Source organism: Paraburkholderia sediminicola (assembly GCF_046026895.1).
Lineage (GTDB): Bacteria > Pseudomonadota > Gammaproteobacteria > Burkholderiales > Burkholderiaceae > Paraburkholderia > Paraburkholderia sediminicola_C.
The window spans coordinates 1-56619 of the sequence record NZ_JAQQEU010000040.1 but is presented as its reverse complement, the minus strand read 5'-3'; the positions used below and the strand labels follow the sequence as shown (position 1 = coordinate 56619).

Below are 56619 nucleotides of genomic sequence, written 5' to 3'. Positions count from 1 at the left end.
TCGAAGTGCTGCTCGAGCGCAGCGGACGCTGCCTGAACTTCGCGCGCCGCCTCCGCGACCCTTGCGAGAGCGGTCGCCTCTTCCGATTGCTGTTTCATTGCTGACAAATCCTCTGTACCCGGCGCCGTCGGCCGGCGCCGTTAGATGGACACTCTGCACGCAAATCGGTTCTCGTGCGCCAGCGCGCCGAAGTGTGTCGCCGTCCGCGTCCGGTGGTGACTTCTGAGGTATGCGGCAAAGCGGCGCGTCGACGTCAGCAGGAACAGTCGCTGGTATAAAGCCGCACGCTAGACTGCCCATGAAAACACCAATCGATGAAACCACGTTGTGACCAAAGGGTTGGCAGAGACGCGCGCCGTCTTCGAGCTGCCCGACGTCCTGCTGGCGGACGTTCGAACTGACACCATCGTTGCCTCGCGCGACCTTCAGATTTCTGACGCCAGCTTCGTGCGCTTGCGCCGGGCGATGCACTGGGTTGCATGTGCAAATCGCTGTAGGATTCAACACGCACAATTCGGAGGTGGGCGAAGTGCGACGCGACGGGCTTTACGCCCCAAAATGACCTCGCCGGGTCGCGTGGAGACCTTACGCGCTGGCGCGCGGCAAAACGCTTGTCTCTCATCGGATATGTCGTCGAGCCACTCGCGGTCGCTTTGTCAGACGTCCATCCGTGTGCTACGGTTTTCTGAGTTGCAAGCCACTTTTCGCGGACAGGAGAGGTGCTATGGACACTGTCGACTCAAGTCGCTACGAGTGTTTCCACTGCAATCGGTTATTCCAAACACCGGTTTTCGAGGTGGCCCGGGAGTGGGGCTGCGTGCGCTTCGATACCGAACCACCCAACGTCGAAATACATGGGAGTGAAGGACTGGAGTGTTATTGCTCGCGCGGATGTCTGAACGCACGTGTTTCTATCGTTATGGCACGTGAACAGACGCCCGTCCGCCCCCCAGGAATCGGCCCGGTGGAAGTCTGCGCCCGCTGCGGAGGCCCTGTCGACATGGCGCGCGTCCACCTGACCTATCTGGCAAGCGGCGCTGTGAAAAAGGGCCTAATTCTCGACATGTTCGGTGTCGACTATCTCGCTGTCGTTTGCAACCAGTGCTCAAAGTCGGTTCCAGCAGAGGCGCCGGCGGTTGCGGCGGTCGGAGCAAGCTTGATGGAGTAGTCGGCATCGGTCAGCGTAGCGCCCCTTGCATTCCGATGAACCATCGCAGGCTTGTGCCGCCAGATATGTATGTGTCTGCCGCAAATTACTGAAGCTAGTTGGCGATTCGCTTACAGCGCCACTTGGTCCCGCGCTCTCGGGTAGGACCCGCCTACAACTTACCTTTTGCTTCCTGACGGTGCCGCGTTCCCGCGGTTGCCGCCAGACTTGGCGCCAGTGGTGCTCGGCCAATTACCGCCGACAAACCCGTTACCTGCTCGACCTCGACCGACGCTACCGGCCTTCGAGCCGCCTCCGGAGGCTTGACCGCCTCCTGCCTGTCCACCTTTGCTACCACCGCTCTTGTTCATAGCCCACCTCGCATCTCGTTGACCATCGTCCATCGAACAGCACCTGCCTGACATACATCTAAGGTCATCGGCGCCTTGCAGTCAAAACCGGGTCGCCAGACGGCAGTGGGTCAACTGCTGCGTCAGACCGGTTTGACACGGCTGGGCGTATGCGGAGAACCACCGGTCGCGCGACATGAGCGTTTAAACGGCATCGCTTCACTGGCAATGAATTCCCACCCGTCCATCCGCCGCCATGCCGATGTGAGTTTGCGCTCACTTACGATGAATGCAAAGCCGTTGGGCTGTTATCGATTCTGCTAGCAGACGTCACCAACGACGCCGAGGTTGCGGCTCCAGACGCGGGGATTTCTGACGCCCCGAGTGCAAATATCGGGTGGCCGAGGCGCCACCGCAAACCGGCTTGCCGCGCTTGTCACTGTCGAGTCGCGGGCAGCCAGGTCAACTTTTGCAAGAATCTTGGCTACTCGAAGGTTGGTGTGCCAGCCCTTATGGCGTCGAGGCGGGGCCAGGGCACCAGCCCACGCGGCGGGTCAGCTGGCCCGCCCGAACCGAAGCTACGCGTGGGCACCTAAATAGGCCAGAAAATCTCGGGCGCGCTCCGACAAGCCGGGGGCAAGATTCAGGGCGTGGGCGGCCGCCGTGGCAACGCGGGGACGAGCGCTCTTTTCCAGGTCGTTGGCAGCTGTCGTCAACCAGTCTGGAAACTTCTCTGTGAGCGCATCCATCAGTACTGCGGCCTGCCGCCGGTCCTTGTCTGCTTTGAGTGCACGCGATGGGTCGCGAAGGGTGCTGACGATAAGCTTGTGAAGGGCAAATCTCGCGGGGTCCGGCAGCATCACCGGGACCACGTGTTCCTTGCCAAGGATAAAGCCGGGCGCAGGGTTTGATACCAGATACCTGAAGTACGGAAGTCCTGTCGCGCGTGCGCGCAGCTGGGGCAACGCTTTCGTTTCGTACGCCTCGGTGCCCGGCACGAGCAAGTCCACCTTGAGGGGTTGTCCTCGAGCCTTGAACGAGGTTGACGGCTTTTGTGAGTCCAGTTCAGGGACCTCGAGAAAGGGAATACCGCTGTCACGCAGGATGTCGAGAAAGCTGCGGTCTTCCGGGATGGTCACCGAAATGGTCCCCGTGCTTCCGATGTCGGTCCTGTAGTTCGCAGGCAGACGAACGCCGAGGCTGTTCAGTAGCGCACCAAATGCGTGGGAGCCGACGAGCACTCCGCCGTGGCTGAATATGCCGGCGTTAAAGAGTGTTGCGAGAGTTAGCGCCGAAGAATTGTCGGCGGCAGCAAAGCTCGCCTTACGCAGAACCTGGACGTCGGTGGCAAGCACGCGCATCTCCGCGCTCTCAAGTAGTCTCGCATCGAGCGCAGCGGCGGTAGCGGGTTCTCCCGCTCGGCCTAAAGAGGTTTCCTTGTGCTTTCCTGACGCCATATACACCCGCCAGTAGGTATACGTTTTCCCATCGACGGTCTTCTGCGCAGCGGAGCCTGGAGAATGCAGCGGGATGTGAGATTGCGTACTCGCGCGCTCGGTGACAGAGGAATACAGCGTTTGCAGTGCGTCGTTGTGGAAGCTGGCCATCGCTAACAAGTCCTTATACCCTATTATTAGATAATAAGGTATAAAAGGGCCACATATCAAACTTATACCTTAACTTTTAATTGCAAGGGATAATTTCGCTGAGCAAGCGGGGAAGCTCGCGCAAAGCCCGAACGGCTTGTGTGTGCTCATGAGCATCGTCGCGATGCGCCGACCGCTGGCTGTCTCCTTCCGACGATGAGTCAGGCCCGAAGAACCCCCTGCCTTGCCATAGGTCACGTTCGCGTCGATGAAGCCATCCGTTTCGCCCGGCAGTCGTTGCTCCGTTTTCAACACCTTTGAGTAGGCAGGAACCCGTTTGAAGGCAACGCAACCACTCCATCTCAAGACAGTTGAGCTGCGGATTCGTCTCTTGGCGGCAAACCGGATTCAAGCCAGAACTGCCTGCACCTTTGAGCCTAGCGTCTGTATAAATCCGATGCACTAGACGCTAAGTCGGGACTTGCGCACGGCGACGACGGCTCGAGAATTGGTTGCTTAGCATCCGGTTCTCGAGTCGTCGTCGCTTCCTGCTCGGTCCCAACGAGAGCACCTTTCCCAGCTTTTCACGACCCACCAGTGGAGGGGAAGTCGGGATATTTGTTGAATAATTTCCCGAGTACATGAAAAGTCGTGAAAGTCCTTTAAATCAATAAGTTAGCAATGACCATCACAACATAGGTGTCGCAAAAATCACAACTATGATTGTCACTGGTCAACAGCGGCCCCGCCGCATGCTCGCGCGAGCACTGGCAAAGGGTCGACATGCTTGTCTAGTTTGAGTGCAGCCTGCAGTTGCATTTCGGATGCGTCGATATAACGAACTGCGCCCGCCCCGAAAAGACCGTCGGACCTCAGATAGTAAGTCGCAAGCGCGGATTCGACGCGTCGCTGGTCAGCCACCGAAAATACGCCCTCTGTGATGGTCGCCACTTGCTGCCTCTCAAATTGTCATTCTTCTTCGACGTCCAAAGGCCTGTTTTTTCGGCCGGATATAGCCGACGTGTCGATATTCATCGGACGTACAAATGTAACAGATTGTTAGTTTCGTGCAATTGCTGTGAGCGGTTTTTGCGCGAACAAAAAAAGTGCCGGACTCACCCTTATGCGATATGCATCATTCGGAGTGAATGGCGAGCCAAGTCGCCGACTTGCTTGACTGCACCGTAGCTGACGCGGCCACCGACATTGAAGTGGTAGCAAGAGGCCTGCGGATTTCTGACGCCAGCTTCGTGCGCTGTCGGAGGGCGATGGACCGAATTGCTTGCGCGCAATCGGTTTTGGAAACAATGAGGGTGGGAAGCGAGGGGTGGCCACGGAAACTTGGGCAGTGGTATCGGCGGCGGCCATTGCTGGGGTGGTGGTGGAGGCCACGGGCGTTCGGTTTGAACGCTGAGAGCGATGCGATGGTCTTCAACAAATGCATAACATCGCGAATCGGTGGGCGAACTGGCCGCAGGCCGCCGGCGCTCGACAGCGGTGAACCATAAGCTCACCGGCTAGAACCACGATTGCTCATCGACCTTCTTGCCCGCACGAGAAGTGCATAACTGCCCGGCTGCACGGTCGTCCAGCTTGACTAAGCTGCATTCATCATTGGCTTGGTGAGCGAACCGGGCCTTGGGAGAGATTGAGGACGAGGATACTTAGCCGAACAAAGAGCATGAGATAGCCATTACATGGCGCTTACGACGGCCGAACTGTCGCCAGTCGTGTGCCAGCGAACGGGTCCCGACTCCAGTCAATCGACGGACGTCCACCGCTGGTCGACTTCGACGACTTCTCAACGGCAAAGTGCGCCAATGACTGCCCAGCGCTCGTGGCTTGCCACAGCCACTGGGGCATATCGCCCTTGCCGTCCCAGGTGTCGCCGAAAGCACTGCGGTATCGTGCCGATTTTTGGCGCGCCCTTTCTTCGGCGATTGCCGCCGCGACGTCGCCCACCCTGATGCCAACCTTCGCCATCTTGCGGCGTAGGTACGCAATCATACTTTGGCGTTTTTGCTCATCCATGTCGGTTTCCCCTTCGAAGTTCCAGCCTCGTAGCGGTCTCGTGTCGTCCCGGCGACGCGCCCTGCCACCAGATGATTCGGACATGGCGAGTATCCATTTGAGAAAGGCTGCCGTCGATGTGCGATTCCTGAAAACATTGTTGCAGGCAGAGTGGCAAAACCGGGTGGCTCGTCCATCTCACCCAGTCTGAGGGTGGAGCGTGCCGTCGTATAAACCGCGCGACTACAGGGTAAATGAATGAGCTATCTGCCTACACCGACGCGTGCTGCGCGCCCGCCCCTATCTCGAAACTACAGCCTGGACTGCTCCTAGAGCTGCTGCTATCAGACGTTGCGACTGACGTCGAGGTCGTCACGCGAGAACTCGGCCTGCGGGACGAGATGCTCGAACGACTGCGACGCGCGTTGGACCGGCTGGATTGCGCGCAATCGCTTTTGGCGTCAATGAGGGCGAGGAGCGTAGGCGCGAACGACGACGAGTCGGCGCTGCGGATGCGGGATGCGGTGGAATTGCTGGCAAGGGGGTGGCCGGAGGACTACCCGGCGGGGACGGTGGAGGCTTTTGTTGCGATAAACCGAATTGCGAGGACGGACGTTCGAGAACCGTTCCGTGATGACGTTGATGACAAATTTTCGCGCTTTCCCGGGGGTCGCGACCCCTCTGTGATACACAAAAGCAGGTTGAGTACAGAGAAGCGTTCCCGGCCCGTCTAACAAGGCTGCGAGGAAGTTTGACCCCTTCCTGGGAACGTTCCTAGCCAAGGACTAGGAACGCTTTCATTACTGGCGGACACCAGCAAAAGCCAACCGCCGCCCCTTCACTCCACCGTCACGGATTTCGCCAGATTTCGCGGCTTATCCACATCCGTGCCCCGCGCACACGCCGTGTGATAGGCGAGCAATTGCAGCGGCACGACGTGCAGAATGGGCGACAACAAGCCATAGTGCTCCGGCATCCGGATCACGTGCAGCCCTTCATCGTTGACGATCTTCGTATCCGCATCCGCGAACACATACAACTGACCGCCACGCGCGCGCACTTCCTGAATATTCGACTTCAGCTTCTCCAGCAGCGCGTCATTCGGCGCGACCGTCACCACAGGCATCGCTTCAGTCACGAGCGCCAGCGGCCCATGCTTCAGCTCGCCGGCCGGATACGCTTCCGCGTGGATATAGGAAATTTCCTTGAGCTTCAGCGCGCCTTCGAGCGCGATCGGGTAATGCAAACCACGCCCGAGGAACAGCGCATGTTCCTTGCGCGAAAACTCTTCCGACCACGCGATGATCTGCGGCTCCAGCGCTAGCACGCTATTGAGCGCAGCGGGCAAATGGCGCAACTGCTTCAGGTAGTCGGATTCCTGCTCCTCGTCCAGATGCCCGCGCAGCTTGGCAAGCGTGGCCGCCAGCACGAACAGCGCGACCAGTTGCGTGGTGAACGCCTTGGTCGACGCCACGCCGATCTCGCGGCCCGCGTGTGTCAGGAACGACAGCTCCGTCTGACGCACCATCGCGCTCGTGCCGACGTTGCACACCGCCAGCGTGTGTTTGTGCCCGAGCGACTGCGCATGCTTGAGCGCCGCGAGCGTGTCCGCCGTCTCGCCCGACTGCGAGATCACCACCACCAGCGACTTCGGATTCGGCACCGACTCGCGGTAGCGATACTCGCTGGCAATTTCCACTTGGGTCGGAATCTTCGCGATCGATTCGAGCCAGTACTTTGCAGTGAGCCCCGAGTAGTAGCTCGTGCCGCACGCGAGAATCAGCAGGCTGTCGATCTGCGCGAACACGTCGCCCGCGCCCTCGCCGAAAATCGACGTGTCGAATGAATCCGCTTGCGGGATCGTGTCGGTGATCGCGCGCGGCTGCTCGAAGATTTCCTTCTGCATGAAGTGCCGATACGGGCCGAGTTCGACCGCGCCGCCATAGGCCGCCACCTGACGCACCTCGCGTTGCGCATCGTTGCCGTCGCGATCGGCGATCCGCACGCCGCCAAGCGACAGTTCGCACACGTCGCCTTCTTCGAGGAAGATGAAGCGCTCGGTGCTGCCCGCGAGCGCGAGCGCGTCCGACGCGAGGAAGTTCTCGCCGTCGCCGAGCCCGACCACCAGCGGCGAGCCCTGCCGCGCGCCGACCACCGTGTTCGGCTGATCCTTGTGCAGCACCGCGATCGCATACGCGCCGTGCAATTGCGTGATGGCTTCACGCACGGCGGCGAACAGATCACCGCGATACATGCTGTGGATCAGGTGCGCGATAACCTCGGTGTCGGTTTGCGAGACGAACTCGTAGCCCTTGCCGCGCAGCATTTCGCGCAGCGACTCGTAATTCTCGATGATCCCGTTGTGTACCAACGCGACCGTGTCTTTCGAGAAGATCGGGTGGGCGTTGTCCGTCACCGGCGCGCCGTGCGTTGCCCAGCGCGTATGCGCGATACCCGTGCCGCCTTCGAGATGACCCTCGTGCACCTGAGCATCGAGATCGGCGACGCGTGCCACGCTGCGGGCGCGGGTCGGCCCGTTCTCGCCGAGCACTGCGACACCGCATGAATCGTAGCCACGGTACTCCAGGCGCCGCAGTCCTTCGATCAGGACGGAAACAATATTACGTTGCGCAACCGCGCCGACAATGCCACACATGGCTCATTCCTTTTCAGTGCTGGGTTTCAAGGAGCGCGTTGGGGGCGCGCGTCGTGTCCATCAGCTCTTCTTCCTGGTCGGGCGTACATAGCCCGTCTTGCTGGTTTGCGTCTTGTCGTTCAAAACCAGTGCGTCGGCTTCGACGTCCTTCCAGACCGTGGTGCCCGCCGCGATGGTCGCGCCGCGCTTCACCCGGACCGGCGCAACCAGTTGCGTATCCGAACCGACGAACACGTCGTCCTCGATGATCGTGCGGAATTTGTTCGCGCCGTCGTAGTTGCAGGTGATGGTACCCGCGCCGATATTCACGCGCGCGCCGATATCCGCGTCGCCGATGTACGTGAGGTGGTTCGCTTTCGAGCCGTGGCCCAGCACCGCGTTCTTCACCTCGACGAAGTTGCCGACATGCGACTCGTCCTGCAACGACGCGCCGGGCCGCAAGCGCGCATACGGTCCGAGCACGACGTTCGCGCCGACCTCGGCGCCTTCGATATGCGTGAACGCATCGACGCGCGTACCGGCGCCGAGGCTCGCGTTGCGGATCACGCAGTTCGGCCCGATCGTGACGTTGTCGGCCAGCGTCACGCGGCCTTCGAACACGCAGTTCACGTCGATCGACACGTCGCGGCCGCATTCGAGCGCGCCGCGCACGTCGACGCGCGCCGGATCGGCCAGCGTCACGCCCGCGACCAGCAATGCGTCGGCGACGTTGCGCTGATGGATCCGTTCGAGTTCGGCAAGCTGCTGCTTGCTGTTCACGCCGAGCGTTTCCCACTCGTCGTCGGGCTGCGTGGTGACGACTTCGAGCCCGGCTTCGATCGCCATCTCGACCGCATCGGTCAGATAGAACTCGCCTTGCGCGTTGTCATTTTTCAATGCCGCGAGCCAGCCCGCGAGGCGCTCGGTCGGCGCGACGATGATGCCGGTGTTGATCTCGGCAATCAGCAACTGCTCGGCGTTCGCGTCTTTCTGTTCGACGATGCGCTGCACGTTGCCGTGCTGATCGCGCACGATGCGCCCGTAACCGGCCGGGTCGTCGAGCGTGACGGTGAGCACGCCGTAGCCGCCCTGCCCGGCGCGCCCGGTCAGCGCCTGCAGCGTGCTCGCGCGCGTGAGCGGCACGTCGCCGTACAGCACCAGCGTGGGCGCGGACGGATCGAGCAGCGGCAGTGCCTGCTGCACCGCGTGGCCCGTGCCGAGCTGTTGCTCCTGCACGGCGAATTGGATGTCCGGCGCCGCGACCGCCTCGCGCACCGCTTCGGCGCCATGACCGATCACGACGACCAGGCGCGCAGGCTTGAGCGCGCGAGCCGTGTCGATGACATGGGCAAGTAGTGGCCGGCCGGCCAGAGGATGGAGCACCTTGGGAAGCGCGGACCGCATACGCTTGCCGGTGCCTGCCGCCAAAATCACGATGTTCATGGCGTCGGCAAATTCGTCAGTTTGTGGCCGACGATTCTATCATGCACCATATCGTGAAAAAGGCGCGCTGGCGCGCACTTCTCGCCGGTGAAATAGCGCGGAGATGCCCATTTCCCGGGGCGTTTCCGTCACAAATCGTCGAACTGGACGATCGAGATCGGCTTCGCTGCGCCGAGCGTTGCGCCGTCGTCGTTGCCGGTCGAACACGGCTCCTCGTCGAACGCGATATCGCCTTGCGGATCGGCCTCGCCGGTCACGCGTAGGCCCGCGAACGGAAACAGCGTGTGATCCATCAGATGCGACGGCACGATGTTCGACAACGCGTTGAACATGTTCTCGATGCGGCCCGGAAAACGCTTCTCCCAGTCGCGGATCAGCGCCTTCATTTCCGCGCGTTTCAGGTTCGGTCGGCTACCGCACAGATTGCACGGAATGATCGGGAATTCGCGCAGCTCCGCGTACTTTTCCAGATCGGTTTCCTTCACGTAGGCGAGCGGGCGGATCACGATGTTCTTGCCGTCGTCCGATTGCAGCTTGGGCGGCATTCCCTTCAGCTTGCCGCCGTAGAACATGTTCAGCAGCAGCGTTTGCAGAATGTCGTCGCGATGATGGCCGAGCGCGATCTTGGTCGCGCCGAGTTCGCCCGCGACGCGGTACAGAATGCCGCGCCGCAGCCGCGAGCATAGCGAGCAGGTGGTCTTGCCTTCCGGCACCAGCCGCTTGACGATGCTGTAGGTGTCCTGGTTCTCGATGTGAAACGGAATGTCGAGCTGCTTCAGATACTCGGGCAGCACGTGCTCGGGGAAGCCCGGCTGCTTCTGGTCGAGATTCACCGCGACGATGTCGAAGTTGATCGGTGCGCGTTCGCGCAGCCGCATCAGGATGTCGAGCATCGCGTAGCTGTCCTTGCCGCCCGACAGGCAGACCATCACCTTGTCGCCTTCCTCGATCATGTTGAAGTCGCCGATCGCCTCACCAACCTGGCGCGCGAGGCGCTTGAACAGCTTGTTGTTCTCGTACGCCTCCTTCTGCTCGCGGCGCGTGAGCGGCGACTTGGCCTTTGCGGCGGGCACCGCCGCCTGCGCGGCGTCGATGGCGTCTGCAGTCTGGACGGCCGCGCTGTCGTTCAGGATTTCCGGAGCGTTCATGGCTCAATCCTCTTTGATTCGGAAGACTTCGACGCCCACCGCGTCGCAGTCGGGATACACGTCCGGCTTCTCGGTCGACACGCGCGCGGCCCGCACCTGCGGATGCTCGAGCATCGTCCTGACGAGGTCGTCGCACAGCGTTTCCTGCAAATGGATATGGCCTTGCTCGACGCGCCGCGAAATGGTGGAGCGCATGAAGTCGTAGTCGACGACTTCGTTCAGCTTGTCCTGAACCGGCGTGGACAGCGCGAGCGGCACGAACAGTTCGACGTTGATCACGACGCGCTGTTCGCCGCGCTTTTCGAAATCGTGCACGCCGATGTTGATGTGCACTTCGTAGTTGCGCAGAAAGAGCCGGCGGCAATCGGCGAGCCGGGGGTGCGAAAGAGCGGCAAACATGTTCGTTCCAGTCGAAAAAAGCGTGCGGAGCACGCAAAGGAGCGCTTCGCAGCGCGGCGGCCGCCCGTGCAGGCAGGCCGCGCGCGCGTCAGGCGCCCGTCAAAAACATGACGTCGCGCGGCAGCGGCACGAGATGCTGCCCGCCGTCGACCACCAGCGTCGTTCCGGTGACGCCAGCTGCATCCGCGAGATACACCGCGGCGGCGACAATGTCCTCGGGCCGCGACGCACGGCCCAGAGGCGTAATACGGTGAGCGGCGGCAAAACCATCCTCGGTCTGATCGCCGGATTGCATCGTCAGACCGGGCGCGAGCCCCACCACGCGCACTTTCGGCGCCAGCGCCTGTGCCAGCGCGACCGTGGCAGTTTGCAGCGCCGCCTTCGAGAGCGTGTAGGACAGGTAATCCGGATTCATGTTGTACAGCTTCTGATCCAGCACGTTGATCACGACGCCGCGCTGGCTTTCGTCGGTGCGCGCGGTGTCCGGCGTCGACTCGAACAGCATGCGCGCGAGCACCAGCGGCGCGCCGAGGTTCATCGCGGTCAGCTTGAGCAGCAAGTCGTAGCCGACATTGCGCGCCGTGTCTTCCTCGAAGCGCGACGCGTTGTTGACGATGCACACCGGCCGGCCCAAGGCCGCCGTACAAGCCGGCAACAGCCGCTCGACCTGCGCCTCGTCGCCCAATTCCGCCTGTAGCGCGACCGCGCGGCGGCCCAGCGCGGCGATTTGCGCGACCACTTCGTCGGCTTCTTCGCGCGACGCGCCGTAATGAACGGCCACATCCCAGCCGCGCGCGGCAAAGCCGAGCGCGAGCGCGCGCCCGATGCGGCGGGCGGCGCCGGTAATCAGCACGACGCGCGGCGTTTCAGGGGCGCGGGCAGCGGCGGTGTCCAGAGAGGCGGTCATTTACAATGCGGGGATGAATCCGAAAGCTCACCAACCCGACAGTTTACCTGCTCCCGGCCCAGGCGCGCTTGCGCAGTCCGAAGCGCTGGTCGCGCGCATCCGCGCGGAACTCGACGGCGCCGGCGGCTGGCTGCCGTTTAACCGCTACATGGAGCGCGCGCTGTACGCGCCGGGACTCGGCTATTACAGCGGTGGCGCCCGCAAATTCGGTCTGCGCGGCGACGACGGCAGCGACTTCGTCACCGCGCCGGAACTGTCGCCGCTATTCGCCGCGACGCTCGCGCGCCCGCTCGCCGAAGCCTTGCAGGCAAGCGGCACGCGCGACGTGATGGAGTTCGGCGCGGGCACGGGCAAGCTGGCCGCCGGCTTGCTCAACGCGCTCGACGCGCCGGGCGCCGGATTCGACAGCTACTCGATCGTGGATCTGTCCGGCGAATTGCGCGAACGTCAACGCGAGACGATCGCGGCCGCGGCGCCCGCGCTGCTCGCGAAAGTGCGCTGGCTGGACGCGTTGCCGAAGCACTTCGAGGGAGTGGTGATCGGCAACGAGGTGCTGGATGCGATGCCGGTGCGGCTGTTCGCGTCGAACGGCGGAGTCTGGCGCGAGCGCGGCGTGGTGTGGCGCGACGCTGCGTTCGCGTTCGACGACCGGCCGGTGTCCGCGCCGGCGGACCTCGCGCTGCTGGCGGACCTCGACATCGCCGGCGACCACTATGTGACCGAAACGCATGAAGCCGCCAGCGCGTTCACGCGCACCATTTGCACGATGCTCACGCGCGGCGCGGCGTTTCTGATCGACTATGGTTTTCCGCGTCACGAGTACTACCATGCGCAGCGCGCGCAAGGTACGCTGATGTGCCATTACCGGCATCGCGCGCACGGCGATCCGTTCCTCTACCCGGGCTTGCAGGACATCACCGCGCACGTGGAATTCACCGGAATCGCCGAGGCCGGTGTCGAAACGGGCGCCGACTTGCTGGGCTTCACGTCGCAAGCGCGGTTTTTGCTGAATGCGGGAATCACCGAAGCGTTGTCGGAAATCGATCCCGCCGACACGGCGAGGTTTCTGCCTGCGGCAAATGCGGTGCAGAAATTGTTGTCCGAGGCGGAAATGGGCGAGCTGTTCAAGGTGATCGCCTTTTCGCGCGGACTGGACGACACGCTGCGAGCGTTTTCCAGCGGCGACCGCTCGCATACGTTGTGATTTTTGCCTTATTGGGCGTCAGGAACTCGCGATGATTCGCTGGCTGTTGACTACGTTCGTTGCGGTGGCGGTGCTGTCGAGCTGCTGGCCGTGGCTCAGGAAGCTCGGCATCGGCCGCCTGCCCGGCGACGTGACCTTGCGCCTGTTCGGCCGCGAGTACCCGTTTCCTTTTATGTCGACGCTGGTGCTGTCGATGCTGCTGTCGCTGCTGGCGCGGGTGTTGTAAGTTCGTTCGGGCCGGTTCGCCTTCGATCACGGCGGCATGCGCCGCGCCAAAGGCAAGCCCACGAAAAGCGCTCTACCCCAGCGCCGCTTCCACCGCGCGAACGCGCTCCTGATGCACGGCGTCCTTGATGCCGGCAGGCGCGTCGGCCAGCCGCTTCGCCACCGCGCCGGCATCCACGCCACGCGCCGCGACAAGCGCCACTCTAAGCCGCTCCGCTTGCGGATAGTCGCGCGCCTCGAACCCAAGGCGCCCACGCGCATCGGCCTCGCACGCCTGCAACGCTTCGGCGAAACGCGCCGGCTTGCGGATCGCGTCGCAACGCTCGATCAACCTCACCAGCGCCGCAGCCCCCATCTCCATCACGCGGTGAATGTTGCCGTGCTCGCGCGCCACCAGCAGCGCCAGGTCACGGCAGTCGTTCGGCACGCGCAGCCGCTCGCAGAGCGGCTTCAGCAGATCGACACTGCGCCCCTCATGGCCGATATGGCGAGGCAATACGTCCTCGGGCGTAGTCGCCTTGCCAAGGTCGTGCGTCAGTGCGGCAAACCGGACCGGCAACGCATAGCCCTGCTGCGCGGCGTGATCGACGACCATCATCACGTGCACGCCGGTGTCCACCTCGGGGTGATAGTCGGCCCGCTGCGGCACGCCGAACAGCGCGTCGATCTCCGGCAAAATCCGCGCCAACGCACCGCACTCGCGCAGCACCTCGAACATGCGCGACGGCTTCTTCTCCATCAAGCCGCGCGACACTTCCTGCCACACGCGTTCGGCCACCAGCGCGTCCACCTCGCCGTCGGCGACCATCTTGCGCATCAGCGTCAGCGTTTCCGGCGCGACCGTGAAGTCGACAAAGCGCGCGGCGAAGCGCGCGACCCGTAAAATCCGTACAGGGTCTTCGAGAAACGCATCGCTCACGTGCCGGAACAGCCGCGCCTGCAAATCGGCTTGACCATTGAACGGGTCGATGACCGGGCCAGTCAACTCGCCGTCCGGGCGCACCTCGCGCGCCATCGCGTTGATCGTCAGATCGCGGCGCGCAAGATCTTCTTCGAGCTTGACGTCCGGCGCGTAGAAGAACTGGAAGCCGTGATAGCCCGCTGCTGTCTTGCGCTCGGTGCGCGCGAGCGCGTACTCCTCGTGCGTCTGGGGATGCAGGAACACCGGAAAATCCTTGCCCACCGGACGGTAGCCCTGCGCCACCATCTGCTCGGGTGTCGCGCCGACCACCACGTAATCGCGGTCCTGCACCGGCACGCCCAGCAGCTCGTCGCGGATCGCGCCGCCTACGGCGTAGATGTTCATGGGCATATGTCTTGATACGGAATCGCGTAGGTGTCGCTGCGCGCCGCATCGATCCATGCCTGCACCGCGGGCAACGCGGTGAGCCGTTCGACGTAGGCCGACGACGTGGCGGACAGCGTTGGCCGCCACGTGTTGAAGCGCATCGCGACCGGCGCATACATCGCATCGGCAATGCTGAACTCGCCGAACAGGAAGGGGCCGCCATGCGCGTCGAGGCAGTCGCGCCAGATGGTCTCGATCCGTGCGATGTCGGCCAGCGCGCCCGGCGTCGCATTCTTGCCGGCGAACGACGCGCGAATGTTCATCCACATGTTCGAGCGCAACTCGCCGAAGCCCGAATGCATCTCCGCACTGACGCTGCGAGCGTGAGCCCGCGCCGCTGCGTCGCGCGGCCACAGCGCGTGCTGCGGGAAGCGCTCGGCCAGCGTCTCGGCGATCGCCAGCGAATCCCACGTGGCCTGCCCCGCTTCGTCGATCAGACACGGGACCTTGCCCGGCCCCCGCGGCGCGTGAGCGGCGATAGCCGCGGTCGTGCCCGGTTCGCCCAGATGGATCAACACCTCTTCAAAAGGGATGCCGAAATGCTTCAGCAGCAGCCACGGCCGCATCGACCACGAGGAATAGTTCTTGTCACCAATAAGCAGTTTCATGCCTGTTATCAACGGAGGGGGAAAGAGGTTTAGCGGCCGGCGGTTGCGCGGAACGTGTCGAAGCGCGAACGCGTCGACGCGCCGGTCAGATAAACCGGTGCGATGGTTTCGATGGCGACCGGCTCGATCCCGAGCTCAGGCGCGAGCGGGCCGCTCAATACGTTGTCGACTTTCATCGAATCCAGATTGTCGCGCGAGATCACCGGTTCGCCGGGGGCCATTTCGAAGGTCAGCGCCTGCAACCGCGCCAACGCATCCGGCAAGCGGATGATGCGCGCATGCTTGCCAATCACGTCGCCACAATACGTGACGAGGTCTTCGAGCGTGTAGACAGTCGGGCCGCCCAGTTCGTAGGTGCGCCCGCTCGCGGCATCGAGATCGAGCACGTTGACGATCGCCTTCGCGACATCGTCGACATACACCGGCTGGAACTTCGCATCCGGCATCGCGAGCGGCAGCACCCGAAACGTCCGTTGCAGGAACGCGAACTTGTTGAGGAATTGATCTTCGGGGCCAAACACCACCGACGGCCGGAAAATCGTCCACGCGACGTTTGCCGCATGCACCGCCTTTTCGCCGTCGCCCTTCGAGCGCAAGTACATGCTGGGCCCGTTCGGATTGGCGCCGAGCGCGCTAATGTGAATCAGCCGATGCACGCCCTTGCCCTCACACGCCGCGACGATGCGGGTCGGCAATTCGACGTGCGTGCGCGCGAACTCCCGACCATACGGCGTGCCGCGTTTGCTGTTCAGGATGGCGACGAGATTGATCACGCAATCGGCGCCTTCGACGAAGCGCGCGAGCTGGACCGGATCGAACACGTCGGTTTCGATCACGTCGATTGGCAGCAGGGTGAGATGGCGGGCGTTGTAGCGCCGCCTTGTGGCGATGCGCACGTCTTTGCCCATGTCGACGAGCGCGTTGACGAGGTGGCTGCCGATGAACCCGGAACCGCCGATGATCGCAATGGCTTTATGTCGCATTTTCGACTCCCTGGTGGAAGCCGCGGCAACGGCTGGCGTGGCGCGCCGCAACCTCGAAGCGAGGCCGCGGCGGCACGGCGCTTTACGGTGCGATGTAACCCAGACGCGCCTTCAGCGATTGCGGACGGCCTTCGAACAACGCCGCGTAGTAGACCGTGTTGGACAGCACATTCTTGACGTAGTCGCGCGTTTCCTGGAACGGAATCGCCTCGGCGAAGATCGCGCCTTCAACCGGATGCTGCAACGACTGCCGCCAGTTGCGCGGACGGCCCGGGCCCGCGTTATATCCGGCTGTGGCCAGCACGGCGGACCCGTCGAACTGATTGTAGATCATCGACAGGTAGTTCGTGCCGAGCAGGATATTGGTGTTGATGTCGTTCATCTGCTCGCGCGAAAGCGGGCCGAGGCCGATCTTTTTCGCGACCAGTTGCGCGGTGCCCGGCATCAATTGCATCAAGCCGCCAGCGCCGACTTCCGAGCGCGCGTTGATGATGAAGCGCGACTCCTGGCGAATCAGCCCGTACGCCCATTCCACATCCAGGCCATTCGACTGTGCATCGCGATCGACGATCTCGCGGAACGGCGACAGATAACGCAGCGAGAAGTCGTGTTCGCTCTTCGTGCGGTCCGCCGTGTTGACGGTGCGGTCATACAGCTGGATACGGCGCGCGTATTCGGCGGCCGCGAGCAGTTGGCGGTCGCTCATCGTGCGCAGCGGCCAGTTCCATTCGCGATTGCCTTCGAGCCGCAGATTCAGCGCATAGAACCGCTGCGCCAGATCGAAGCCCGGCGTGTTGCCGGCTTGCTGAACTTCGGCGTCGGTCACCGTGGTTTTCGGCGGCACCGTGATCTTCTGGCCGAGTTCTTCGGCGGCCAGTTGGCCGTAGAAGTTGTAGCCCGGCGCGATCGATTCGAATTCCTGGGTGGCCGTGCTCGTGTCGCCGGCCTGCTTCAGCGCGCGTGCATGCCAGTACACCCACGACGGCTGCTTGCGCAACGTCTCCGGCATCTGCTCGATCGACCAGCGCACCATGTTCCAGTCGCCGGCGAGAAGCGCCGTGCGGGTGCGCCATTCGTACGCGGGATTGGACAACGGCGCGTTCGCCGACAACCGGTACCAGTCCACCGCGGTGGGCATCTGCTTGAGGGCGGCCTGATACGCAATCGTGCCCCAGCCGATCGCGCGTTCGGGCGAGTTCAGCGACGGCGCGACCGAAGCGAAAGTGGCCGCGGCCATTGCCGGATCGTTGCGCGCCATGCGAGTGATCGCGAGCAGCGCCAACTGATGCGACTGCGCATCCGCACCGACGCCGCGCGCGAGCAGCAACGGCGGCGTGTTCGCGGCCTGGCTGAACAGCACCGGATCGGGCGTCTGGTCGCCGAGCGCGTCGAGCAGCTTGCTGCCCGTGGCGGTGTAGTTCTGCTCGTACGCGAGACGGAGCTGTTGCCAGATGTCGTCGGCACTGAACTGGCGGCTCGCGCCCAGCGAGATGATCAGATCGACGCAGCCGTCGCCGTACCACTTCGGATCGACCAGCAGCGCGCGCGCCGCATCCGCCACGTTTTCGCCGCGCGACGCGCGCGATTCGAGCGCGTAGCACTTGACCTGGGTGTCGTCGTTCAGCACGAAGCGGGCGTATTGCTGATCGAAGTTGCGCCAGTCGTGACGCGTGCCGAGCACCGTGAGGTAGTCGTTGCGCAAACGGTCGGCGATGGCCTGGCCGTCGTACTTCTGCAGGAACGCCAGCACCGGCGCATCCGGCGCGTCGACGCGCGCATGGCCGGTTGAATCGAACAGCTGCGGCTTGAGCTGGAAATACTCCAGATACGAAGGCGCCGGATAGTTCGGGATCATGCTCGCCAACTGCGCCGCGCGTGCCGCGTCGTTATTGCGGGCGGCCTCGCGCAACTGGACGAAGGTCTGGTCGTCGTTCGTGAGTTGCGAAAGGGGAATGGGTTTGACGGCGGAGGCCGTGCTGCACGCGACGAGTGCCGCTGCGGCAAGCGCCAGTCCGGCCGCGCGATATACTCGATAAAGGCGTTTTGACATCGTTGTTTCTGGAGCGCGAATTGGACCAAAGCATAGCATGCAACCCCGTCCCGGCAGCGAAAAAGGCGCTGCGCCGAATGCTATTGGAAGCAAGGCTGCAAGCGGCTTCCACGCCGGAGCACAATGCCGCGCTCGGGCGTCGCCTGCTCGATGCGTTGAAGCATTACGGGGTGGACAGTGTGGGGTTCTACTGGCCGCTCGCGGGCGAGTTCGACGCGCGCCCCGCGATCTCGGTCTGGCTGGCAGCCGGCGCGCGGCGCGAGGCCAGTCTGCCAATTGTCAAAGAACGTGGCGTGCCGCTCGAATTCCATGCATGGACGCCCGATACCCCGATGAAAATCGGTCATCACAAGATCGCCGAGCCGACAACCGGACAAAGGGTGCATCCCGAACTGCTGTTCATCCCTTGCGTGGGGTTCGACGTCGACGGTTACCGGCTCGGCTATGGCGGCGGCTATTACGATCGCACGCTGGCCGCATGGCCGGGCTCGAAGAAGCCGCTCACGGTCGGCATCGCTTATGAAGCGTGCCGCACGCAAGCGCTGCAACGCGAAGCCCACGACATTCCGCTCGATCTGATCGTCACCGAAGCGGGAACTTACCCCGGGCCGTTGAGTTGAGCCGGCGGCACGCCGCGGCGCCGCGTCGCTGCTACTTCGCCTTAGCCCGCCGTCACCGCCTTAACCCACGCTACAAGGACGCTGCCGCCCGGGCGGCCGTGTCGTACAGACCGGATGCGTTGCGCATCAACTGGGCGGCCTCGCCAATCTGTTGATTGGTCAGGCCGCTTTCCTTCAACGTCGAAATCAGACAGCTCTCGCGCACCTCGCGATATTTCAGACACAATTCGCGGCCCGCGTCGGTCGCCGAGAAGAACACTTCCTTGCCGGTCTTTTCGCTTTTTACATACCCTCTAGCTACGAGCTTCTTCAACGCGTAGGTGGCGACGTGCGTGTCTTCGATGTTCAGCACGAAGCAGATGTCCGCCAGCTTCTTGCGGCGCTCGCGATGGCTGACGTGATGCAGCAGCGACACTTCGATCGCGGTCATGTCCTTGTCGCCCGCTGCCGACATGCAGCGCACCATCCAGCGGTTGAAGGCGTTGCCCGCCATGATCAGCGCGTATTCGAGTTCGGACAGTTCCGCGCTGGTCTCCGAAACGAGGTGTTCCGATGAGACGATCTTGGTGGGATGGCGCGACATGACGAAGAGTCTCGGAAGTCAGATGAGAAGGTGTCGGGAGTGTACGACGAGCGCCCGCTCCCGGGGAGCCTGGCACAAACGCTTATTGAGAAATTGTTGATATTTTATTGATAATGTACGCTTCCATCGTCGCATGTGCGATGCTGCAAGCGCGTCTCGGGATCCGCCGCGCCCGAATCCCCCGACTCGACCTGAGCCGTTAAGCCATCAGCCAAATGAGCCAACCAAGAATCTTTCCGCTCGGTGATGCCGCGCTTGTTTGCGAAGCGCCGCCGCCTGCCTCGCTGGAGTGCCAGCAGCGCGTCTGGGCGGCCGCCGAGGCCGCGCGCGACTGGCCGCACGTGCTGGAAGTCGTGCCGGGCATGAACAATCTGACGCTCACGTTCGATCCGCTCGAAGCCGACCGCGACACGCTCGCCGAGCATTTACTGACGGCCTGGAACGCCGCGAGCAAGGCGCGCGCGCCGGGCCGTGAAGTGCAGATTCCGGTGCAGTACGGCGGCGAGTTCGGCCCCGATCTGCAAGCGGTCGCCGATCATACGGGCCTCAGCGCGCGCGAGGTCGTGCAGCGTCACGCGGACGGCGAATACGTGGTCTTCTTCCTCGGCTTCCAGCCGGGCTTCGCCTACATGGGCGGCCTCGAAGCCGCACTGCACGCGCCGCGCCGCGCGTCGCCCCGGCTCGAAGTGCCGGCGGGGTCGGTCGGCATCGGCGGCGAGCAGACCGGCATTTATCCGGCCACTTCGCCCGGCGGCTGGCAGCTGATCGGCCGCACCGAGCTGCCCCTCTTCGACCCGGCGCGCCGCCCGCCCACGCTGCTGCAGCCGGGCGACCGGGTGCGCTTCACCATCGCGGGGATCCACGCATGATCGATGTGATACGCGCGGGTCTGCTGACCACGATTCAGGATCTCGGCCGTCACGGCCACCGGCATCTGGGTGTCGCGATGGGGGGCGCGCTCGACCGTCTGTCGCTCGAAGTCGGCAACCGGCTGGTCGGCAACCGTCCCGACGCGGCCGGTCTCGAAATCACCATCGGCCCGACCGTGCTGCGGTTTCTGCGCGCGACGCGGGTCGCCATCACCGGTACGGAATTCGGCGCGACGCTCGACGGCAAGCCGGTCTATTCGTGGTGGAGCCTGCCCGTGCAGGCCGGCCAGGAGCTGGTGCTGAACGCGGCGAAGCGCGGCATGCGCGGCTACGTCTGCGTGGCGGGCGGCATCGACGTGCTGCCGGTGCTCGGCTCGCGCAGCACCGATCTGGCCGGCCATTTCGGCGGACTCGGCGGGCGCGCGCTGCGCGACGGCGACCGCCTGCCGGTCGGCGCGCCGCAGCAGCGCGGCCAGATCGGCTTCACGCCCGAGGCGCCGGAGTTCGGCGTGAAGGCGCCGAGCTGGTGCAAGTTCGTGCTGGTTCACGAGCCGCTGCGGCGCGGCCGTCATCCGTCAGGGGTGCCGTGGGCCGTGCCGATCCGCGTGCTGCGCGGCCCGGAATACGACAGCTTCACCGACGCGGCGCACGAAGCGTTCTGGTCCGACGAATGGCTCGTCACGCCGAACAGCAACCGGATGGGTTATCGGCTGGCCGGCGCCGAACTGACGCGCACGCAGAAATCCGACCTGCTGTCGCACGCGGTGCTGCCCGGCACGATCCAGGTGCCGCCGAACGGCCAGCCGATCGTGCTGATGAGCGACGCGCAAACCACTGGCGGCTATCCGAAGATCGGCGCGGTGATCCAGGCCGATCTGTGGAAACTTGCGCAAGTGCGGCTGAACGCCTCCGTGCGCTTCATCCCGACGACGCCGTTCGAGGCACGCCAGGCTTTGCTGGAAGAGCGCACGTATTTGCGGCAGATCGACGCCGCGATCGCGATGCATGACGAACGCTGCGCACGCCGGCTGGCGGTTGCGGCGCTGTGACACTCAGTTGGGGAATCACCATGGAAATTGATTTGAACGCCGATCTCGGCGAAGGCTGCGGCTCCGACGAGGCGCTGCTCGATCTCGTCAGTTCGGCGAATATCGCCTGCGGCTGGCACGCGGGCGGCCCGAATGCGATGCGCGAATGCGTGCGCTGGGCGGTGCAGAAAGGCGTGTCGATCGGCGCGCATCCGAGCTTCAACGATCCGGAGAATTTCGGCCGCAAGGAAATGGATCTGCCGGCCGGCGAGATTTACGCGGGCGTGCTGTATCAGCTCGGCGCGCTGTCGGCGATCGCCCAGGCCGAGGGCGGGCGCATCGCACACGTCAAGCCGCACGGCGCGCTGTACAACCAGGCCGCGCGCGACGCGCGGATCGCCGACGCGATCGTGTCGGCGGTGCACGATTTCGATCCGTCGGTCGCCGTGTTCGCGCTCGCCAACAGTGGTCTCGTGACGGCGGCCCGCAACGCGGGCCTGATCGCGATCGAAGAAGTGTTCGCCGACCGCGGCTATCGCGCCGACGGCTCGCTCGTGCCGCGCAAAGAGCCCGGCGCGCTGCTCGACGATGAGAACGAAGTGCTGGAGCGCACGCTCGCGATGATCCGCGAGCAGCGCGTGCAAGCCGTCGACGGCCAATGGGTGCCCTTGAACGCGCAAACCATCTGCCTGCACGGCGACGGTCCGCATGCGCTGGCGTTCGCGCGGCGCATTCGCGGCGCACTGGAGGCCGCCGGCATCGAAGTTCACGCGGCCAACGCGGCACGCGTCTGAGCGAGCTTCGGGGCGAGCCAGACAGCGCGAATCGACCGTTGCGACACCTCAAACGCCCCGCTTTCGAGCGGGGCGTTTGCCAGGTGCGGCACGTATCAGACGTATTGGACGCATTGCGGTAGCGGCGGCAACGCAGTCACAGCAAAAAAGCAGCCGCAGCCACACATGCAGGTGCAGGTGCAGGTGCAGGTGCAGGTGCAGTGCGAAGCGACGCGGCCATCAAGAGCCGTGGCAACAAGACGGCGCAGGGAACACCACGCGCCGGCCCACGTCAGCCGCCACCCGCGGCGAGGTTGAAACCCTGTTTGGAGATCCTGATGCAGACAACAGTCAGTCTATGGCCGCTCATTGGCGTAGCGGTCATCATCGCCGGCTTTTTATTGCGGTTCAATCCGATGCTGATCGTGGCGGTCGCCGCGATCGTCACCGGTGTGGCCGCGCAGTTCCCGCCTGAAAAGATCCTCGCGGAGATCGGCACCGGCTTCATCAAGACGCGCAACATCCCGCTCATCATTCTGCTGCCGCTCGCGGTGATCGGCCTGCTTGAACGGCATGGGCTGCGCGAGCGCGCGCAAGCGTGGATCGGCGGCATCAAGGCGGCCACTTCTGGGCGTCTGCTGATCGTCTATCTGCTGGTGCGCGAACTCACCGCCGCGGTCGGCCTGACCGGACTCGGCGGCCACCCGCAGATGGTGCGTCCGCTGATCGCGCCGATGACCGAAGGCGCGGCCGAAACCCGCTTCGGCAAGATCAGCGACGAAGTGCGCTTCAAATTGCGCGCGTTCGCCGCGGCGACCGACAACGTGGGCCTCTTCTTCGGCGAGGACATCTTCGTCGCGTTCGGCGCGATCGTGCTGATGACCACCTTCCTGAAAGAAGCGGGTATCGTCGTCGAGCCGATTCACGTGGCGGTGTGGGGGATTCCGACCGCGATCTGCGCGTTCATCGTGCACGGCTTCCGGCTGTATCTGCTCGACCGCCGGCTCGAACGCGAACTGCGCGGCAAGGCCACCGCCTCGCCGGCGCGCTCCGCCGCGGGAGACAAAGCATGACGTTCACCATCACCTATCTGTTCTGGCTGCTAGGCGTGGTGCTGCTGATCATCGGCGGCATGATCGTCACGGACAAAGCGCACCCGCGCCGTTTTACCGCAGGCGGCTTCTGGATTCTCTACGCGCTGATCTTCCTGATCGGCGACAAACTGCCGCCCGCCGTGGTCGGCGTCGCGGTGATCGTGATGGCGCTGATGGCGGGCTTCGGCGGCGTCACGGCGGCCAAGCCGAAAACGCTGTCGCTCGAAGCGCGCAAGGCGAGCGCGGCGCGCCTGGGCAACAAGCTGTTCGTGCCCGCGCTGACGATTCCGGTCATCACCGTGATCATCACGCTGTCGGCGAGCCACCTGGTGTTCGGCGGCATGCCGCTGATCGAGAAGGCCAACGTCACGCTGATCGGCTTCGGCATCGGCTGCGTGATCGCGCTCGCGGTGGCCTGCGTGATGACGCGCGACACCGTCGGCCAGTCGATGAAGGAAGCGCGCCGGCTGGTCGATGCGTTGTCATGGGCCGCGGTGCTGCCGCAGATGCTTGGCATGCTCGGTCTCGTGTTTTCCGACGCGGGCGTCGGCAAGGCGGTCGCGCACGTCACCACCTCCTACATCAGCCTGGACTATCGCTTCGTCGCGGTGGCCGTGTACTGCATCGGCATGGCGCTGTTCACGATGGTAATGGGCAACGGCTTCGCCGCGTTCCCGGTGATGACGGGCGGCGTCGGCGTGCCGATTCTGGTGGGCGTGTTTCACGGCAACCCGGCGGTGATGGTCGCGATCGGCATGTTCTCCGGCTACTGCGGCACATTGATGACGCCGATGGCCGCGAACTTCAACATGGTGCCGGTCGCGCTGCTGGAACTGCCGGATAAGAATGCGGTGATTAAAGTGCAGATTCCCACCGCGCTAACCTTGCTGGTCATCAACATCTTCCTGTTGAATTTCCTGATGTTCCTGTAGGACACCTGCCTTCCTTGCTGGCCTCTACCGATGCATCGCGGCTTGCCGCTGCGATGCATCGGTGCGGCAAATCCATCGCGCATCGCACGCGTCGATGAATTAGGAAGCGTCCGATCGTCGCGGAAAGGGGCGGCCGATAAAATCGCCAAGGTCTTCCCCTCACTCGCGCTGGCGCGTGCAGTCGCGCTGCTCGCGCTTTCTAGCAGGTGTTAATGGAACATCCATCCCGCCGTGCCGGCAACCGCGCCGCGCGGCCGCCCGCCGCAGCCCACGTGAGTTCGCTGATCGAAGCCGCGCTCGCCGAGCATGAGGCCGGGCAGCTCGACGCCGCCGAACCCCTCTATCGTCAAGCCCTCACCCTCGACCCCACCCATACGACGGCACTGCACTACTTCGGCGTGTTGCACTATCAGCGCGGCGAGCACCATGCCGCCGAGAGTCTGATGAGCCGCGCGCTCAAATTCGACCGCCGCGATGCCGCCTGCTGGAGCAACCGTGGCCTCGTGGCCGCCGCGCTCGGCCGTCTCGACGAAGCGATGATCTGCTACGACCAGGCGCTGCAGCTTCAGCCAGATTTCGCCGACGCGCGCAACAACTTCGGCGTCGCGCTCCAGGCGCAAGGCTCGCTGCACGAAGCCCTCGAACAATACCGGCTCGCGCTCGCGGCGAATCCCACGCTGGCCGACGCGCATCTGAACATGGGCACGGTGCTGAGCCGGCTCGGCCGTGTCGACGAAGCGCTGGCGTGCTATCGCGATCTGCTCGCGTTCGACCCGAACTCGGCGCAAGCGCACTTCAACGCGGGCAATGCCCAGCGCGCGCAAGGCCAGCACAAAGCGGCTATCGCGAGTTTCGAGCGGGCGCTCGCGCTGCGCCCGGATTACGTGGAAGCGCACGTCAATCTGGGCAGCCTGATCGGCCGGCTCGGCGACTACGCGGGCGCCGAAGCGCATTACCGGCGCGCGGTCGCGCTCAAGCCGACGCCGACCCACCTCGTATGCCTGGGCGGGTCGCTCGCCGCGCAAGGCCGGCTCGACGAAGAGGAAGGCTTCTATCGCGAGGCGCTCGCGCTCGATCCTCACTACGCTGACGCGCATCAGAATCTCGCGTGGCTGCTGCTCAAGCGCGGCGATTACAGGCAGGGCTGGGCCGAGTTCGCGCTGCGTTGGCGCAAGCAGGACTACGACGCGCTCGCGGTGCCGGGCGTCGCCGAATGGCGCGGCGAGCCGCTCGACGGGCGTCGTCTGCTGGTGGTCGGCGAGCAGGGTTTCGGCGATCACTTCCAGTTCCTGCGCTTTGCGCGTGTGCTGCAAGAGCGCGGCGCGACGGTCGACCTGTGCGTGCGCGAGCCGCTGCTGCCGCTGGTCGAACGCATACCGGGCGTGAATCGCGCGTTTAGCGGCAAGCCCGGCCGTGACTACGATTTCTGGGTGCCGATGATGAGCGTGCCGTCCTGTGTCGGCACCGAGCTGTCCACCATTCCGGCCGAACTGCCGTACCTGTTCGCCGACAAGACGAAGCTCAAGACATGGCGCAAACGGGTGAGTCCGGTCGACGAAGCGAAGCGCGGAGTGGGCCTCGTGTGGGCCGGCAGTCCCACGTTCGGCAACGACCGCTACCGGTCGATGACGCTCGCCGACCTGAACGCGTTGAGTGAGTTGAAGAACGTCGTATGGTACGCGTTGCAGAAGGGGCCGGCGCATGCGCAACTGGCCGACGCGCCACCAGCGTTCCGTGCGCGCGATTTCACCGCTTATCTGACCAGCTTCGAAGAAACCGCCGCGCTGATCATGCAGCTAGATCTGCTGATCGCCGTGGACACCGGCGTCGCGCATCTGGCGGCCGCGTTGGGCAAGCCGGTGTGGCTGCTGCTGCCGGCCAATTCCGACTGGCGCTGGCTGCAGGCACGCAGCGACTCGCCATGGTATCCAGGGATGAGACTGTTCCGTCAAACGACGGCTGGGGACTGGCGGTCGGTGGTGGCGCAGGTGGCCGAGGCTCTACGGGCACAGTAACCTCACCCCGCCTCGACCACGAAGCCACGCTGCCGCAAAAGCTGTAGCACGCCTTTCGGGCCACCAAGATGCAACGCCCCTATCGCGACGAACACCGGCTTGTTCGGCGCGGCGATCTGCAGCATCCGCGACACGAAGCGCCGGTTGCGCTCGTAGACGATCTTGTTGTCGATCGCATCCGACACGCGCTTGTCACGCGCCAGATTTTCGGACTTCGCGGCTTGCCATGCGGCGATCGCATCCGCATCGCCGACCCGCCACAGGCGATGCAGCGCGCGCACGTCGGCAACGTTCTGCGCGGCGGTCTGCACCAGGTCCTGCGCCAGCATTTCGCGCTGCTGCGCGAGCGAGAGCCCCGTGAACGCGTGCATCTGTTGCGGCAACGTTTCAAGACCGACAATCTTGCCGCGCGTCTTCAGATACACGTTCTGCAATTGCGCTTCGGTGCCGTACTCGGTCTGTAGACCCGCGCTCAGCGAATCGTAGGTTTCGACCACCAGCGACGCGAGCCACGGCCGCATCTTCTTGATTGCATCGAGAGCGGCGGGGTTGCCTCGCAGACGCATGGCCAGCTTGTGCCACAACGGTTCGGGCAGCAAACCGGGCAGACAGTCGCGCCGGCATACGCCGTACTTCGATACGTCGTCTTGCGAGACCAGCAGTTCGTCGGGGGAAAGTTCGAGCGCCAGCGTCGGCGACGCGGCGAGAGCAGCGAGGATCGGCGCGCGGAACGGCTGTCCGGCGGGATAGTCGACGGGATCGCCGACATGCAGCGTGCCCAGCACATAGATGGTGGTGGTGCCGCGTGTCGCGACATAGAACGGCATGCGCGCCGGTTGCGCGCGCACCGGGCCGCTCGCGGTGGTGCCGGGTGGCGCGGGTGCCGGATCGAAGCCCGGCGGGCTCGCGCGCGGCGGCGCCGGCACGCCGCCGGGCACCGGCACCACGGGGCGCCCCGCCTGGACCGGCGCGGTGGCCGCCGCGCCAGCCGCCCGCGCGACGCCGAGCGGCCCTGTGCCCAGACAGAGCGCACAACACACGCCGAGCAGCGCGGCACCTTTCAGCGCACGCGCGCTCCAGCGCCGCGCGACTGCCACGGCGCAGGCGCCATCACGCAAGCGGCGCGCAAGACGACGCGCCGCCGCCACATCAGGCATCCATGTCCCCCACCTCCTCGGCGCGGTGACACGACACCTGACGGCCATCCACTTCACGCAGCTTCGGTTCTTCACTGCGGCAGCGGTCGATCGCATACGGGCAGCGCTGATGAAACGTGCACCCCGAAGGCGGATTCAATGGCGACGGCATTTCACCTTGCAGCTTGATCTTGATGCTTCGATCTGCTTCGAAGATCGAAGGCGTCGCCGACATCAGCGCGCGCGTGTACGGATGCCTCGGCTTCGAGAAAATCCGCTTCTTGTCGCCAAGCTCCGCCACGCCGCCGAAGTACATCACCATCACATCGTCAGCGATATGCTCGACCACCGACAGATTGTGCGAGATGAACACGTAGCTCGTCCGGAACTCTTCCTGCAGATCCATGAACAGATTCAGAATCTGCGCCTGGATCGACACATCGAGCGCCGACACGGGTTCGTCGGCGACCACGATCTGCGGGTCGAGGATCATCGCGCGCGCAATCGCCACACGCTGCCGCTGGCCGCCGGAGAACATATGCGGATAGCGCTTCGCATGCTCGGGACGCAGGCCGACGGTGCGCATCATCTGCGCGATCCGTTCGCCGCGTTCGACGGCGCTCATTTGCGTGTTGATCGCGAGCGGCTCGCCGAGTGTCTGCTCGACGGTCTTGCGCGGATTGAGCGACGCGAACGGGTTCTGGAACACCATCTGCACGCGCCGCCGCAGCGCCGCGATCTTCGCGTGATCGGCCCCGGCCACGTCTTCACCGTCGATCAGCAAACGGCCCGCGCTGGGCGTTTCGATCATGGTCAACTGACGCGCGAGCGTGGACTTGCCGCAGCCGGATTCGCCGACCACCGCGAGCGTCTTGCCGCGCTCCAGCGAGAACGACACGCCGTTGAGCGCCTTCACGGTGCCGGACGCGAACATGCCGCGCTTGACCGTGTAGTAACGCGCGAGATTATCGGCGACCAGCACGTGATCGCCCACATGGTGCGGATGGCGCCGCGTTTCGTGTACTGCGTTCATCGTGCGCCTCCGTGGGTGTGAACGTTGGCGTCGCCGCTCAGGTTCAGGGGTTTGATGCAGCGCACGCGCGCCACTTCCGCGTGACCTTGCATCGGCGCGAGCGCGGGCCGCGCCTTCAGGCAATCGTCGACCACGTACTTGCAACGCGGTGCGAACAGGCACCCTTTGGGGCGGTCATCGCGCCCCGGCACCATGCCCGGCAACGCGGCGAGCCGCACTGCGCCCACGTTATGCTCGGGAATCGCCGCCAGCAGCGCTTCCGTGTACGGATGATGGGGCGCCGCGAAGATGTCCGGCACCTTGTTGGTCTCGATCACTTCGCCAGCGTACATGACCGCGACGCGCTGCGCGACCTCGGAGACTACCGCGAGATCGTGCGAGATCAGCACCAGCGCCATCCCGCGCTCCTTCTGCAGCTTGATCAGCAGTTCCATGATCTGTGCCTGGATCGTCACGTCGAGCGCGGTGGTCGGCTCGTCGGCGATCAGCAGCTTCGGATTGCAGGCAATCGCCATCGCGATCATCACGCGCTGGTTCATGCCGCCCGACATCTGATGCGGAAACGAGCCGATGCGGCCTTTCGGGTCGGGAATGCCGACCTGGTCGAGCAGTTCGAGCGCGCGTTTGTCGAGCGCGCTGCCGCGCAGGCCTTCGTGCAGCTTCAGCACTTCCTTGATCTGATAGCCGACCGTGTAGCTCGGGTTCAGACTGGTGAGCGCGTCCTGGAACACCATCGCGATGTCTTTGCCGATGATCTTGCGGCGCTCTTTCGCCGATGCTTTCAGCAGGCTCTTGCCGTTGAAGGTGATCTCGTCGGCCGTGACTTTGCCGGGCGCGTCGATCAGGCCCATCAGCGCCATCATCGTGACGCTCTTGCCCGAGCCCGATTCGCCGACCACGCCGACCACTTCGCCCGGCGCGACGTCCAGATTGATTCGATCCACAGCGGGCAAGCCGGCGAAGTTCACCGCCAGATTGCGGATGGTCAATAGGTTATTGCTCATGTCAGGCCATCCGTTTCAGTTTGGGGTCGAGCGCGTCGCGCAGCCCGTCGCCGAGCAGGTTGATCGCGAGCACCGAGATCAGGATGGACAGACCGGGCATCGTGACGATCCACCAGGCGCTGTCGATGTAATCGCGCGCCGAGGCCAGCATCGCGCCCCACTCCGCCGACGGCGGTTGCACGCCGAGGCCGAGAAAGCCGAGCGCGGCGGCGTCGAGAATCGCCGACGAGAAACCCAGCGTGGCCTGCACGATCAGCGGCGCGGTGCAGTTCGGCAGCACTTGCGAGAACATCAGGCGCAAGGTGCCGGCGCCCGCGACGCGGGAAGCGGTCACGTATTCCTTCTGCAATTCGCCTTGCGCCGACGCGCGCGTCAGACGCACATAGCCGGGCAGCGCGACGATCGCGATGGCCAGCATCGTGTTGACGAGACCGGGGCCGATGATCGCGACCACCGCGACCGCCAGCAGCAGCGACGGCAGCGCGAGCAGCACGTCCATGATGCGCATGATCGGCGTGTCGGCCCATTTCTCGAAGAACGCCGCGATCAGCCCGAGCACGATGCCCGGAATCAGCGCGAGCACAACCGACACGAAGCCGATCCAGAACGACAGCCGCGCGCCGTACATCAGGCGCGAGAGAATGTCGCGGCCCGCTTCGTCGGTGCCGAGAATGAACTTCCAGTTGCCGCCGTCGAGCCATGCGGGAGGAATCTTCACGGAGTCGCGGTATTGCTCGATCGGGCTGTGCGGCGCGATCAGCGGCGCGAAGATCGCGACGAAGATCAGCACCAGCACGATGATGCCGGCGCCGACCGCGCCACGGTTGCGCGAGAAGTTCGCCCAGAATTCACGGGCGGCGATGGCGCGGCCGCTGGGAGGCGTGACCGCTTGGGGGACTGTATTTTGAATGTCTGCCATTTTGGTTCATGCCTCCCGCAGAGCCGCCTCAAGGGAGGCATGCGCCCCCTTGGGGGACAGCGAACGCAAGTGAGCGTGGGGGTTCATATTTCACCTCGTATGGCGGATGCGCGGATTCAACACGCCGTACAACAGATCGACGACGAGGTTCACGACGATCACCAGCGTGGCAATCATCAGGATACCGCCCTGCACGACCGGGTAGTCGCGTCGGCCGATCGCGTCGATCAGCCATTTGCCGATGCCCGGCCACGAAAACAGCGTCTCGGTCAGCACCGCGCCCGCGAGCAGCGTGCCGACCTGCAGGCCGATCACCGTCACCACTGGAATCAGCGCGTTGCGCAACGCGTGCACGACGATCACGCGCCCCGGCGACAAGCCCTTCGCGCGCGCGGTGCGGATGTAGTCCTCACGCAGCACTTCGAGCATCGACGAACGCGTCATGCGCGCGACGACCGCGAGCGGAATCGTGCCGAGCACGATGGCCGGCAGGATCAGATGGCTCAGCGCGGACTTGAACGCGCCTTCGTCGGTGGACATCATCGCGTCGATCAGCATGAAGCCGGTCACGTGCGGAATGTCGTACTCGACCGCGATGCGGCCCGACACCGGCGTCCAGCCGAGCTTGACCGAGAACACCATGATGAGGATCAAGCCCCACCAGAAGATCGGCATCGAGTAGCCGGTCAGGGCCGTGCCCATCACGCCGTGATCGACCACCGTGCCGCGCCGGAGCGCGGCGAACACGCCCGCCGGCAGGCCGATGATCAGCGCGAACATCATCGCGCAGATCGACAGTTCGACGGTGGCGGGAAAGCGTGCGAGGAATTCGCCCATCACGCTGGTGTTGGTGATGATCGAGGTGCCGAGATCGCCGTGCAGCGCGCGTCCGATGTAGTGGACGTACTGCATCGGCAAGGGCTCGTCGAGCCCGAGCCGGTGCATGGCGGCGGCGTGCATGGCAGGATCGACGCCGCGCTCGCCCATCATCACTTCGATGGGGTCGCCCGGTATCAGGTGAATCAGCGCGAACGCGAGGATCGTGATACCGATGAAAGTCGGTATCACCATGCCGATGCGGCGCAAAACAAAGCGGAACATGGTTCGTCCCTATGGTCTTGGTGAAGAAAAAACGCAACCGGCGACAAGGGCTTGTGACCCCGGTCGCCGGACCATTTCGACCAGTTTTTCTAACCGTGCGAAAAGCGTACTGCGCGAATTTTACGGCTGGCTTGCCGGATTACTTGATGCTCACGCCGTCGAAGCGCGCGTAGCCGAGCGGTTCGATGCGCATGTCGACCACCTTCTTGCTGACCGGCTGGTAAACAGTCGAGTGGGCGATCGGCGAGAACGGCAGTTGCTGCGCGAAGATCTTCTGCGCTTCGACATAGGCCGCGGTACGCGCGGCCACGTCGGACGTCGCGCGGCCCTTCTGGATCAATTCTTCGAACGGCTTGTAGCACCACTTCGAGAAGTTGTTGCCGTTCACCGCTTCGCAGCCGAGCAGCGTGCCGAGCCAGTTGTCCGGATCGCCGTTGTCGCCGGTCCAGCCGATCAGCATCGTGTCATCCTCGCCCGCGTGCGCGCGCTTGATGTACTCACCCCATTCGTACGTGACGATCTTCGCCTTCACGCCGATCTTGGCCCAGTCGGCCTGGATCATTTCCGCCATCAGGCGTGCGTTCGGGTTGTACGCGCGCTGCACGGGCATCGCCCACAGCGTGAGGTCGAAGCCGTTCGCGTAGCCGGCCTTCGCGAGCAATGCCTTGGCCTTGTCCGGATCGTAAGGCGCGGCCTTCAGATCCTTGTAGAACGACCACTGGGTCGGCGGCATCGGATTGGTGGCCAGCTGGCCCGCGCCCTGGTACACCGATTCGATGATCGCCTTCTTGTTGATCGCCATGTCGAGCGCCTGACGCACTTCGAGCTTGTCGACCGGCTTGTGCGTCACGTTGTACGCGAGGTAGCCCAGGTTGAAGCCCGGTTGCGACGGCATGTCGATGTTCGCCTCGGCCTTCAGCGGCGCGATGTCGGCCGGACGCGGATAGCTCATCACCTGGCATTCGTCGCGCTTGATCTTCTGCACGCGCACGCCGGCGTCCGGCGTGATCGAGAAGATCAGCTTGGAGATCTTCACCGCGTTCGGCTTCCAGTAGTCAGGATTGCCGTCGAAGCGGATCGTCGCGTCCTTCGTATAGCTGCGGAAAATGAACGGGCCCGTGCCGACCGGGAACTGGTTGATGTCGGCGGCCTTGCCTGCCTTCAGCAGCTTGTCCGCGTATTCGGCCGACAGGATCGACGCGTATTCCATCGCCAGATTCTGGATGAACGGCGCGTTGACTTCCTTCAGCGTGAACTTGACCGTGTACGGGTCGACCTTTTCGACGCCGGTGATCAATTTGTCCAGACCCATGTCGGTGAAGTACGGGAACTGCACCGGGTAGGCTTTGCGGAACGGCTGGTTGGTGTCCAGCATGCGCTGGAACGTGAACACCACGTCGTCGGCGTTGAATTCACGCGTCGGCTTGTAGAACGACGTGGTCTGGAACTTGACGCCATGGCGCAGATGGAACGTATAGGTCTTACCGTCCGGCGAGACATCCCACTTTTCCGCGAGACCCGGCTCGACCTTGGTGCCGCCGCGTTCGAATTCGACAAGGCGGTTGTAAACGGTGAACGTGTTGGCCGTGAAATCGACACCCGTCGTATATTGGGCCGGATCGAAACCCGCAGGGCTGCCTTCTGAGCAGTAGATGAGGGTCTTGTTCGGAATCTCGGCGCGCGCGTGGTTCGCGCCCACCAGCGACGCCGCTGCAGCTGCGACGAGCGTCGTAACACGCGCGGCGCGCAACAGTTTGTTTTGCTTCATGTTTCCTCCTGGTTCAGGACCGGCTTCCGCCAGCGTAGCGCGATCTTACTTGAGCTTGGCTCGCAGCAACAAGCGGAGGAAATTCCCTCTGTTGACGATCGGAAACTATTCGGGCATAAGGGCAGCCGCACCGCCGGCGTGGGCCGGAGGATGCGGCTGTAGCAGGTTCGGGCAGCGAAAAGGCGGCCCGCCGCGCCTATTTGAGGCCGACGTTCATGAATTGCGTCGGGCCGAACGGGTCGATCTTGAAGCCCGCGACGTCCTTGCTGATCGGCTGATATACCGTGGAATGGGCGATCGGCGTGAACGGCACCTGGTCCTTGAAGATTTCCTGGGCTTCCGTGTATGCCTTGGTGCGCGCGGTCAAATCGGTGGTGCCGCGGCCTTTTTTGATCAGATCGTCGTAAGGCTTGTAGCACCACTTGGAAAAGTTACTGCCGTTCACCGCGTCGCAGCCCAGCAAGACGCCGAGCCAGTTATCCGGATCGCCGTAGTCGCCGGTCCAGCCGATCAGCATCGCCTCATGCTCGCCTGAATGGGCGCGGCGAATGTACTCGCCCCACTCGTACGTGCCGATCTTCACCTTGACGCCGATCTTCGCCCAATCGGCCTGCAGCAGTTCCGCCATCAGGCGCGCGTTCGGGTTATACGGCCGCTGAACCGGCATCGCCCACAGCGTCAGGTCGAAGCCGTCCGGATAGCCGGCCTGCTTCAGCAGCGCTTTCGCCTTCTCGGTGTCGTAGGGGGCGTCCTTCAGGCTCTTGTCGTAGCCCCATTGCGTCGGCGGCATCGGGTTGGTCGCGGCCTGGCCGGCGCCCTGGTAGACCGATTCGATGATCGCCTTCTTGTTGATCGACATATCGAGCGCGCGGCGTACCAGCACGTTGTCGAGCGGCTTCTTTGTGGTGTTGTACGCGATATAGCCGAGATTGAAACCCACCTGGCTTGGCATCGCGAGCGACGAGTCGGCTTTGACCGTCGGAACGTCGGCCGGACGCGGGTATGACATCACCTGACATTCGCCGCGTTTCAACTTTTGCAGACGCACGGCCGGATCGACCGTAATCGCGAAGATCAGCTTGCCCACCTTGACCACGCCCGGTTTCCAGTAATCGGGATTGCCGTCGAAGCGGATCGTGTCGTCTTTCGTGTAGCTGCGGAAAATGAATGGGCCGGTGCCGACCGGATATTGATTGATATCCGACGCTTTACCCGCCTTCAATAACTGATCGCCGTATTCCGCCGACAGGATCGATGCGAACGGCATGGCGATCTGCTGCAGGAACGGCGCATCGACTTCCTTGAGCGTAAAGCGCACCGTGTACGGATCGACCTTTTCGATCTTCGCGATGTTCTTGGCGAGGCCGAGGTCGTTGAAATACGGGAACGGCACCGAGTACGCCTTGCGGAACGGCTGCTCGGGGTCGAGCATCCGCTGGTACGTGAAGACGACGTCGTCCGCATTGAATTCGCGCGTCGGCTTGAAGAACGACGTGGTCTGGAATTTCACGCCGTGGCGTAAATGGAACGTATAGGTCAGGCCGTCCGGCGAAACTTCCCATTTTTCGGCGAGGCCGGGTTCGATATCCGTGCTGCCGTGCGCGAACTCGATCAACCGGTTGTAAACCGTGTACGAGCCGGCGCTGAATTCGACGCTGGTCGTGTATTGCGCGGTATCGAAGCCCGCCGGACTGCCTTCGGAGCAAAACACGAGGGTTTTGTCCGGCAGCGTGGCGGCCTGTGCCGCAATCGGCGTCATGCCGCCTGCGGCGACCGCGAGAGCGGCGAGCGTTGGCAGGCATAGCTGGGAAACCGCGAACAGCTTCGTTGTTACTGTCATATCGTCCTCCGCACAGCAGCCGGGTCAGCTGCGTTTCGATCATAGACAGCACAAAAATGAGCTTCAACAGGGACTTACCACGCTATGGGGCGCGAGGCGGGGCGTCGGCGGCAATCTTTTTTGAAATAGCCGTCGCTTCATAATGGCTGATTTAGGCAGACCCTTAATTTGCACGATGACTTCGTACCAATTCACCAACAACTGGTTCGACGCGCTGGCGAAAGGCGTGTGGGATCAGATGATGACGCACCACGCTCCGGCCAGGATCGTCGAAATCGGCTCGTACGAAGGCGCGAGCGCCTGCTATCTGATCGACAGGCTGGCGCCGCGCCATCCAATCGAGCTGCATTGCATCGACACGTGGGCAGGCGGCATAGAACATCAGGCGGGCGGCGTCGCGCAGACCGACATGAGCGCGGTCGAATCGCGCTTTCACCACAACGTCACGCTGGCTGCGGACAAATATCCAGGGCGCGCGCAACTCACCGTACACAAAGGGTACTCGGACGAATGCCTCGCGCGTTTGATCGCCGCGGGCAAGAAGGGCTATTTCGATTTCGTCTATGTCGACGGCTCGCATCAGGCCTCGGATGTGCTGGCCGATGCCGTGCTCGGTTTCAAACTATTGAAGGCGGGCGGGATCATCGCGTTCGATGACTATTTGTGGGCCGAACAGTTGCCCTCGGGAAAGGACCCGCTGCGATGCCCGAAGCCGGCCATCGATGCGTTCGTCAATTTGAACTTCCGCAAGCTGGAAGTGCTGTCCGCGCCGCTGTATCAGCTTTACGTGCGCAAGCTGTCGGACTAGGCCGCGCGGCCGTTGCAGCCGCGCGGGTTTTTATACGCCGAACCGGGCTTTTGAGCCCAGGCTCGTCAGTGCAGTCAAACGCCCAGCCGTTCGCAAATCGCCTTGGTCGCCGCGGCGCCGTTCAGCGTGTAGAAATGCAGGCCCGGCACCTTCGCGTCGATCAGCCGCCGGCACAAGTCCGTCACCACATCCAGCCCGAACGCGCGAATCGACTCGCGGTCGTCGCCAAAGCTCTCCAGCCGGCGCGCGATCCAGCGCGGCACTTCGGCGCCGCACATCTCCGAAAAGCGCATCAGTTGCGAGAAGTTCGTGATCGGCATGATGCCCGGCACGATCGGCACCTCGACGCCGAGCTTGCGCGCGTCGTCGACGAACCGGAAATAGGCGTCCGCGTTGAAGAAGTACTGCGTGATCGCCGAATTGGCGCCGGCCTTCACCTTGTTGGCGAAGTTTTCCAGATCGTGACGCGGCGAGCGCGACTGCGGGTGGTATTCCGGATAGCCGGCCACCTCGACCCAGAACCAGTCGCCGAACTCGGCGCGGATGAAGCTCACCAGTTCCGACGCATAGCGCAGTTCGCCGACTTCGCCCATGCCGGACGGCAGATCGCCGCGCAGCGCGACGATATGGCGAATGCCATGCGCGCGGTACTCGTTGAGGATGGCGCGCAGGCTCTCTTTCGACGAACCGATGCACGAAACGTGCGGCGCAGCTTCGAGCCCTTCCTTCGCCATGTCGACGACGGTATCGAGCGTGCCTTGTTGCGTGGAGCCGCCGGCGCCGAACGTGACAGACACGAACTTGGGCTTGAGCAACGCGAGTTGCGCACGGGTCGCGCGCAGTTTGTCGACGCCTTCCTGCGTTTTCGGCGGGAAGAATTCGAATGAGAGTTCGATCGGGTTCATGATTGTAGGTCAACCTAAACTGCGGTTGCCGAAAATAAGCGCGGACAGCAGCCACGAAACGATGCTGTACAGAATCGAGCCGAAGAACGCCGACCAGAAGCCCGACACTTCGAAGCCCTTCAGCAGCGAAGCGCACAGCCAGAAGCACAGCGCGTTGACCACCAGGATGAAGAGTCCGAGCGTGACGATCGTGACGGGCAGCGTCAACAGGATCAGCACGGGGCGCAGGATCGTGTTGATCAATCCGAGCACCACCGCGACGATCAGCGCAGTGCCGAAGCTGCGGATATGGATCGACGGAACGAGGTAGGTGATGATCAGCAGCGCAAGCGCATTGATCAGCCAGGTCAACAGCACGGTCATGTAGAACTCCTTTGGCAGGATGTCCGGTAATGGGAAAAGCGCGGCAAAAAGCGCCGGACAAGCGGGCATGGCGAACAGAGCGGCGCATTGCGCGCCGCTCTGTGTTCAGACCGTCATGCGTTCAAACCGCCCGCGTGCTTAATAGCGGTAGTGGTTCGGCTTGAACGGACCGTTCTTGTCCACGCCGATGTAGCCGGCCTGCTCGTCCGACAGCACGGTGAGGTTCGCGCCGATACGCGCCAGATGCAGGCGTGCGACCTTCTCGTCCAGATGCTTCGGCAGCACGTACACCTTGTTCTCGTACTTCTTGCCCTGCGTGAACAGTTCGATCTGCGCGAGCGTCTGGTTCGTGAACGAGTTCGACATCACGAACGACGGGTGGCCGGTCGCGCAGCCCAGGTTCACGAGGCGGCCTTCAGCCAGCAGGATCACGCGCTTGCCGTCCGGGAAAATGATGTGGTCGACTTGCGGCTTGATGTTGTCCCATTGGTACTGGCGGGTCGATGCGATATCGATTTCCGAATCGAAGTGACCGATGTTGCAGACGATCGCGTTGTGGCGCATCGCCTTCATGTGGTCGTGGCCGATCACGTGGTAGTTACCGGTGGCCGTCACGAAGATGTCGGCCTTGTCGGCGGCGTAGTCCATCGTCACGACGCGGTAGCCTTCCATCGCCGCTTGCAGTGCGCAGATCGGATCGATTTCGGTGACCCACACGGTGGCGCCAAGACCGCGCAGCGATTGCGCGCAGCCCTTGCCCACGTCGCCGTAACCTGCGACTACCGCGATCTTGCCCGCGATCATCACGTCGGTCGCGCGCTTGATGCCGTCGACCAGCGACTCACGGCAGCCGTACAGGTTGTCGAACTTCGACTTGGTGACCGAGTCGTTGACGTTGATCGCCGGGAACGGCAGGCGGCCTTCCTTTTCCATCTGATACAGACGGTGCACACCGGTCGTGGTCTCTTCCGTCACACCCTGGATGTGCGACAGACGCGTGGAGTACCAGGTCGGGTCCGCGTCGAGATGCTTCGCGATCGACTTGTACAGCGCGACTTCTTCCTCGTTGGTCGGCTTCGAGATCACCGAACGGTCCTTCTCGGCCTTCGAGCCGAGGATCAGCAGCAACGTGGCGTCGCCGCCGTCGTCGAGGATCATGTTGGCGAATTCGCCATTCGGCCATTCGAAGATGCGGTGCGAGAACTCCCAGTATTCGTCGAGCGATTCGCCCTTGAATGCGAACACCGGCGTGCCCGCCTTGGCGATCGCGGCGGCCGCGTGATCCTGGGTCGAGAAGATGTTGCACGAAGCCCAGCGGACATCGGCGCCGAGCGCGGTGAGCGTCTCGATCAGCACGCCGGTCTGGATCGTCATGTGCAGCGAACCTGCGACGCGCGCGCCCTTCAGCGGCTGCTGCGCCTTGTACTCTTCACGCGTTTGCATGAGGCCGGGCATTTCCGTCTCGGCAATCGTGAGTTCCTTGCGGCCCCAGTCGGCCAGCGACATGTCGGCAACGAGGTAGTCTTTGGAAGCTTGCGAGTCGATAACTGCGGCGTTCATCACGCCCTCCTTTCTAAGAAATTGACTAGAAATTTGACGTGAGCGCGGTTCGATGCGGTGGATAGGACAGCGCGATGCGCGTCCGAGCCCTCCGATTGAAGCCTTCGAGCCTGGCGGGCGGCCGGCGAATATGCTGATTCGCGGTACCCGTCGCAACGCTCCTCGAAGACGAACGGCGATTGTAGCAAATCGGGATGGCTTCGGGGCGTGGGGGCGCGGTGCGGATTTTCGGAGCGGCGAGGTGCGGCGGCCCGCACCCGACTTCAGCCGCCGATCACGCTGGCCGCGCGCAATTGCTGGATGTGCGCACGCGCGGTGTCGAGGAACTGTCGCGAGAAGTGAAATGCGTCGGCCACGTCGGCGGGGCTAGGTATCTGCAGTCCGAGCGCGACGCGGAAGTAACGCTCCGCGTGGATGCCGGCGTGGTAATGCATGCGCACGCGCTTCACGTCGTCCAGTCGCCGGTTGCCGAAGATCTCGCGCAGTGCCCATGAGAACGCGCCGTCTTCGCCGCCCAGGCGTCGAAACGCGTCATCCATTGGAAAGCCGCCGAGTGCCGCGTAGACCGAACGGCGGATGATCAGGCTGCTCGGCACCGTATTGCTGAGCGCCGCCGCATGCGTGGCGAAGTCCGGGTGAACAGTCAGCTGGTCGGGAAAATCCGTGTACTCGACGTCGAGCCGCACCGAGACTTCCGTCGGGTTTTGGGTGAGATACGCGCTGGCGGCGGCCAGCGCGCCGGGCAGGTATTCGTCGTCGGCGTCGAGGAACGCGAGCAGATCCTGCGACGCGTGCAGCGCGCCCCAGTTGCGCGCGCGCGCCGGGCCGCCGTTGTACGGCATGCGCAGCAGGCCCACACGCGGGTCGCGGCGCCCGTAATGGGCGACGATGTCGGCGGAGGCATCGGTGGAACCGTCGTCGATCACGACGATTTGCGCCGCTTCCGGCTGGATCACGCAGCTTTGCAGCGCACGCGCGAGCGTCGCCGCGCCGTTGTAGCAGGGGATGAGGATCGAAATGGGCGTCATGGATCGAAGCGCGGGCGGCCGAACGATGAAAGGCCGTCGATGTTATCCGCCTTTTGTCCATGGCTATCCTGAAATGGAGGCGCGGCGTGGCAGGGTGATCGCGGCTCGACTGCCCGGCGGGTTAGCGGGTGGCCGCCGCATGCAAGCCTCGGCGGGCTAGCCGCCGCCCGCCGCACGCCAGCTCAAATCGGCAGCAGCCCCAGCGTCGGCGCCAGCAGCACCATCACCACGCCGGCGATCATCATCGTCAGACTGGCGACCACCCCCTCTTCGCTGCCGAGTTCGCGCGCTTTCGCGGTGCCCACGCCATGCGCCGCCGCACCGAACAGCGCGCCTCGGGCGAGCCGCGTGCGCAGCGGCAAGAGTCCCAGCACGAGCTCACCGAACAGCATCCCGCAGACCCCGGTGGCGATCACGAACAGTGCGGTGAGGTCCTTTGGCGCGTGAATCCGGTCGGACACGGCGAGCGCGAACGGCGTCGACACCGAGCGCGTCATCAGGCTGCGCTGCAATTCCGGCGACAGATGCAGCAGCTTCGCGAGCATCAGCGACCCACCGACCGCCACCACGATCCCCACCGTCACGCCGACGGTCAGCGAAATCCAGTGGCGCTTCAGCAATTCGCGGTATTCGAAGATGGGCACGGCGAACGCGACTGTCGCGGGCCCGAGCAGCCACATCAGCCAGCGCGTGTCCTGAAAGTAGACGGGGTACGGAATGTGCGCGAGCACGATGATCGCCGCGAGCACCGCCGGCACGGCCAAGAGCGGCGTCAGCCACGGCGATTTGAAGCGCGCATACAGCGCCTTCGACGCGAAATACAGCGCCACCGTCAGCACGAAACAGCCGGCTGCGATCAGGCGCGAGGCATCGTCGGCGAACAGGGACGAGTAGAGCGTGCTCATCGACGGGCCTCGGGCGGAAATGATCGATCAGTGCGGAAAAATTAGGCGCGCGCCGCGTGCCGCGCGACCATCACGCGGCGCAGGGCGAAGCGCCGTTCGAGGCGCGCGGCCTGCTCGACGGCGAAAGCCACCGCCACCATCAGCGTGCCGCCAACCACCACCAGCGCGAGGCGCCAGCCGTCCTCACGGAACAGCCCGCCGTATTGCACCGCGGCCACCGCAGCCGGAATGAAGAACAGCAGCATGTCCGACAGCAGCCAATCGGCCCCGGCCTTGATCCAGCGTGGCGCAACACCGCCGCAGAACAGCAGCGCGAGCAGCACCACCAAACCGACCACGCCACCCGGCACCGGCAGATGTAGCGTGCGCACGGCGAAATCGGCGACGAACCACAGACCCGCCAGCGCCGCACTCTGCACCGCGATCCGCGCGAAACGCAGCGCGCCACGTGCGTGGCCGGTGTGGGCGAAACGTGCGAGAGCTGGCGTCGTCATGGCAATCCCTGGGTGACTTCGAATGAAAGTCAGTATAGGTTGCACCGCAGCATAAATATAATGACTTACAATCATTCGAATCATTCCAATTTGGAATTCTGGAGCCCGAGATCGTGGAACTACGCGCGCTGCGGTATTTCGTCGAGGTGGTTCGTCAGCAAAGCTTCACCGCCGCCGCCGAGCTGATGTTCGTCACGCAGCCGACCATCAGCAAGATGGTCAAGTCGCTGGAGGACGAAATCGGCTCGCCGCTCTTGCTGCGCGACGCGCGTCAGATGGTGTTGACGGACGCCGGCCGGATCGTCTACCAGCGCGGCCAGGAAGTGCTGGCCGCGCACGCGCAATTGCAGGCGGAACTGAACGATCTCGACACGCTCGGCCGGGGCGAGCTGACCATCGGCATTCCGCCGATGGGCGGGTCGCTGTTCACGCCGGCCATCGCCGCGTTCCGCCAGCGCTATCCGAAGATCGAACTGAAGCTGTTCGAGCAGGGTTCGCGCGCGATCGAAACGGCGCTGATCAACGGTGAGCTGGAATTGGGCGGCGTGTTGCAACCCGTCGACCCGGAAAACATCGACGTGCTGCCGATCACGCGCCAACTGCTATGGCTCGTCGCGCGCACCGGCTCGCGTTGGGATCACTTGCACGAGGTGCCGCTCGCCCAGCTCGCCAATGAACCGTTCGTGTTCTACGGCGAGAGTCTCGCGCTCAACGACGTGGTGCTGAACGCGTGCCGCGCGGCGGGGTTTGCGCCGACCATCGTCGGGCGCAGCGGGCATTGGGATTTCATGGCGGCGCTGGTGCTGGCCGGCGTCGGCATCGCGCTGCTGCCGGCGCCGTATTGCCGGCGGCTCGACCCGGCGCAGTTCACCTGTCTGCCGGTCGTGGACCCGGAGATTCTGTGGGAAATGGCGATTGGCTGGCGGCGCAACGGTTATCTGTCACACGCCGCGCGCGCGTGGCTGCAGGTTGCGCGCGATGCATTGCCCGGCCAGGCCGGCGACGATTTCATGCTGGGGCCGGGCATCGGGATGAGTGGCATCACGGCGGCCGGAGTGGAGCAAACGGCGTCGGCGCCAACGCCCGCGCCGCCAGCACCGTCTGGCTCATGATGCCCTTTTGGCCAGCATTTCCCCGCAGCCCTACACCGCCGACGCGGTTCGGGCCGCCACCCCGCTGGCCATATCCGCCGACGCGGTGTTCAACGCCATCGGCCCATCGCGCCAGCTAGCCGCGATCAGCTCGGCCGCTCGCTCGCCGATCATCACCGTCGGCGAATTGGTATTGCCGCCGATCAAGGTCGGCATCACTGACGCATCGACGATCCGCAGCCCCGTCACGCCCCGCACCCGCAATTGCGGATCGACCACCGAACGCGCGTCACCGCCCATCCGGCAGGTGGCCACCGGATGGTAGATCGTATCCGCATGCTCGGTGATGATCCGGCGCAGTTCCGCGTCCGGCTGTCCCGCACGCGTATGCAACTCGGCGCCGCCATGCCGCGCGAGCGACGGCGCATCCAGAATGCGCCGCGCCATCTTCACACCGTCCACCAGCAGATCGAGATCGCGTGCATCGCTGAAAAAACGCGGGTCGATCAACGGCGCCGTGCGAGCGTCGGCGCTCGCGAGCATCACCGCGCCGCGGCTGTGCGGCCGCAACACGCACACATGCAGCGAATAGCCGTGGCCCCAGTGCATGCGGCGGTTGTGATCGTCGACCAGCGCCGCGCAGAAATGCAGTTGCAGATCGGGGCGCTCGAGCGTCGGCCGGCTCTTCAGAAACCCGCCCGCCTCGGCGACATTGCTCGACAGCATGCCGCGTCCATGGCGCATGAAGTCGACGAATTGCGGCGGTATCCGCGCGATACCGCGCAACGAAAACCCGGTCGGCTCGCTCGACGACACGCGCTTGTTGATCGTGAAGTCGACGTGATCGATCAGATTCTGGCCGACCTCCGGCGCATCGTGCAACACGCCGATGCCGAAGGACTGCAGCTGCGCGGCCGGCCCGATGCCCGAGCACATCAGCAGTTGCGGCGAATTGAACGCGCCCGCCGCCAACACCACCTCGGCGCGTGCTTCGAGCAATTCGGTACGGCCGCCGCGCACGATCTCGACACCGCTCGCGCGCTTGCCGTCGAAGCACACACGCAGCGCGGTTGCGTCGGCGATCGTGTGCAGACTGGGCCGCACGCGATCGTAGATGTACGCGCGCGCAGCGCTGCAACGGCGTCCATCGCGCTGCGTCACCTGGTAGAAGCCGATCCCTTCCTGGTCCGCGCCGTTGAAATCGCGATTCGGCTTGTACCCGGCTTCCAGCGCCGCCTGCACGAAGCGTTTCGAAAACGGATTCTGGTAACGCAGATCGGACACGGTGAGCGGGCCGGCATCGCCGTGCCACGCATCGGCGCCGCGCTCGTTGCCTTCGGCGCGGCGGAAATACGGCAGCACCTCGGCCCACGACCACCCTTCGCAACCGAGTTGCGCCCACTCGTCGTAGTCGAGCGGATGGCCGCGCGTGTAGATCATCGCGTTGATCGCGCTCGACCCGCCGAAGCCGCGCCCGCGCGGCTGATAGCCTTGCCGGCCGGCGAGCCCCGGCTGCGGCGTCGTCAGATAGCCGTAGTTGGTCTTGAGCTTGTTCGGCACCAGGGCCGCCACGCCGACCGGCATGTTAACGAGCAGATTGCGGTCGGTATGCGGACCGGCTTCGATCAGCGCGATCGTCGCGTCAGGACAGCTATCCGCAAGACGGCTTGCCAGCGCGCAGCCGCCCGAGCCCGCGCCGACGATGATGTAGTCGTATTGCATGCGCTCCCTCCTGGTGGGCCGCGTTGCTCGCGCACCCTGTCTCATGCACACTTGTCCACGTGTGTTTCCCCGGCATTGTAGGGAGCGGCGCGGGGCTGCAGCGGCTTCGCGCCAGGGCGAATCCTCTAAACGCAAGCGCCATCGCGACCCTATGATGAAAGACACGCGAGGGGCCGCCCGCCGGCCGCGTGCGGCATTCAAACAGCGCGCGGCGCGCGCCATCCTTCCAGCGTGCGGCACGACGCACGGCGATTGAACAGCACCCCGCAGCATCCCGTCGATCAGCACCGGCGAGCCCGCGGTGAACGGAGACAGCAAATGGAACGGCATCACTTCGGCCAGACTCACGACGTGACCAATCAGGTCCCGCCGCTGGCGAACTACAACCTGTTTGCCTGCGACACTGCGTTGTCCGCGGCCCTCGAACGTGACGGCGCCGGCTGGCATCGCGACGCGTTGCTGCGGCACGGCGCGGCGCTCACCACATCCGACACACTCGCGCTCGCCGAACTCGCCAACCGTCATACGCCCGAGCTGTTCACGCATAGTCCGCGAGGCGAGCGCATCGACGCGCTGGAGTTTCATCCCGCGTGGCATTCACTGCTCTCGCTGTTGCGCCGCGAGGGTCTGCACGCGCTGCCGTTTTCCAATCCGCAGCGCGGTGCGATGGTCGCGCGCTGCGCCGGTTATTTTCTGCATGCGCAGATCGAATCCGGGTCGCTGTGTCCACTGACCATGACCTTCGCCGGCATTCCCGTGCTGCAGCGCGAGCCCGCCCTATTCGATACGCTGCGCGACAAGCTCTACGCTCGCGAACACGATCCGCGCGACGTGCCGCTCGCGCAGAAGCGCTCCGCGATGATCGGCATGGGGATGACCGAGAAGCAAGGCGGCTCCGACGTGCGCAGCAATCAGACCTACGCGCATGCGCTCGCCGCTGGCGGCCGCGACGGCGCATACCGGCTCGTCGGCCACAAATGGTTTTTCTCCGCGCCGCAATGCGACGCGCACCTCGTGCTCGCGCGCACCGACGATCACGCGAGCCTGTCGTGCTTCTACGTGCCGCGCTTCGCACCCGATGGCAGCAAGAACGCCGTGCAGATCCAGCGTCTGAAAGACAAGCTCGGCAACCGTTCGAATGCGAGCAGCGAAGTCGAGTTCCTCGACGCGTTCGGCATCATGATCGGCGACGAAGGGCGAGGCGTGCCGACCATCATCGAAATGGCGAACACCACGCGGCTCGATTGCGTGATCGGCAGCGCGGCGTTGATGCGCGCGGCGCTGGTGCAGGCGATCCATCATGCGCGCCATCGCAGCGCGTTCGGGCGGCAGTTGGCCGATCAGCCGCTGATGCGCAACGTGCTGGCCGATCTGGCGTTGGAGTCGGAAGCCGCGACCGTGCTGTTCATGCGCCTCGCGCACGCTTTCGAGGAATCCGCCGATGCAGCGTCCACCTCGGCCACCTCCTCCGCCGAACGCGCGTGGCGGCGCATCGTCACGCCGGCGGCGAAGTACTGGGTCTGCAAGCGCGCGCTGGAATTCACGGGCGAGGCGATGGAAGTCTGGGGCGGCAACGGCTACGTCGAAACCGGTCCGATGGCGCGCTTCTATCGCGAGGCGCCCGTCAATTCGATCTGGGAAGGCTCCGGCAATGTGATGTGCCTCGACGTGCTGCGCGCGATGGAGCGCGAGCCGGAAGCCGCGCAAGCGTTGTTCGCCGCTTGGCAAGCGGATGCGCACGCGCATCCGGCGTTAAGCGCCGCGCTCGCCAGGCTGGCCGCCACGCTCAACGGACCGGCCGAGCAGCGCGAAGCGTCGGCGCGGCGCATCGCGCAGCAGATCGTGCTGATCGCGCAGGCCACGTTGCTCGTGAGGCATGCGCCCGCCGTGATCGCCGAAGCGTTCATCGCCACCCGTCTCGCCGACGGCTGCGGCGAAAGCGGCCGTGTGTACGGCACGCTGCCGGCCACGTTCGATCACGCGGCGATCATCGAGCGGGCGTTTCCCGCGTGAGGTGCTGGCGAGCGCCAAAGCAGTAACCGGAAACGCACAACCCGCGAATCAAATAAGCGCGATCCAACGCGCACCGTCATCCATCAGGGAGTGGACATTCATGAAGAACGATCTGGCTGAGGTCGCCGCGCTCGAAGCGCTGTTGTGCGATCAACGCCATGCTCACCTGCGCGCGCCGTATCCTGCATGGGACACGCGCGCCTCGCATCTGCGAACCTTGCGCAAGCTCATGCTCGACAATCGCGACGCCCTCGCCGACGCGATGAACGCGGACTTCGGCAATCGCGCGAAACAGGAAGTGCTGCTCGCCGAATTCCTGCTCGTGAAGGAAGAGATCGACGCCGCGCTCAAGCACGGCAAGCGCTGGATGGAAGCGCAGCGACGCAGCACCAACAAATGGCTGCTGCCGGCGCGCGCGAAGGTCGTGCCGCAGCCGCTCGGTGTGATCGGCATCATCGTGCCGTGGAATTATCCGGTGCTGCTCGCCGCCGGGCCGCTCGTCAGCGCGTTGACGGCCGGCAATCGCGCGATCATCAAGATGTCCGAATTGACGCCGCGCACATCGGCGCTGTTCGAGCAGCTGATCGGTCAGACCTTCGCGCGCGATCACATTGCGGTGGTGAACGGCGACGCGGCGTTTGGCGCCGCGTTCAGCGCGCAGCCGTTCGACCACTTGCTGTTTACCGGCTCCACGAAGGTCGGCCACGAAGTGATGCGCGCGGCCGCCGGGCATCTGACGCCGGTCACGCTCGAACTCGGCGGCAAGTCGCCAGCGCTGATCGGCGCGCACGCGCGCTTTCGCCACGCGGTCGACAACCTGGTCGCCGGCAAGACCCTCAACGCGGGGCAAACCTGCGTTGCGCCGGACTACGTGCTCGTGCCGCGCGGCAAGGAGCAGGCATTCATCGAACGGGCCCGCGCGCGGATGGCGAAGATGTACCCCGGCTTCGCGCACAACCCGGACTACACGTCGATCATTTCGGCGCGCCACTTCGCGCGCCTCGAACGGCTCGCCGACGAAGCCCGCGCCGCGGGCGCGCAACTGCACGCGCTCACCGACGCCTTGCCCGACGCCACGAGCCGCCGCTTTCCGCTGATCGCCGTCACCCACGCGCCGGCCGAATGCGCGCTGATGCAGGAAGAAATCTTTGGGCCGCTGTTGCCGATCGTTCCGTACGACACGCTCGACGACGCGATCGCGTGGATCAACGCGCGGCCTCGTCCGCTCGCGCTGTATCTGTATGCGGACGACGCCCACACGATCGAACGCGTGACACACGAAACGATTGCTGGCGGCATGGCGGTCAACGAAACGCTGATGCATCTGGCGTGCGAAAGCCTGCCGTTCGGCGGAGTCGGCGCGAGTGGGATGGGGGCTTACCACGGCTACGAAGGCTTCGTGACTTTCTCGAAGATGAAGCCGGTGCTGACGCAGGCGCGGCTGAACGCGCGCAGCTGGATCGCGCCGCCGTATGGTAAGCGGGTCGACGCGTTGCTGAAGTTGATGATGCGTTTCTGACGGGATCGGACAACGCGTAGACGCCGCGTCGCCTGGTGAAGCTCAGCGCGCGGCCGGGCCGCCCGCCACGTCGGTAGCGACCACATCGGTCACGTCCTGGGCGACGCCATCGGCGCCATGCACCGGCTCTTCCTCGGCGCCGCTTTCCAGCCGATGCAGCCACGCAAGCAATTCCGCGACCGCGTGATAAAGCTGCGGCGGAATCCGCGCGTCGAGGTCCACCTGCATCAGCAGCGACACCATTTCGGGCGCCTCGTGCACATACAGGCCGGCTTCCCTGGCCCGTTGCACGATCATGTCGGCCAGCAGCCCATAGCCTTTGGCGACCACGCGTGGCGCGGGGTCGTTGCTCTGCGCGTCGTAAACGAGTGCGGCCGCGCTGCGGCGATGCTGACGGCTCATCAGATATCCCAGTCGAAGTCGTCGCGTTGCCCGGCTGACGCGCGGCTCACGCGCGCGGCGCGGCGAGCAGCCGTGGCGTCGATGGTGCGATCGCGTGCGGCACCGTTGGCCGTCGCAGTCGAGGATGTCGGCGAGCTCGCCGCGGTCGCCGCCGAAGCCGAGCGCGCATATGCGGAAGCCGCCGCCTGCGCTCCCGCAGCGGCCGCCACCGTGGCCGGCGCGCCGCCGCCGATCTCGCGGATCGTCAGGCCGTTCAGTTCGATGCCTGCCGCCGCGAGCCGCTGCCGGAAGCTCTCACCCTGCATCGCGAGCCGTGCCGCGCCGCCCGGACTTGCCTGCACGCGCGCCACGAGGCGCATGCCGGTCAGCGTCAGTTCCGCGTCGACGGTGCCGAGCGTCGGCAACGACAGCGTCAGACGCGTGCGCCACGGCTGGTCGTCTTCGCTCGCGGCGCCGCCGCCGCTGCGGTCCCATTCGTCGCCGTCCTGTTCGATGGTCCAGTCGAGCCGCGCGCCCGGCCACGCTTCGCCGCTCCAGCGAAACTGTCCGGTAGCGAGCAGATCCAGCTGCTGACGCACCAGCGCCACGGTCGCGGGATGCACCGCCGCCGCCATGGATTGCGCACTCTGCGACGAGCCCGCGTCGGCGGCTTGCGCCGCCGCGCTGTGCAGGCCCGCATGCGCGGGCTGGCCGTTCAGGTCGGACAGTGAACTGGCCAGCACTTCGCCGGCCACGAAGCGTGCCGCTTGCGCGTTCAGAATCGACGGCATGGCGCGAGCGGCGGGGCTGCTGTCCGGCGTGCCGCTTTGCGCGGCGCCATGGGGCGATGCTCCCATGCCTTGGCGCGCGGCGCCGTTCGGCAAAGTGGCGTCGCCCTCATCGCTTGCCCAGTCGAGCGGCAATTGCGCGGCCGCCACCAGCCTGTTTTGCGCCTCGCCGGCCAACTCCGCCGGCGGGCGCTGGCCAGCCAGCCATTGCGCGAGATGGGCCTCGTAGAAAAGACCGCTGTCGCCGACCGTCTGTTCGAGCGCGGCCGCGAGCGCCGCGACCGGGACCTGGGCGGCCGCCACATTGGTCGTGGCCGCCGTTCCGGCGGCAGCCGGAATGGCATTGGCGGCCGTGGAAGCCGCCGGTGTATCGAACAGCGGCAAGCCGCCGATTTCAATATCGAGCGCCGGCGCAGCCGGCCAGATCGGCCGCTGCCCGAGTACAGCGGCTGTCGCGTCGCCACCCGAGCGGGCGATCGCATTGAGCGTCAGCGCGACGGCGGACAGCGCGGTTTGCGCGGAAGGCGGTGGTGGGGACGCGGCGGCGGGAGGCGCCGTGGTCGGCGCGGTATCGACGACCGCCGCGCCGGTCTGCGACGTCGCCGCGCTCCCCGGCGCGATGTTGAGCAGACTGTCGACCCGGCTCGCGAGCAGCGAAGCGATGGCCGTGTCGATTCCGTTCATGCCGATTCCTTGGTCACATTGGCGGCAGCGCGCTCAAATCTCAAATCAATCCAGTCACGCGCAGCGACCCGGACGCGGCGCACCTGGCGCAAGCGGCACGAGTGTCGCCTGTCGCGGCACCCTCAGCGTGCGCCGTACAGTTCCTTGAGCACGCGCGTCGGCCGTCCGGCGAACAGCGCTGACAGATTGGCCATGCCCGGATTCGCCAGATCGCGAATGGCGGCGTCGTCGGCGAGAATCTGGCGGATCAGCGCGTACTTGCGCAAACGCTCGGCCTCGTCGAGCTTCACACCGGAGTCGGCGTCCTTCAACGCTTCCACGAGGTGCCGGTATTCCTCCTGTAAGAGGACCAGGTCGGTCCACAGGGCGCGCCGGGCAGCCATCAGCATGCGGCAGGAAATCGCGGCAACCGCCTCGTAGCGGGCAAAATATTCTGCGTTCGATGTCATCTCATGCTTTCCGCGGCCGGCTGGGCTGCCATCCGCGCGATCTCCGGGGCAATCCCGATCCAGGCCTCTTCGAGCGTCGCCAGCAGGCCGTCGACTTCGACCAGCATCGGCTCGCTCTGTTTCATATTGGCTTCGAACAGCCGACGCGTCATGTAGCTGTACAGCGCGTCCAACCGCTCCGCAATCTCGCCGCCCACTTCCAGGTTGAGCGACTGCTGCAGCCCGCTTTCGATAAGGCGAATGGCCTTGCTGACCGCCATGCCTCGATCGGCCACGCGACCTGCCTGCAAATGCATCCGAGCCTGCGCGATGGCTTGCCTTGCGCCCTGATACAGCAACACGATCAGACGATGCGGACTCGCGCCCATCACACTCGTCTCGACACCGACGCGTGCGTACGCATTGGCTCCAGCGTGCCCTGGGGAAAACATCGGCGCTCCTCCTCTCATTCAGACTGCGGTTTGGTCGTGGCGGGGCCGTGGGGGACATCACTACCCCAAGCTGCCCTATACCCGGGTTATCGGATAGGCAACGACAAAGCTTTAGGCCGATGTAAGGGGGATTAAGGGGCGCATCGCGCACGGGCCAGCGCTGCACCGGCAGGCGCTCGTCAGTTTTTGCTGGCGAGCGATGCCGGCGGCAGCGGGCCACCGCGCCGCGCAGACGCGGACGGCCGCAACCGCGGCGCCGCGTTCACTGGTGCGGGTTCGCGCAAAGCAGGCAGCGGACGGCGTCCCACCGTCCGACGCCCGCTCAGACCGCCATCTGCGAGATTTCGTTGTAGGCGGCGACCAGCTTGTTGCGCACCTGCAGGCCGAACTGGAAGCCGACGTTGGCCTTCTGCATGTCGACCATGACGTCGTTCAGCGACACGTTCGAGGACCCCAGCTCGAACGCCTGCGATTCGCCGATCGCCGTTTTCTGGTCGTCGCTGATCTTGTCGAGCGACGCCTTGAGCGCCGACGCGAAGCCGCCGGCCGTCGCCGCGCCGGACCCTGCGGACGCCGCCGGGCTGGTGCCGCCGGCCGCCTGCGCCGCCATCGACTGCATCTGTTGCAGCGCTGACGAGAGCGCGTTCACGGGCATGGTCATGTTCTCTCCCTTGATTGAGCGACCGGTGCGGCGCAGCCACACGACGGCCGTACCGATCTGACCGAAAGCATAGCAAGCGCGCACATCGGGAAAGCCCCGAAAGTAGAGGGGAAACCCCGCTCTATTCAAGCAATCGGCTTGAGCCGCGCTGCGGATAATTTCAACGGTGAAAGTCTCTGTCCGTACGCCCGCCGACCTCGGTGCGGCGGCAGGCGGCAGAACGCAAAGGCATCCCGGAGATACCCGACGCATGGATTCGTCAGCCAACTCATTGATCAACCCCGACGCCCGCATGGGGCTGACCGGCGCGCAGCCCGGCGCCGGCGCGGCCGGCAGCGGCCAGGCAGGCGGCGCGGCCGACCTCGGCGGGCTCGGCGGCATGGGCGGCAACTTCACCCAGCGGCTGTCGGGGCTCGCGCAGATGCGCGGCAACCCGCGCGCGCCGCTGATCTTCGCGGTCGCGCTGCTGGTGGCGATCGTGGCGGGCCTGTTCCTGTGGTCGCGCTCGCCGGACTACAAGGTGCTCTATAGCAATCTGTCCGACCGCGACGGCGGCTCGATCATCGCCGCGCTACAGCAGGCCAACATCCCCTACAAGCTGTCCGACAGCGGCGGCGCGATCCTCGTGCCGTCCGAGCAGGTGCACGAGATGCGTCTGCGCCTCGCGTCGCAAGGCTTGCCCAAGAACGGCTCGGTCGGCTTCGAGCTGATGGACAACCAGAAGTTCGGCATCAGCCAGTTCGACGAGCAGGTCAACTATCAGCGCGCGCTGGAAGGCGAACTGGAGCGCACGATCGAGTCGATTTCGACGGTGAAGTCGGCCCGCGTGCATCTGGCGATACCCAAGCCCTCCGTGTTCGTGCGCGACAAGGAAGCGCCCTCGGCGGCCGTGCTGGTCAACCTGTATCCGGGCCGCGTGCTCGACGAAGGCCAGGTGGTCGCGATCACGCACATGGTGTCGTCGGCGGTGCCGGAGATGCCGGTGCACGGCGTGACGATCCTCGATCAGGACGGCAACCTGCTGACCCAGCCGGCCGCCGGCAACGGGCTGGACGCGTCGCAACTGAAGTATCGCCAGCAGATCGAACGCAACACGCAGCAGCGCGTCGATGCGATCCTCGCGCCGCTGTTCGGCGCCGGCAACGCGCACTCGCAGGTCAGCGCCGACATCGACTTCTCGCACACCGAACAGACCTCGGAAAACTACGGCCCGAACGGCAATCCGCAGCAGGCGGCGATCCGCAGCCAGCAAAGCAGCAGCGCCACCGAAATGTCGCAAGGCGGCGCCTCGGGCGTGCCGGGCGCGCTCTCGAACCAGCCGCCGCAACCGGCTTCCGCGCCGATCACGGCGGGCAACGGCGCGAGCGGCGTGAGCAGCACGCCGGTCAGCGACCGCAAGGATTCGACCACCAATTACGAACTCGACAAGACCGTGCGCCACATCGACCGGCCGATGGGCGACATCCGGCGTCTGTCGGTGGCGGTGGTGGTGAACTACATGAAGGTGGTCGACGCGAAGGGTCAGGTGAGCATGGTGCCGGTCACCGCCGACAAGCTCGCGCAGGTCACCCAGCTGGTGAAGGACGCGATGGGCTTCGACTCGACGCGCGGCGACTCGGTCAACGTGGTCAACAGCGCGTTCACCACCGAGCTCGATCCGAACGCGAACCTGCCGTGGTGGCGCACGCCGGAAATGCTGGCGCTCGCCAAACAGATCGCAACCTACCTCGGGATCGGCGCGGTCGCCCTGTTCCTCTACTTCGTGATGGTCAAGCCGGCGCTGCGCCGTGCGTTCCCGCCGCCGGAGCCCGCCCTCGCCGCGCTGGCGCCGCCCGACGAGCCGATGCTGCTGGACGGCATCCCGGCCGCCGAGCGCGAAGGCGCCGTGGTCGAGATCGAGACCGACAGCGAGACGCTCGCGCTGGAAAACGCGAAGCACAAATATGAGCGGAACCTGGAATTCGCGCGCAGTATCGCGCGTCAGGATCCGAAGATCGTTGCAACCGTCGTGAAAAATTGGGTGTCCGATGAGCGCTGAAGGCGTAGTGAAGAGCGCGCTCCTGCTGATGTCGATCGGCGAGGAAGAAGCCGCGCAGGTGTTCAGGTTCCTCGGGCCGCGCGAAGTCCAGAAGATCGGCGTCGCGATGGCCGCGCTGAAGAACGTGACCCGCGAGCAGGTCGGCGAAGTCCTGCAGGAGTTCGTGAAGGAAGCCGAGCAGCACACCGGCATGTCGCTGGATTCGAACGAGTACATCCGTTCGGTGCTGACCAAGGCGCTCGGCGACGACAAGGCCGGCGCGATCATCGACCGGATTCTGCAGGGCAGCGACACCAGCGGCATCGAAGGCCTGAAGTGGATGGATTCCGCGGCGGTCGCCGAACTGATCAAGAACGAACATCCGCAGATCATCGCGACCATCCTCGTGCATCTGGACCGCGATCAGGCGTCGGAAATCGTCGCCTGCTTCACCGAGCGGCTGCGCAACGACGTGCTGCTGCGCATCGCGACGCTCGACGGCATCCAGCCGGCCGCGCTGCGCGAACTCGACGACGTGCTGACGGGCCTCTTGTCCGGCAGCGACAACCTGAAGCGCAGCCCGATGGGCGGCATCCGCACGGCGGCCGAGATTCTCAACTTCATGTCGAGCAACCATGAAGAAGGCGTGATCGAGAACGTGCGCCAGTACGACGCGGAACTCGCGCAGAAGATCATCGACCAGATGTTCGTGTTCGAGAACCTGCTCGATCTGGAAGACCGCGCGATCCAGTTGCTGCTGAAGGAAGTCGAGTCCGAAGCGTTGATCATCTCGCTGAAGGGCGCGCCGCCCGCGCTGCGCCAGAAGTTCCTGTCGAACATGTCGCAGCGCGCGGCCGAACTGCTCGCCGAAGACCTCGACGCACGCGGTCCGGTGCGCGTGTCCGAAGTCGAAACGCAGCAGCGCCGCATCCTGCAGATCGTGCGCAACCTCGCCGAGAGCGGGCAGATCGTTATAGGCGGCAAGGCTGAAGATGCCTATGTCTAATCAGAACGCCACGGCGAAGGAACGCCTCTCGGCCTACCAGCGCTGGGAGATGGCCTCGTTCGATCCGGCGCCGCCAGCGCCGCCGCCCGAAGCCGAAGTCGACGAAGGCGCGTTCGAAGCGGAACTCGAACGCCTGCGCGACGCCGCGCACGCGCAGGGCATCGCGTCCGGCCATGTGGCTGGTCAGGCGCTCGGCTACCAGGCCGGTTACGAGCAGGGCCATGCGCAGGGTTTCGAGCAGGGCCAAAGCGAAGCGCGCGAAGAAGCGGCGCGCCTGGCCGCGCTGGCGGCCACCTTCAAGAGCGCGCTCGACGGCGCGCAGGGCGCAATCTCCGAAACGCTGGTCGCGCTGGCGCTGGACATCGCGCAACAGGTGGTGCGCCAGCACGTGCAGCACGACCCGACCGCGCTGATCGCCGCCGCGCGCGAGGTGCTCGCCGCCGAGCCCGCGCTGGTCGGCGCGCCGGCGTTGATCGTGAGTCCCGCCGATCTGCCGGTCGTCGAAGCCTATCTCATGGAAGAACTGCAAACGCGCGGCTGGACCGTGCGCACGGATGCGTCGGTGGAGCGCGGCGGCTGCCGCGCGCAAGCCGGCAGCGGCGAAGTGGACGCCGGCATCGAGACGCGCTGGGAGCGCGTCGCGGCCGCGCTCGGCAAGGTGAGCACGTGGTGAAGCCGACGCTCGAAGATATCCGCGCCAGCGATCTGACGCCGCTCGAACGGGAACTGGCACTGGCGTCGTTCGGTGCCGAGGCGCTTGTTGATGTGCCGGACGCGGTGACACCCACCGTGACACCCGCCGCGGCCGCGGTGGCCGCCATCGAAGCCGCGCTGCGCGATCCGGCTCACGCCCATCCGGGGACGGGCACCCCCGCGAGCCGCGATTCCGCTGCTTCAAGCACCGCGTCCCCGGCTATCATCCAAGCCCCCTATGACCCCGCGCTCGACAGCAATCCGCACGTGCAGGCGTGGCGCGGCCGGCTCGACGCACTGCGCGCGCGCAACGCGATCGCCAGGCCGCTGCGCGCATGCGGGCGCTTGACGCGTGCCGCCGGACTCGTGCTCGAAGCGGTCGGCCTGCGCCTGTCGGTGGGCGCCGAAGTGATGATCGAACTGCCGCCAGGCAGTTCGCTGCCGATGGCCGAAGCCGAAGTCGTCGGCTTCTCCGGCGACAAGCTGTTCCTGATGCCGACCACCGAAGTGATCGGCCTGCTGCCCGGCGCGCGCGTCTTTCCGCTCGAAAGCGCGCCGATCGCCGATCCGCTGGGGGGCGCGAAGCGTCTGCCGGTCGGCTGGGAGTTGCTCGGCCGGGTGCTCGACGCGTCCGGCCGCCCGCTCGACGGCCTCGGGCCGCTCGGCGCGCAGGCCGACGCGCCGCTGTCCGCGCCGGTCATCAATCCGCTCAACCGCGAGCCGATTCACAAGGTGCTCGACGTCGGCGTGCGCGCGATCAACGCGCTTCTGACCGTCGGCCGTGGTCAGCGCATGGGCCTGTTCGCCGGTTCCGGCGTCGGCAAATCGGTGCTGCTCGGCACGATGGCGCGCTACACCAGCGCCGAAGTGATCGTGATCGGCCTGATCGGCGAACGCGGCCGCGAGGTGAAGGAATTCATCGAACAGATTCTCGGCGAGGAAGGTCTCGCGCGCTCGGTGGTGATCGCAGCGCCCGCCGACGTATCGCCGCTGCTGCGGATGCAGGCGGCCTCGTATTCCACGTCGCTCGCCGAATATTTCCGCGACCAGGGCAAGCACGTGCTGCTGCTGATGGATTCGCTGACCCGTTACGCGATGGCGCAGCGCGAGATCGCGCTGGCCGTGGGCGAGCCGCCCGCCACCAAGGGCTATCCGCCTTCGGTGTTCGCCAAGCTGCCGGCGCTCGTCGAACGGACCGGCAATGGTCCGGCGGGCGGCGGCTCGATCACCGCGTTCTACACCGTGCTGACCGAAGGCGACGACCAGCAGGACCCGATCGCCGACTCCGCGCGGGCGATTCTCGACGGCCACATCGTGCTGTCGCGCACGCTCGCCGAAGCCGGCCACTATCCGGCGATCGATATCGAAGCGTCGATTAGCCGGGCAATGACCGCGCTGATCGACGAAAACCATCTGAACAGAACGCGTATGTTCAAGCAGATGCTGTCGCGCTATCAGCGCAACCGCGATCTGATCAACGTCGGCGCGTATTCGAGTGGACGCGATGCGGTGCTCGACCGCGCGATCGCGCTGTATCCGCGGATGGAAGCATTTTTACAGCAAGGTTTTCGCGAATGCGCGAACTTTGAACCGAGTGTCGACATGCTGAACGCGCTGTTTGCCTAAGGAGGCTGACGATGGCGAAACACTTTCCGATCAAGACGCTTATCGGCCTCGCCAAGGACGATGTGGACGCCGCCGCGCAACGCCTGGGCCGCGCGCAGCGCGAGCGCAACGACGTGCAGACGCAGCTCGACTCGCTCGTGCAATACCGTGACGAATACCATTCGCGCTTCACGGCGACCGCGCAGAGCGGCATGCCGGCCGGCAACATGCGCAACTTCCAGGCGTTCATCGACACGCTCGACGCGGCCATCGACCAGCAGCGCAATCTGCTGATGACGGCCGATGCCCGCGTCGAGGCCGCCAAGCCCGACTGGCAGCGCCAGAAGCAGAAGCTCGGCTCGTACGAAGTGCTGCAGGCGCGCGGCGAAGCCGCCGAAGCGAAAACCGTCGCGCGGCGCGATCAGCGCGATGCCGACGAACATGCCGCGCGAATTCTGCGCATGCGCGCCGAAGGCGCTTGAGCGGCGGGAGCGCCGCCACGGCTGACCTACCACCTCGTTTGACGGATTGACAGGATTTCTTATGTCGCTTCTTTCACAGATCGGCTCGCTGCTCGGCTCCGCCAGCAGCCCCTCGACCAGCGCGGCGATGGCCGCCTCGGCGAGCGCCAACCCGTTCTCGCAAACCTTGCAGCAGAGCATCGACCAGCAGAACAGCGCAGCTGCGCAGAGCGCGAGTCAGCAGCAGGCGGCTTCGGCTTCGGCTTCGGCTTCGGCT

Annotated in this window: 51 protein-coding genes, 1 pseudogene and 1 riboswitch (1 of these 53 only partly in view); of the genes and pseudogenes, 20 read left to right on the top strand and 32 right to left on the bottom strand. The window is 64.8% G+C overall.

Translation table 11 applies throughout. From position 1 onward, the window contains the following. Nucleotides 1-98 carry the 5' portion of a hypothetical protein gene (locus tag PQR02_RS25175; protein ID WP_408237469.1) on the bottom strand. Its footprint begins 127 nt before the window's first position, so 98 of the gene's 225 nt are visible here — the first part of the coding sequence; its start codon is at nt 96-98; its stop codon lies off the left edge, out of view. A gap of 626 nt (nt 99-724) precedes the next feature. Here PQR02_RS25175 and PQR02_RS25170 point away from each other — a divergent pair. After that, on the top strand, nt 725-1168 hold the full coding sequence (locus PQR02_RS25170) for a hypothetical protein (protein ID WP_408237466.1): 444 nt from the start codon (nt 725-727) through the stop codon (nt 1166-1168). A gap of 907 nt (nt 1169-2075) precedes the next feature. Here PQR02_RS25170 and PQR02_RS25165 read toward each other — a convergent pair. From PQR02_RS25165 to PQR02_RS25135, 7 genes are all read right to left on the bottom strand, one after another. Further along, nucleotides 2076-3104 (bottom strand): GSU2403 family nucleotidyltransferase fold protein, encoded by a 1029-nt coding sequence (locus PQR02_RS25165; protein WP_408237463.1) that lies wholly within the window; start codon nt 3102-3104, stop codon nt 2076-2078. Between the two features lie 1683 nt (nt 3105-4787). Further along, nucleotides 4788-5114 (bottom strand): H-NS family nucleoid-associated regulatory protein, encoded by a 327-nt coding sequence (locus PQR02_RS25160; protein ID WP_408237460.1) that lies wholly within the window; start codon nt 5112-5114, stop codon nt 4788-4790. An 817-nt stretch (nt 5115-5931) separates the two neighbouring features. Next, a complete protein-coding gene (gene glmS / locus PQR02_RS25155; protein ID WP_408237457.1) occupies nt 5932-7749 on the bottom strand; it encodes a glutamine--fructose-6-phosphate transaminase (isomerizing) in 1818 nt (605 codons plus the stop codon). Nucleotides 7750-7809: 60 nt separating this feature from the next. Continuing rightward, entirely contained in the window at nt 7810-9171 is a 1362-nt protein-coding gene (gene glmU / locus PQR02_RS25150; RefSeq protein ID WP_408237454.1) for a bifunctional UDP-N-acetylglucosamine diphosphorylase/glucosamine-1-phosphate N-acetyltransferase GlmU, read from the bottom strand. Nucleotides 9172-9299: 128 nt separating this feature from the next. Beyond that, nucleotides 9300-10319 carry a tRNA 2-thiocytidine(32) synthetase TtcA gene (ttcA, locus tag PQR02_RS25145; RefSeq protein ID WP_408237451.1) on the bottom strand — a complete coding sequence of 340 codons (1020 nt, stop codon included), beginning with the start codon at nt 10317-10319 and terminating at the stop codon, nt 9300-9302. A gap of 3 nt (nt 10320-10322) precedes the next feature. Next, entirely contained in the window at nt 10323-10718 is a 396-nt protein-coding gene (locus PQR02_RS25140) for a dihydroneopterin aldolase (RefSeq protein ID WP_149669888.1), read from the bottom strand. Between the two features lie 88 nt (nt 10719-10806). Further along, nucleotides 10807-11625, bottom strand: coding sequence for an SDR family oxidoreductase (locus PQR02_RS25135; protein ID WP_408237448.1), 819 nt, complete (start codon nt 11623-11625; stop codon nt 10807-10809). Nucleotides 11626-11638: 13 nt separating this feature from the next. On the opposite strand from PQR02_RS25135, the gene PQR02_RS25130 reads away from it, so the two are divergent. Next, nucleotides 11639-12829 (top strand): class I SAM-dependent methyltransferase, encoded by a 1191-nt coding sequence (locus PQR02_RS25130; protein WP_408237445.1) that lies wholly within the window; start codon nt 11639-11641, stop codon nt 12827-12829. A 31-nt stretch (nt 12830-12860) separates the two neighbouring features. Further along, entirely contained in the window at nt 12861-13055 is a 195-nt protein-coding gene (locus PQR02_RS25125; protein ID WP_149669891.1) for a DUF2905 domain-containing protein, read from the top strand. Nucleotides 13056-13127: 72 nt separating this feature from the next. On the opposite strand, the gene PQR02_RS25120 is transcribed toward PQR02_RS25125, so the two are convergent. The 4 genes from PQR02_RS25120 to PQR02_RS25105 form a co-directional block, all read right to left on the bottom strand. Beyond that, nucleotides 13128-14360: a multifunctional CCA addition/repair protein gene (locus PQR02_RS25120; protein ID WP_408237441.1), complete on the bottom strand. Its 1233-nt coding sequence runs from the start codon at nt 14358-14360 to the stop codon at nt 13128-13130. After that, nucleotides 14357-15010, bottom strand: coding sequence for a glutathione S-transferase family protein (locus tag PQR02_RS25115; RefSeq protein WP_408237438.1), 654 nt, complete (start codon nt 15008-15010; stop codon nt 14357-14359). Before PQR02_RS25115 ends, PQR02_RS25120 begins: the two co-directional genes overlap by 4 nt. Before the next feature lie 29 nt (nt 15011-15039). Further along, entirely contained in the window at nt 15040-15993 is a 954-nt protein-coding gene (locus PQR02_RS25110) for a complex I NDUFA9 subunit family protein (protein WP_408237435.1), read from the bottom strand. An 82-nt stretch (nt 15994-16075) separates the two neighbouring features. Next, nucleotides 16076-18043, bottom strand: a complete 1968-nt coding sequence (locus tag PQR02_RS25105) for a lytic transglycosylase domain-containing protein (protein ID WP_408237432.1) — start codon at nt 18041-18043, stop codon at nt 16076-16078. Between the two features lie 77 nt (nt 18044-18120). Here PQR02_RS25105 and PQR02_RS25100 point away from each other — a divergent pair, with 77 nt between their 5' ends. Further along, complete coding sequence (locus tag PQR02_RS25100; protein ID WP_408237429.1) at nt 18121-18663, top strand: 5-formyltetrahydrofolate cyclo-ligase; 543 nt, start codon at nt 18121-18123, stop codon at nt 18661-18663. Nucleotides 18664-18733: 70 nt separating this feature from the next. On the opposite strand, the gene PQR02_RS25095 is transcribed toward PQR02_RS25100, so the two are convergent. Beyond that, the gene (locus tag PQR02_RS25095; RefSeq protein ID WP_149669897.1) at nt 18734-19246 is read right to left on the bottom strand and encodes a winged helix DNA-binding protein; all 513 of its coding nucleotides are present in this window, start codon (nt 19244-19246) and stop codon (nt 18734-18736) included. A 215-nt stretch (nt 19247-19461) separates the two neighbouring features. On the opposite strand from PQR02_RS25095, the gene pxpB reads away from it, so the two are divergent. The 6 genes from pxpB (at nt 19462) to PQR02_RS25065 (ending at nt 25957) form a co-directional block, all read left to right on the top strand. Then, nucleotides 19462-20115: a 5-oxoprolinase subunit PxpB gene (pxpB, locus tag PQR02_RS25090; RefSeq protein ID WP_408237424.1), complete on the top strand. Its 654-nt coding sequence runs from the start codon at nt 19462-19464 to the stop codon at nt 20113-20115. Beyond that, complete coding sequence (locus PQR02_RS25085; protein ID WP_408237421.1) at nt 20112-21164, top strand: 5-oxoprolinase subunit C family protein; 1053 nt, start codon at nt 20112-20114, stop codon at nt 21162-21164. Before pxpB ends, PQR02_RS25085 begins: the two co-directional genes overlap by 4 nt. A 20-nt stretch (nt 21165-21184) precedes the next feature. After that, the gene (gene pxpA / locus PQR02_RS25080) at nt 21185-21937 is read left to right on the top strand and encodes a 5-oxoprolinase subunit PxpA (protein WP_408237418.1); all 753 of its coding nucleotides are present in this window, start codon (nt 21185-21187) and stop codon (nt 21935-21937) included. A gap of 317 nt (nt 21938-22254) precedes the next feature. Then, entirely contained in the window at nt 22255-22989 is a 735-nt protein-coding gene (locus PQR02_RS25075) for a DUF969 domain-containing protein (RefSeq protein ID WP_408237415.1), read from the top strand. After that, nucleotides 22986-23942, top strand: a complete 957-nt coding sequence (locus tag PQR02_RS25070; RefSeq protein ID WP_408237412.1) for a DUF979 domain-containing protein — start codon at nt 22986-22988, stop codon at nt 23940-23942. Before PQR02_RS25075 ends, PQR02_RS25070 begins: the two co-directional genes overlap by 4 nt. 212 nt (nt 23943-24154) lie before the next feature. Beyond that, entirely contained in the window at nt 24155-25957 is a 1803-nt protein-coding gene (locus PQR02_RS25065) for a tetratricopeptide repeat protein (protein ID WP_408237409.1), read from the top strand. Nucleotides 25958-25959: 2 nt separating this feature from the next. On the opposite strand, the gene PQR02_RS25060 is transcribed toward PQR02_RS25065, so the two are convergent. The 7 genes from PQR02_RS25060 to PQR02_RS25030 all read right to left on the bottom strand — a co-directional run bounded on the left by PQR02_RS25060 (nt 25960) and on the right by PQR02_RS25030 (nt 34758). Further along, a complete protein-coding gene (locus PQR02_RS25060; RefSeq protein ID WP_408237406.1) occupies nt 25960-27114 on the bottom strand; it encodes a TraB/GumN family protein in 1155 nt (384 codons plus the stop codon). Next, nucleotides 27107-28126 (bottom strand): peptide ABC transporter ATP-binding protein, encoded by a 1020-nt coding sequence (locus PQR02_RS25055; protein ID WP_408237403.1) that lies wholly within the window; start codon nt 28124-28126, stop codon nt 27107-27109. Before PQR02_RS25055 ends, PQR02_RS25060 begins: the two co-directional genes overlap by 8 nt. After that, nucleotides 28123-29130 carry an ABC transporter ATP-binding protein gene (locus PQR02_RS25050; RefSeq protein WP_408237400.1) on the bottom strand — a complete coding sequence of 336 codons (1008 nt, stop codon included), beginning with the start codon at nt 29128-29130 and terminating at the stop codon, nt 28123-28125. The genes PQR02_RS25055 and PQR02_RS25050 overlap by 4 nt, the downstream gene beginning before the upstream one ends. A 1-nt stretch (nt 29131) precedes the next feature. Continuing rightward, a complete protein-coding gene (locus tag PQR02_RS25045) occupies nt 29132-30049 on the bottom strand; it encodes an ABC transporter permease subunit (RefSeq protein ID WP_408237397.1) in 918 nt (305 codons plus the stop codon). Between the two features lie 90 nt (nt 30050-30139). Beyond that, nucleotides 30140-31150, bottom strand: a complete 1011-nt coding sequence (locus tag PQR02_RS25040) for an ABC transporter permease subunit (protein ID WP_149669908.1) — start codon at nt 31148-31150, stop codon at nt 30140-30142. Between the two features lie 139 nt (nt 31151-31289). Then, a complete protein-coding gene (locus tag PQR02_RS25035) occupies nt 31290-32918 on the bottom strand; it encodes an ABC transporter substrate-binding protein (protein WP_408237393.1) in 1629 nt (542 codons plus the stop codon). 196 nt (nt 32919-33114) lie between these two features. After that, nucleotides 33115-34758 carry an ABC transporter substrate-binding protein gene (locus PQR02_RS25030; protein ID WP_408237390.1) on the bottom strand — a complete coding sequence of 548 codons (1644 nt, stop codon included), beginning with the start codon at nt 34756-34758 and terminating at the stop codon, nt 33115-33117. A gap of 175 nt (nt 34759-34933) precedes the next feature. On the opposite strand from PQR02_RS25030, the gene PQR02_RS25025 reads away from it, so the two are divergent. Then, a complete protein-coding gene (locus tag PQR02_RS25025; protein WP_408237387.1) occupies nt 34934-35566 on the top strand; it encodes a class I SAM-dependent methyltransferase in 633 nt (210 codons plus the stop codon). Between the two features lie 74 nt (nt 35567-35640). Here PQR02_RS25025 and metF read toward each other — a convergent pair whose 3' ends face one another. The 6 genes from metF to PQR02_RS24995 form a co-directional block, all read right to left on the bottom strand. After that, the gene (gene metF / locus PQR02_RS25020; protein ID WP_408237384.1) at nt 35641-36471 is read right to left on the bottom strand and encodes a methylenetetrahydrofolate reductase [NAD(P)H]; all 831 of its coding nucleotides are present in this window, start codon (nt 36469-36471) and stop codon (nt 35641-35643) included. A gap of 9 nt (nt 36472-36480) precedes the next feature. Beyond that, complete coding sequence (locus tag PQR02_RS25015; RefSeq protein WP_054040830.1) at nt 36481-36834, bottom strand: phage holin family protein; 354 nt, start codon at nt 36832-36834, stop codon at nt 36481-36483. 138 nt (nt 36835-36972) lie between these two features. Then, nucleotides 36973-38394, bottom strand: a complete 1422-nt coding sequence (ahcY, locus tag PQR02_RS25010) for an adenosylhomocysteinase (protein ID WP_408237380.1) — start codon at nt 38392-38394, stop codon at nt 36973-36975. A 33-nt stretch (nt 38395-38427) separates the two neighbouring features. Further along, nucleotides 38428-38564: riboswitch (S-adenosyl-L-homocysteine riboswitch) on the bottom strand. Nucleotides 38565-38657: 93 nt separating this feature from the next. Further along, nucleotides 38658-39422, bottom strand: a complete 765-nt coding sequence (locus PQR02_RS25005) for a glycosyltransferase family 2 protein (protein ID WP_408237377.1) — start codon at nt 39420-39422, stop codon at nt 38658-38660. A gap of 182 nt (nt 39423-39604) precedes the next feature. Continuing rightward, nucleotides 39605-40327 carry an LrgB family protein gene (locus tag PQR02_RS25000; protein ID WP_408237374.1) on the bottom strand — a complete coding sequence of 241 codons (723 nt, stop codon included), beginning with the start codon at nt 40325-40327 and terminating at the stop codon, nt 39605-39607. 41 nt (nt 40328-40368) lie between these two features. Next, nucleotides 40369-40821, bottom strand: coding sequence for a CidA/LrgA family protein (locus tag PQR02_RS24995; protein WP_408237371.1), 453 nt, complete (start codon nt 40819-40821; stop codon nt 40369-40371). 113 nt (nt 40822-40934) lie between these two features. Here PQR02_RS24995 and PQR02_RS24990 point away from each other — a divergent pair, with 113 nt between their 5' ends. Continuing rightward, nucleotides 40935-41933 (top strand): LysR family transcriptional regulator, encoded by a 999-nt coding sequence (locus PQR02_RS24990; RefSeq protein ID WP_408237368.1) that lies wholly within the window; start codon nt 40935-40937, stop codon nt 41931-41933. Between the two features lie 30 nt (nt 41934-41963). Here PQR02_RS24990 and PQR02_RS24985 read toward each other — a convergent pair whose 3' ends face one another. Then, on the bottom strand, nt 41964-43634 hold the full coding sequence (locus PQR02_RS24985; RefSeq protein ID WP_408237365.1) for a GMC family oxidoreductase: 1671 nt from the start codon (nt 43632-43634) through the stop codon (nt 41964-41966). A gap of 318 nt (nt 43635-43952) precedes the next feature. Between PQR02_RS24985 and PQR02_RS24980 the strand changes: the two genes are divergently transcribed. Beyond that, nucleotides 43953-45647 (top strand): isovaleryl-CoA dehydrogenase, encoded by a 1695-nt coding sequence (locus tag PQR02_RS24980; RefSeq protein WP_408237362.1) that lies wholly within the window; start codon nt 43953-43955, stop codon nt 45645-45647. 100 nt (nt 45648-45747) lie between these two features. Beyond that, nucleotides 45748-47166 (top strand): coniferyl aldehyde dehydrogenase, encoded by a 1419-nt coding sequence (locus PQR02_RS24975; RefSeq protein WP_408237359.1) that lies wholly within the window; start codon nt 45748-45750, stop codon nt 47164-47166. 42 nt (nt 47167-47208) lie between these two features. Here the strand turns inward: PQR02_RS24975 and PQR02_RS24970 are convergent, their stop codons facing one another. The 5 genes from PQR02_RS24970 to fliE form a co-directional block, all read right to left on the bottom strand. Further along, nucleotides 47209-47568, bottom strand: a complete 360-nt coding sequence (locus PQR02_RS24970; RefSeq protein WP_408237356.1) for an EscU/YscU/HrcU family type III secretion system export apparatus switch protein — start codon at nt 47566-47568, stop codon at nt 47209-47211. Then, nucleotides 47568-49019: a flagellar hook-length control protein FliK gene (gene fliK, locus PQR02_RS24965; protein ID WP_408237353.1), complete on the bottom strand. Its 1452-nt coding sequence runs from the start codon at nt 49017-49019 to the stop codon at nt 47568-47570. The genes PQR02_RS24970 and fliK overlap by 1 nt, the downstream gene beginning before the upstream one ends. A gap of 122 nt (nt 49020-49141) precedes the next feature. Further along, nucleotides 49142-49468: a flagellar protein FliT gene (locus PQR02_RS24960; RefSeq protein WP_408237350.1), complete on the bottom strand. Its 327-nt coding sequence runs from the start codon at nt 49466-49468 to the stop codon at nt 49142-49144. Continuing rightward, nucleotides 49465-49899, bottom strand: a complete 435-nt coding sequence (gene fliS, locus PQR02_RS24955; protein ID WP_408237347.1) for a flagellar export chaperone FliS — start codon at nt 49897-49899, stop codon at nt 49465-49467. The genes PQR02_RS24960 and fliS overlap by 4 nt, the downstream gene beginning before the upstream one ends. Nucleotides 49900-50221: 322 nt before the next feature. After that, a complete protein-coding gene (fliE, locus tag PQR02_RS24950; protein ID WP_408237490.1) occupies nt 50222-50560 on the bottom strand; it encodes a flagellar hook-basal body complex protein FliE in 339 nt (112 codons plus the stop codon). Between the two features lie 250 nt (nt 50561-50810). Here fliE and fliF point away from each other — a divergent pair, with 250 nt between their 5' ends. The 6 genes and pseudogenes from fliF to PQR02_RS24920 all read left to right on the top strand — a co-directional run. Beyond that, a complete protein-coding gene (gene fliF, locus PQR02_RS24945) occupies nt 50811-52598 on the top strand; it encodes a flagellar basal-body MS-ring/collar protein FliF (protein ID WP_408237344.1) in 1788 nt (595 codons plus the stop codon). After that, the gene (gene fliG / locus PQR02_RS24940; RefSeq protein ID WP_408237341.1) at nt 52588-53583 is read left to right on the top strand and encodes a flagellar motor switch protein FliG; all 996 of its coding nucleotides are present in this window, start codon (nt 52588-52590) and stop codon (nt 53581-53583) included. Before fliF ends, fliG begins: the two co-directional genes overlap by 11 nt. After that, nucleotides 53570-54256, top strand: a complete 687-nt coding sequence (fliH, locus tag PQR02_RS24935; protein ID WP_408237338.1) for a flagellar assembly protein FliH — start codon at nt 53570-53572, stop codon at nt 54254-54256. Before fliG ends, fliH begins: the two co-directional genes overlap by 14 nt. Then, nucleotides 54250-55902, top strand: a complete 1653-nt coding sequence (gene fliI / locus PQR02_RS24930) for a flagellar protein export ATPase FliI (RefSeq protein ID WP_408237335.1) — start codon at nt 54250-54252, stop codon at nt 55900-55902. Before fliH ends, fliI begins: the two co-directional genes overlap by 7 nt. Nucleotides 55903-55913: 11 nt before the next feature. Beyond that, nucleotides 55914-56363, top strand: a complete 450-nt coding sequence (gene fliJ / locus PQR02_RS24925) for a flagellar export protein FliJ (RefSeq protein ID WP_408237332.1) — start codon at nt 55914-55916, stop codon at nt 56361-56363. Between the two features lie 61 nt (nt 56364-56424). Beyond that, nucleotides 56425-56619: pseudogene (locus tag PQR02_RS24920) on the top strand (flagellar hook-length control protein FliK); the annotation flags it as partial.

Bases quoted from the DNA above. Each gene is read 5' to 3' on its own strand.
- PQR02_RS25125 (WP_149669891.1), top strand. From the start codon at position 12,861: ATGATTCGCTGGCTGTTGACTACGTTCGTTGCGGTGGCGGTGCTGTCG.
- PQR02_RS25070 (WP_408237412.1), top strand. From the start codon at position 22,986: ATGACGTTCACCATCACCTATCTGTTCTGGCTGCTAGGCGTGGTGCTG.
- PQR02_RS25025 (WP_408237387.1), top strand. From the start codon at position 34,934: ATGACTTCGTACCAATTCACCAACAACTGGTTCGACGCGCTGGCGAAA.
- PQR02_RS25120 (WP_408237441.1), bottom strand. From the start codon at position 14,360: ATGAACATCTACGCCGTAGGCGGCGCGATCCGCGACGAGCTGCTGGGC.
- PQR02_RS25085 (WP_408237421.1), top strand. From the start codon at position 20,112: ATGATCGATGTGATACGCGCGGGTCTGCTGACCACGATTCAGGATCTC.
- glmS (WP_408237457.1), bottom strand. From the start codon at position 7,749: ATGTGTGGCATTGTCGGCGCGGTTGCGCAACGTAATATTGTTTCCGTC.
- PQR02_RS24980 (WP_408237362.1), top strand. From the start codon at position 43,953: ATGGAACGGCATCACTTCGGCCAGACTCACGACGTGACCAATCAGGTC.
- PQR02_RS25100 (WP_408237429.1), top strand. From the start codon at position 18,121: ATGCTATTGGAAGCAAGGCTGCAAGCGGCTTCCACGCCGGAGCACAAT.
- PQR02_RS25075 (WP_408237415.1), top strand. From the start codon at position 22,255: ATGCAGACAACAGTCAGTCTATGGCCGCTCATTGGCGTAGCGGTCATC.
- PQR02_RS25170 (WP_408237466.1), top strand. From the start codon at position 725: ATGGACACTGTCGACTCAAGTCGCTACGAGTGTTTCCACTGCAATCGG.
- PQR02_RS25050 (WP_408237400.1), bottom strand. From the start codon at position 29,130: ATGAGCAATAACCTATTGACCATCCGCAATCTGGCGGTGAACTTCGCC.
- PQR02_RS25030 (WP_408237390.1), bottom strand. From the start codon at position 34,758: ATGACAGTAACAACGAAGCTGTTCGCGGTTTCCCAGCTATGCCTGCCA.
- PQR02_RS25130 (WP_408237445.1), top strand. From the start codon at position 11,639: ATGAATCCGAAAGCTCACCAACCCGACAGTTTACCTGCTCCCGGCCCA.
- PQR02_RS25035 (WP_408237393.1), bottom strand. From the start codon at position 32,918: ATGAAGCAAAACAAACTGTTGCGCGCCGCGCGTGTTACGACGCTCGTC.
- fliS (WP_408237347.1), bottom strand. From the start codon at position 49,899: ATGTTTTCCCCAGGGCACGCTGGAGCCAATGCGTACGCACGCGTCGGT.
- fliE (WP_408237490.1), bottom strand. From the start codon at position 50,560: ATGACCATGCCCGTGAACGCGCTCTCGTCAGCGCTGCAACAGATGCAG.
- PQR02_RS24975 (WP_408237359.1), top strand. From the start codon at position 45,748: ATGAAGAACGATCTGGCTGAGGTCGCCGCGCTCGAAGCGCTGTTGTGC.
- PQR02_RS25115 (WP_408237438.1), bottom strand. From the start codon at position 15,010: ATGAAACTGCTTATTGGTGACAAGAACTATTCCTCGTGGTCGATGCGG.
- PQR02_RS24960 (WP_408237350.1), bottom strand. From the start codon at position 49,468: ATGACATCGAACGCAGAATATTTTGCCCGCTACGAGGCGGTTGCCGCG.
- pxpB (WP_408237424.1), top strand. From the start codon at position 19,462: ATGAGCCAACCAAGAATCTTTCCGCTCGGTGATGCCGCGCTTGTTTGC.
- PQR02_RS25105 (WP_408237432.1), bottom strand. From the start codon at position 18,043: ATGTCAAAACGCCTTTATCGAGTATATCGCGCGGCCGGACTGGCGCTT.
- ttcA (WP_408237451.1), bottom strand. From the start codon at position 10,319: ATGAACGCTCCGGAAATCCTGAACGACAGCGCGGCCGTCCAGACTGCA.
- metF (WP_408237384.1), bottom strand. From the start codon at position 36,471: ATGAACCCGATCGAACTCTCATTCGAATTCTTCCCGCCGAAAACGCAG.
- PQR02_RS25000 (WP_408237374.1), bottom strand. From the start codon at position 40,327: ATGAGCACGCTCTACTCGTCCCTGTTCGCCGACGATGCCTCGCGCCTG.
- PQR02_RS24970 (WP_408237356.1), bottom strand. From the start codon at position 47,568: ATGAGCCGTCAGCATCGCCGCAGCGCGGCCGCACTCGTTTACGACGCG.
- fliK (WP_408237353.1), bottom strand. From the start codon at position 49,019: ATGAACGGAATCGACACGGCCATCGCTTCGCTGCTCGCGAGCCGGGTC.
- fliG (WP_408237341.1), top strand. From the start codon at position 52,588: ATGAGCGCTGAAGGCGTAGTGAAGAGCGCGCTCCTGCTGATGTCGATC.
- PQR02_RS25045 (WP_408237397.1), bottom strand. From the start codon at position 30,049: ATGGCAGACATTCAAAATACAGTCCCCCAAGCGGTCACGCCTCCCAGC.
- ahcY (WP_408237380.1), bottom strand. From the start codon at position 38,394: ATGAACGCCGCAGTTATCGACTCGCAAGCTTCCAAAGACTACCTCGTT.
- PQR02_RS25060 (WP_408237406.1), bottom strand. From the start codon at position 27,114: ATGCCTGATGTGGCGGCGGCGCGTCGTCTTGCGCGCCGCTTGCGTGAT.
- PQR02_RS25055 (WP_408237403.1), bottom strand. From the start codon at position 28,126: ATGAACGCAGTACACGAAACGCGGCGCCATCCGCACCATGTGGGCGAT.
- PQR02_RS25165 (WP_408237463.1), bottom strand. From the start codon at position 3,104: ATGGCCAGCTTCCACAACGACGCACTGCAAACGCTGTATTCCTCTGTC.
- PQR02_RS25005 (WP_408237377.1), bottom strand. From the start codon at position 39,422: ATGACGCCCATTTCGATCCTCATCCCCTGCTACAACGGCGCGGCGACG.
- PQR02_RS25095 (WP_149669897.1), bottom strand. From the start codon at position 19,246: ATGTCGCGCCATCCCACCAAGATCGTCTCATCGGAACACCTCGTTTCG.
- PQR02_RS24985 (WP_408237365.1), bottom strand. From the start codon at position 43,634: ATGCAATACGACTACATCATCGTCGGCGCGGGCTCGGGCGGCTGCGCG.
- fliH (WP_408237338.1), top strand. From the start codon at position 53,570: ATGCCTATGTCTAATCAGAACGCCACGGCGAAGGAACGCCTCTCGGCC.
- fliJ (WP_408237332.1), top strand. From the start codon at position 55,914: ATGGCGAAACACTTTCCGATCAAGACGCTTATCGGCCTCGCCAAGGAC.
- glmU (WP_408237454.1), bottom strand. From the start codon at position 9,171: ATGAACATCGTGATTTTGGCGGCAGGCACCGGCAAGCGTATGCGGTCC.
- pxpA (WP_408237418.1), top strand. From the start codon at position 21,185: ATGGAAATTGATTTGAACGCCGATCTCGGCGAAGGCTGCGGCTCCGAC.
- PQR02_RS25160 (WP_408237460.1), bottom strand. From the start codon at position 5,114: ATGGATGAGCAAAAACGCCAAAGTATGATTGCGTACCTACGCCGCAAG.
- PQR02_RS25110 (WP_408237435.1), bottom strand. From the start codon at position 15,993: ATGCGACATAAAGCCATTGCGATCATCGGCGGTTCCGGGTTCATCGGC.
- PQR02_RS24995 (WP_408237371.1), bottom strand. From the start codon at position 40,821: ATGACGACGCCAGCTCTCGCACGTTTCGCCCACACCGGCCACGCACGT.
- PQR02_RS25140 (WP_149669888.1), bottom strand. From the start codon at position 10,718: ATGTTTGCCGCTCTTTCGCACCCCCGGCTCGCCGATTGCCGCCGGCTC.
- PQR02_RS25135 (WP_408237448.1), bottom strand. From the start codon at position 11,625: ATGACCGCCTCTCTGGACACCGCCGCTGCCCGCGCCCCTGAAACGCCG.
- PQR02_RS25040 (WP_149669908.1), bottom strand. From the start codon at position 31,150: ATGTTCCGCTTTGTTTTGCGCCGCATCGGCATGGTGATACCGACTTTC.
- fliF (WP_408237344.1), top strand. From the start codon at position 50,811: ATGGATTCGTCAGCCAACTCATTGATCAACCCCGACGCCCGCATGGGG.
- PQR02_RS25065 (WP_408237409.1), top strand. From the start codon at position 24,155: ATGGAACATCCATCCCGCCGTGCCGGCAACCGCGCCGCGCGGCCGCCC.
- PQR02_RS25015 (WP_054040830.1), bottom strand. From the start codon at position 36,834: ATGACCGTGCTGTTGACCTGGCTGATCAATGCGCTTGCGCTGCTGATC.